Source organism: Microbacterium sp. NPDC078814 (genome assembly GCF_040702645.1).
In the GTDB taxonomy this organism is placed as follows: Bacteria; Actinomycetota; Actinomycetes; order Actinomycetales; family Microbacteriaceae; genus Microbacterium.
In genome coordinates this window covers 444,368-498,958 of sequence record NZ_JBFBLT010000001.1, presented here as the reverse complement: position 1 = coordinate 498,958, position 54,591 = coordinate 444,368, and the positions used below count along the sequence as shown (strand labels likewise).

Genomic DNA, 54,591 nt, shown 5'->3' with positions numbered 1-54,591 from the left:
CCGGAGTCCCCGGCCGGTGAGGAACGCCAGGTTCCTGGCTAGAATGGCGTCATGTCCACGCAGAACGTCTTGGAGGCGCGCAACAACCTCTCGCGCCTGATCGCCGAGTCCCAGGCGGGTGAGGACGTGGTCATCACGAAGCGGGGCACTCCGGTCGCCCGTCTGGTCCCCATCGGTCCGGTCGACGTGGTGCGGAGCGGCCGCCTCCTCGTCGAGTGGATCGAACAGCATCCGCTTCCGCCCCGGCTCGCTCGGACCGCCGAGGAACTGGACGCGCAGGTCGCCGAGAACCGGGACGCCTGGGAATGATCTATCTCGACTCGTGCATCCTCATCTACGCCATCGAGGACCGCGGTCCGAGGGGCGATGCCGTGCGGCAGGCACTCCGCGACGTCGATGACGAGGTGGCGTCGAGTCCGCTGGCGCTCCACGAATGCCTCGTGCTCCCCGCCCGCGAGCGCAATCCGGAGCTCCGTGACCGGTACCTGGCTCTCTTCGAGCGGATGGAGATCGTCGCGCTCGATACGACCGCGTTCGTCCGATCGGCCGAGCTCCGTGCCGACTTCGGCCTGAAGACCCCGGACGCGCTGCACCTCGCCGCCGCCCAGCTGTCGGGGTGCACGGAGCTGTGGACGAACGACAAGCGCCTCGCCGCCGCGTCGCACGGGCTCGCCGTGGACATCCTCGACCGCTGAGCGGCGGAGCGCTATAGGATGACGGTCGAGCGGCCGTGCACGATCACCCGGTCCTCGGCGTGCCACTGCACGGCCCGGGCCAGCACCAGACGCTCGACGTCGGCGCCCCGGCTCTGCAGCTCGGCCGCGGACTCGGAGTGCGTGACCCGCGTGACGTCCTGCTCGATGATCGGCCCCTCGTCGAGGTCGGCCGTGGCGTAGTGCGCCGTGGCCCCGATCAGCTTCACGCCGCGCTCCTTCGCCCTGGCGTAGGGGTTCGCGCCGATGAACGCGGGCAGGAACGAGTGGTGGATGTTGATGACGGGGGCTTCGAGGCGCGTGATGAAGTCGTCGCTGAGGATCTGCATGTACCGGGCGAGCACGACGAGGTCGACGTTGCCGCGGAGCAGGTCGAGCTGACGCTCCTCCATCGCCTGCTTGTCCGTCGACGGGATGTGCACGAACGGCACTCCGAAGGAGCGGACGGCCTCGGCGAGGTCGGGGTGGTTCGAGACGACCATGGTGATGTCGATGTCGAGCTGACCCCGCTGCGTGCGCCACAGCAGCTCCATCAGGCAGTGGTCGTACTTCGACACGAAGATCGCCACGCGCTTGCGGCGGGCGACGTCGTGCAGCGACCACTCCATGCCGAAGCGATCGGCGACCGTCGCGATGTCGGCCTCCAGCGCGGGGCGCGCGGCGGCCAGCCCGTCGAGGTGGATGACGGTGCGCTGGAAGAACCGCCCGCCCTCGGAGTCGGTCGAGTGCTGGTCGAGCGAGATGATGTTGGCCCCGTGCTGGGCGAGCACGCCGGCGACCGCGGCGACGATGCCGGGCTGGTCGTCGCAGGCGATCAGCAGGCGGGCGGTATCGGGCTGGGTCATGGCTGCTCCTCGGGGTGTGCATCGATTCTGCCGTGCCGCGCGGGTGGGGAGCGAATCGCCCACAGCGTCGCTACCCTGAGACCGTGGATGCGAGCGACGTCGGACTGGTGCTGATCCCGCTGCTGGCGGTGGCCGCACCGCTTCTGGCTCGCGGCGTCCGCCCGCTCGTCCGGGTGCCGATCGTCGTGTTCGAGCTCGTCCTCGGGATCCTCGTCGGCCCCGCCGTGCTCGGCTGGGTCGAACCGGGCCCCCTTCTGGAGAAGCTCAGCGACTTCGGCCTGGCGGTGCTGTTCTTCGTCGCCGGCTCGGAGATCGACTTCCGCCAGGTGGCCGGGAAGCCCCTCGCCCGGGCGTCGCTGGGCTGGCTGCTCAGCGTGCTGCTGGGCATCGGGCTCGGGTTCTTCTTCGCCCCGGGCGAGGGCATGGTCGTCATCGGGATCGCGTTGAGCTCGACCGCTCTCGGCACGCTGATGCCGATCCTGCGCGATGCGAAGGAGCTGGACACCCCGTTCGGCCGTGCCATCAGCACGATCGGCGCCGTGGGGGAGTTCCTGCCGCTGATCGCGATCTCGATCTTCCTCAGCACCCGGACGACGCCCCTGGCCACGGCGGTGCTGCTGACCTTCGTCGTGCTGGCGGGACTCGCCGTCCTCGTCGCGCACCGGGTGCCCCACGGGCGCCTGCACGGCATCGTGCGCGCGACCCTCCACACCTCCGACCAGTTCGGGGTGCGCTTCGTGATCCTCCTCATCGCGGCCCTCGTCGGCCTCAGCGTGATGCTCGACCTGGACATGCTCCTCGGCGCCTTCGTCGCGGGGGCCATCTGGCGCATCATCATGGCGCGGGCGCCCGAGAAGGATGCGGCGGAGGTCGAGAGCAAGATCGAGGGTCTGGCGTTCGGCTTCCTCGTCCCGGTGTTCTTCCTCTACACGGGGGTGACCTTCGACCTGCAGGCGCTGCTGACGTCTCCCTCGGCGATGTCCCTGGTGCCGGTGTTCCTGCTGGCGCTCCTGGTGATCCGCGGATCGGCCGCCCAGCTGTCCGCCCCGGCGGGCGCGAGCGGACGCGACCGCGCCGCGCTCGGCCTGCTCGCAGCCACCGGGCTGCCGATCATCGTCGCGGTCACAGCGATCGGCGTGGATCAGGACATGCTCGACTCCGGGACCGCGGCCGCGCTGGTCGGGGCGGGCATGCTGTCGGTGCTCCTGTACCCGCTGATCGGGATGACGCTGCGGGGCGATCGTGCGCAGGTCGCGGGCCCGCGCCTTGCCGACCAGACCACGCTGGGGGAGCTGTGACCACCGCCTCCGCCCTGCTGACCCAGGCCGTGCAGGATCTCGCCGGTGCCCCCAAGGAGGGGCTGGGCGAGGAGAAGGACTCGCGCTGGCGCGGGCGTCGGATCGTCCGTGTCGGCGAGGCCTGGCACCTCGGCGTCATCCTGCTCACCGACACGCATGCCCTGGCGACGGCGGAGGTGCTCCGCGCGGCGGACCCGGGGCGTCGGGGATACACCGCCGAGTCGGCGCGCGCACGGGCCGAGCGCCGGGCCCTCGCCCTGCGCGGCGGCTTCCACGAGGGGGATGTCGTGCACGTCGGCTGGAGCGTGATCGACGTCGACGCGGTGGACGCCGGAGGCTGCTCCGGTCCGCTCGCCCTCCTTGACGGCGTGCCGTCGGTGCGCTGGAGTCAGGCGGGCGGTTTCATGCCGCTGGATGCCTACCTGCGCGAGCGCATCCCGCTGCTCCGCGGTGATGCCCCGGCCTGATCTCAGCCGAACAGCTCGGCGAAGCGGCGGAGCAGAGCGGCGCCCTCGGTGACCGAGGCCGCGAGGACCTCCTGCTGCACCGCGTCGAACTGCGCCGGATCGAAGTACCCCGTCGTGCGGTAGAACGTCATCCGATCGGCGAAGTCGCGCGGCGTCGGCTCGGGATGGAACTGCGCGGCGTACAGGTGCGTCCCCACCCGGTAGGCCTGCACGGGGCAGGCCGCGTTGGTGGCGAGCAGCACGGCCCCCGGCGGAGTCGTCGCGGCGCTCTCCTTGTGCGCGGTGAAGACGGTGAGCGCGGGGCCGGACGGGCCGAACACGGGATCGACGGCGCCCTCCGGTGTCGTCTCGATGACCGTCGCGCTCGCCGGCTCCGGCATGGTCGTCACGACCTCGCCGCCGAGGAGCCGGGTGAGCACCCCGATGCTGAAGCAGGTGAAGAACGCGGCGATCCGCTGTTCCCGTGCCGCATGGGCGAGCGTCTCCAGGTCGGCCTCCACGCGCCGCTGCACCGGGGTCTTCTCGACGTCGGTGACGTTGAAGGGAGAGCCGCCGACGACGACGCCGCGGTATCGATCCAGGTGGGCCTCGGTCAGCGGCTCGTGCAGCAGATCGAGACGATCGACCACGTCGACTCCGAGCGCCCGCCGGAACGAGACGTGCTCGGCATCCGCCGCCCCGGTCTCGGGTCGCACGCAGACGTAGAGAAGCGAGGCCATCAGGCGATTCTAACGAGGGGGAGGGTGCCGGCCCGACGGCTCAGCGCGAGGAGTTCGCGGTGCGGCCACGGACGATCCCGACGAACGTCTCCACATCGGGCGTCGTGCGGGCACGGGGCCAGGCGAGTGCGACCGTCGAGACCGGGCCGTCGGCGAGGACCCGGTAGTCGGCGTCCTTCCGGTGGTGCAGTCGGGCCAGCGACATCGGCACGAGGACGATGCCGACACCCGTCGCCGCCGTGGCGATCGCGTCGGCGGTCGACAGGGGGCCGCCGCGTGAGGGGATGGTGCCCGGCACCTCCACCGGCCCGAGCACGTCGTCGGACAGGGAGTGCAGCACCTCGCCGTCGAGGTCGGCGGTCGTCAGCTCGTCCGCCGCGAGCAGGTGCGAATCGGTCGAGGCCACGACGACCGGGACCTCGTCGTACAGCGGGATGACGTGCAGGGCGTCGTCGTCCAGCGGGAGGCGCACGAGGGCGGCGTCGAGATCGTCGAGCGCCTCTCGCTGCCCGGAGACCTCGATCGGGACGAGTTCGAGGGCCACGTGGGGCAGGCGCCGCTTCCACGTGTCGATCCACTTGCCCGGCGTCGCTCCGGGCACGGCGCCGAGGCGGAACGTCCGCGGCTCCTCGGGTGCGGCTGCCGGTGCGTCGAACACCACCTTCTCGGCGCGGGGTGCGCGGCGCGGGGCCGGCTTCCCCTGGCGTGAGCCGCCGCCCGCGGCACGACCCCGGTGGGCGGGTGAGCCCTTGCCGGAGCCCTTCGCGGGTCGTCGTCCCTGGTGCGCCATGGGATCCAGGCTACTCGGTGTCCTCTGAGTCCTCGGCGGGGGAGTTCCGCTGGGTCCGCCGGACCAGTCCGGCGACACCGCCGACGAGGAACAGGGCCCCCGCCGTGAGGAGCACGATCGTGAGCAGGGTGGCGGGAGTCATCGTCCCGACGCCGTCGGCCAGCGCGGCGCGGCGCTCCGCATCGGTGAGGAACCACAGCGCCCCCGCGGCGATCGCGGCGAAGGTCGTCCCCCAGATGACGGCTGCCCAGCGCACCCGGGGTACGGTCATGGTCTCGGTGCTCATTCCTGGCCCTCCTCGGGCTCCTGCAGGGTCACGACGATGACGCCGCTCGCCTGGTCGATGGTCACGGGCTGGATCGTCGAGGGACTGCCCTCCTCGGCGGAGATGTTCGCGGAGATGACGTTCTCGTCACCCCGCGGCGTGGCGGCGATGACGCCGGTGTCCATGACCATCGGATCGTCCGGATCGACGCGGAGCCAGCTCACCTCCACTCCGTCGCCGACGGTGCCGCGGAGCTGCAGCTGTACGCCGGCGTCGACGAAGATCTCGGTCCGCCCCGACCCCTTCTCGATCTCGATGGGGCGGGGGCCGCCGTCGTGCCGGTGGAGCTGCAGGTACAGGTCGCCGAACGGCTGTCGGACGTGCGCCTCCTGGTTGTTCGTGAGAGAGGCGTACCCGAGGGTGAGGCCGGGCATCGTGGACAGGAAGCCCGTGAGGAGACCCGCGGCCAGCGTCACCACGGTGAGGAAGGCCAGGGCGCCGCTGCGGCGACGGAGGGCTCCGGCCGTGATCATCGCCAGGGCCAGGACCAGCGCGCCGGACAACAGCCCCAGCGCGCCGCCGAAAGCTTCACCGACGGCGAGTCCCACGCCGGCGCCGACGACGATCGCGAGTCCGAGGGCGGTCATGACGAAGGCGAAGCCGGCGCGCGGATTCGACGCGCGGCGGATACGTCGGCGCTCCGCGGCTGCGGCGGCGAACACGGCCGCCTCGGCCTGACGCTCCCGGCGGAGCTGGTCGCGTGCGGCTCGCTCCGCATCCTGCTGCTGGCGGCGCCAGGCCTGATCCTGCTCCTTCCAGGCGGCGTGCTGGGCGCGCCAGGCCTCCAGCGCGGCGGGGTCCTGGGTGCCCGGAGGCAGGGGTGCGGGAGGTGCGGGAATGGCGAGGACGTCGTGCCCGACGGCGTCGGCGAGCGGTACCGAGACCGGACCATCCGTCGCCATGGAGGGAATGGCGTCCGCCCCCGTGGCGGGACCCGAACCCGCGTCGGGGGCGGACGCGGCCGGGGCCGCCGGATCTGCGGAAGCCCCCGCCGGATCCGGCGCGGAAGCGCCCGGAGTGCGGCGCGCGGCACGCACGATGAGGAAGAGCAAGGCGGCGGCGAGCACGAGCCCGACCACCCAGGTGACCGTCGACAGTGCCGACCAGCCGTCGTATCCGAGGCCTAACAGGCGCCCGGTGAGCGGCGCCGTCGGGAAGAGGCCGATCACGGCGAGGGCGAGGATGCCGAGCTGCACGGGGTCGTACCGGCGCTGCAGCAGATCACGCAGATGCACGCGGCCGTCGACGTCCGGCAGCACCGCCCAGGCGAGGGCGTACAGGAACAGGGCCGGAAGGCCGAAGAGGGCGGCGACGACGAGGACCCCGCGCACGATCAGCGGATCGATGCGGAGGCGGATCGCGATGCCCGCCGCGACACCGCCGAGCCAGCCGTCGGTGCGCACCACCCCGAGGCCGGCGACCCACAGCAGGAACCGGTCGGCGCCGCGCGGTCGACGGGGCGCTTCCGGTGCCGGTGCCTCGTGGTCGGCGGGCGGTGGCGGAGCGGTCGGAATCGTCATGAGTCGATCCTCGCGGTCGGCGGCGCCGCGGGGCCATGGGGGGATCCCCTGAGCGCACCCTGATTCCGCGACGGGGAGGTCCCGGAGAGCGGAGGCGGATGATTGGATGACCGTATGCCCTCCGCCGTCTCCACGCTCCCCGGCCCCGCGCCGGCGACCGCGCGTCCGGCGCTGACCCGCGATCGCGATGCTCTCGTGACCGGAGTGAGCGCCGGGCTCGCACGCCACCTCGGTGTGCGCGTCGGGCTGGTGCGGGCGCTGTTCGTCGCCCTGACGCTCTGCGGCGGCGCGGGTGTGCTCCTGTACGCCTGGTGCTGGACCTTCATGCCGTGGACGGAGGGGACGACGGCGCCGACGCATCGCCTCCCGGTCGCCTGGCTCCTGCTGGTCCCCGCGGCCGTCGGTGCCCTCGTCGTCGTGGTGTGGCGCGGGGGCAGCGACTGGCTGAACGGCTCGATCCCTCCGGGAACGGCGGCCGTGGTCGTCGGCGGCACCACGCTGTGCGCGACCGCCTCCGGGCTGTGGGCCACGCTCATCGATCGCACCGACACGGCCCGCGGCCCTCGGCACACCACCACCGTCCGCATCCTCGCGGTGCTCATCCTCGGCCTCGTGGTCCTCCTGCTCCTCTCGTGGCCGATCGCGCGCTCGGGTGTCGTGCTCGTGCTGCTCCCGCTGGCCGGGCTGGTGGCGGTGGTGGCCTCGGCCCTCATCCCGCGCTGGCGGGAGCTGGCGGGGGAGCGCGTGCGCCGCATCCGGGAGGAGCAGCGCAGCGTCATGGCCGCCCACCTGCACGACTCGGTGCTGCAGACGCTCGCCCTCATCCAGAACCGGGCCGGGGCATCGAGCGAGGCGGCACGGCTGGCCCGCGCGCAGGAGCGGGAGCTGCGTGCCTGGCTGTACGACGGCGATGCTCCGGCGGACAGCGACCTGCCGACCGACCTGCGCGACTACGCCGGAGCGCTCGAGATCGACCACCCGGTCCGGATCGAGGTGGTCTCGGCCGGGCTGTCGGCGGAGCGGGCGAGCGGGGAACTGGCGGCCGCGGCCCGGGAGGCGATGCTGAACGCCGCCCGGCACGCGGGCGGCGAGATCTCCGTCTACATCGAGGGTCGTGTCGACGGCGTCGACGTGTTCGTCCGCGACCGCGGTCCCGGATTCCGGCTCGACGAGGTGCCCGGCGATCGGCTCGGCGTGCGGGAGTCGATCATCGGGCGGCTGCGTCGCGCGGGCGGCACGGGGTCGGTGCGCAGCGACGACGCCGGTACCGAGGTGCATCTGCGCCTGCCCACCATCTCGTCCCCGGAGCGGGGACCGATCCGACAGGAGCCCCGTGGCTGACCGTCTCCGCGTCGTGATCGTCGACGACCACTCCATCTTCCGCTCGGGCCTGCGGGCCGATCTCGATGCGAGCGTCGAGGTCGTGGGCGAGGCGGCGGACGTGTCTTCAGCGATCGCCGTGATCGTGGAGACGGCCCCGGACGTGGTGCTCCTCGATGTGCACCTCCCCGGCGGTGAGGGCGACGACGCGACGGGTGGGGAGGCCGTGATCCGAGGGACGCGACCGACCACGACGCGGTTCCTCGCCCTGAGCGTCTCCGATGCGGCGGCCGACGTCGTGCGGGTGATCCGGGCCGGGGCGCGCGGCTACATCACCAAAGGCTCCTCGGGCCGCGAGGTGAGCGACGCCGTGCGCGCCGTCGCCGAGGGGGACGCGGTGTTCTCGCCGCGGCTCGCGGGGTTCGTGCTCGACGCGTTCGGCGCCGTGGCCGGCGAGACGGCCACCGCGACGGACGAGCTCGACCGCCTCTCCTCGCGCGAGCAGGAGGTGATGCGACTGATCGCCCGCGGCTACGCGTACAAAGAAGTAGCCGCAGCCCTCTTCATCTCGATCAAGACCGTCGAGACGCACGTGTCGTCCGTGCTGCGCAAGCTGCAGCTCTCCTCCCGCCACGAGCTCACCGCGTGGGCCTCGGAGCGGCGACTGCTCTGAGAGCGGTCAGGCCGCCAGCCAGAGACCCTTCTGATCGGTGGCGACGGTGAGCCCCGCCGCGACCGTCTCGTCGTCGCCGATGCGGGCGCCTCGCACGATGCGGGCCCCGGCGCCGATGTCGGTGCGGACGCCGACGTGCGCGTGATCGCCGACCGCCGCGCCCTGGCCGACGTGCGCGTGGGCGTCGATGTACGCGCCCTCGCCGATCACGGCGTCCTCGTCCACCCACGCACCGCGGGCGACGATGGCCCCCGCTCCGACGCGTGCTCCCGGTTCGATGTAGGCTCCCGCCTCGATGTGCGCCTTCGGATGCACCTTGGCGCCATGCGCGACGAGACCGCGACCGTTGGCGTGCTTGCGGTACCGCAGCGTCGCTCCGTGGTCGTTCTCGATGTCGACGTAGTTCTTGCCCACGATTCCTCCCGTGCTCCGGAGTTCTCCGGATATATCAACAACCACGGGAGGGGGAGATTCATTCCCGCGGATGGATACGGCTCAACGCTGACACCGAGGGCACCAGAACGTGATCCGCTCGCGGGTCGGATCGGCCCCCAGCTCCCCGCGGCGGATGAGGGTTCCGCAGCGTCGGCAGGGGCGTCCGGCGCGTCCGTAGACCCACGTCGCCTGCCCTGGGCGGTCGATGCCGGTGAAGGTGCGGTTGCGGCGGTCGCGGTTCGCGCGGATGGTCCGCACGCCCAGGTCGAGGAGGGCGGCGACGTCGACCTCCGGGGTCGGAGTGGTCGGCAGGATTCCGCGGAGGAACAGGAGTTCTGCCGCGTACTCGTTGCCGAAGCCCGCGACGTTGCGTTGATCGAGCAGGGCGACGTGGATGGCCCGGGTGTCGGCGCCGAGTCGGCGCGCGGCCTCGATCGGGTCCCAGTCGGCGGCGAGGGGGTCGGGGCCGAGGTAGCCGACGAGGTCGTCTTCATCGCGGGTGGGGACGACCTCGACGTCGGCGATGTCCACGCCGACCGCCTCGCGCTCCGCCGTGCCCACGATCGCCCGCACCTTGAACGCGGGATGCCGCCACTTCTCGCCGGGCCGGTACACGAACCAGGCGCCGTCCATGCGCAGATGCGAATGCAGCGTGCTCTCGCCGATCCGCAGCAGCAGGTGCTTCCCGCGAGGGACGGCGCCCTGCACGCGCTGTCCGGTCAGATCGAGGGTCGCGAAGCGCGGCACGCGGAGGTCGAAGCGCGTGACCTCGCCGCCCGCGAGGGCCTCGTCCAGGCGGCGGGCCGTGCGGAAGACGGTATCGCCCTCAGGCATCAGGCGATCCCGGTCGTGCGGTCGTGCCGTCCCGGCGCCGGTGCGGGGGTGGCGACCGCGAGCGGGGTGCGGGCCTGCATGTCGCGCGCCAGCATCGTGCTTCCCGCGACCGCGGCCGGCATCACGGCGACGGCGCCGCCCGGGATGAGGAAGCAGAGCTGGGTGGCGACGCCGAAGCCGAGCACGCGGGCGCGACTGCCGGAGAACAGCGCGGCGCGGGCGGCGGGGCTGAGATCGCGCGCATCGAAGGCTCGACCGGTCAGCTCCCGCGCGAGCAGGCGGCCCGTGAGGACCACGCCGGACACCGCGCCGAGGACGCCGCCGACACCGGGCACGAGGCCGACGAGGAGCACGAGGAGGGCGATGAGGATGCCGAGCACGACCAGTCGGAGACCTTCACCGACGGTGGTCCAGAAACTGCCGCCGTCGACGGGAGGCGGGTCGCCGAGGTCCTTCTCCACGGCGTGCCAGATCCGCTGGTAGAACGGGTCGCCGATCGTGAGGGTGAGGGCGCTGAACACCGAACTGGCCAGCGCGAGCGCCGCGGCGACCACCACGAGGCTGACCGCGGTCCGCAGGAACCCGCGCCAGGGCTCGACCCATCCGTCGGCGAAGGGGGTGAGCCAGGCCGACAGCGAGGGCATCGACAGGATCAGCGGCACGAGGACGGCGGCGAGGAGCACGAGCGCGATGATCGCGGGGACGAGCCCGAGCGCCATCAGGCCCGGACGAGTGCGCCACACGCCGAAGCCGCGGAACAGGGTGCGGACGCCGGCGGCGAACTCTCGGATCATGGCTCCAGGGTAGGGGTGGGTCGGTGGTGGTCGTGGTGAGGCCGGGTCAGACGGCCTTGCGGAGCGTGAAGCCGCGCGGCGTCTGCACGAAGCCCGCCTCCTGCAGAGCCCGCCCGAGGATCGTGCCGTAGACCCCCTCGCCGTTCACCTTCTCGACGGTGAGGGTGTCGAGGCGGCGGTCCCTGGCCGTCGTCGCGAGGTCGGCGGCGGCGGCCTGCAGGACCTCCTCGTCGTCCGTGAAGCACAGCACGGTCCGTCCGCCGCGCTCGAGTGACAGGACGAGGGCGCCGTCGACGAGCACCACGAGGCCCCCGGCCTTGCGGCCGGGTCGATGCGACACGCCCTCGAGCTTCGGCCACCCGAGCGCCGCGCCGTACGGGTTCGCCGGGTCGGTGGCCGCCAGGGTGACGGCTTTCCGCGGTGGTGGGTCGGCGAGGCCGGCGTACGTGCGGAGGCGGTCGACCGTGGCGGAGGCGGCGAACTGCGCGGCGCCGAGCTTCTCGATCACGTAGCCGCGGCGGCAGTGCCCCGCCTCCTCGAACCCGGCCAGCACGCGGTACGCCTGGGCGAATCCGCCGGGGACGCCCTCCGACTGCACGGCTCCGCGGGTGACCACCCCGTAGCGGTCGAGGAGCAGTCCGGCGGTGACGGTCGCGCGCCGCGCCGGATCGGTCTCGACCTCGGGGAGCAGCGACCAGCGACCGCCGATGGAGGTCGGGCGCGGAGCGGTGCGCGTGAGCGACATGCCGCGATAGGTGCGCGCACGCGGGGCGCGGCGCTTGACCTTGTGGGCCTGGGAGCCCCCGGTCAGCAGCGAGCGGATCGGCGCGAACGTGTCGTTGGTGACGTGCCCGGACCACGTCAGCGACCACAGGGCCTCCAGCACCGACTGCTCGTTCTCGGCGCCGGTCATCTCCTTGAGCTGCGCGGCGAAGTAGGCGCCGCCCGCCGCGAGGGCCGCGAGGAGGCGCGCCTCCAGCGACTCCGCGGCGATCTCCGCGTCCGGATCGGGGAGGGTGAACGGGGCGAGATCGGCCGGGTGCAGCGAGACCCACCCGTCGCGCCCGGGAAGCGTGCCGTGTCCCGACCAGATCACCTCGCCCGCGGCCGTGAGCTCGTCGAGCATCGCCGGGGTGTAGTCGCGCACCCGCGACGGCAGGACGAGCGACTCCCAGGCGCTGGCGGGGATCGGGACGCCGGCGAACTGCTCGATCACCGTGAGCACGCCGTCGATGCCCTCCAGGGGTCGACCGAGATGCTGCCAGTCCGGCAGGAACCGCGCATAGGCCTCCGGGGAGACCGGCTCGACCGACCCGCGGATCGCCGCGAGCGACCGCATCCGCAGCCGCCGCAGCACCTCGGTGTCGCACCACTCGATGTCGTCGCCGCTGCCGGCCGCGGTGGGGAGGAAGTACCCGCTCGTGAGGCGGCCGTTCGTCTCCAGACGTTGCAGGGTGTGCCGGGCGACCGCGGTGCCGAGACCGAAGCGCTCGGCGACGGCTGCGGTGGTGAAGGGGCCGTGGGTGCGGGCGTGACGGGCCACGAGGTCGCCGAGGGGATCCGCCAGGGGCTCGAGGAAGGCCACGGGGATGCCGGTCGGCAGGGCCGCTCCGAGCGCGTCGCGCAGGCGCCCGGCGTCCTCGATCGCGGCGACCCTGGTCACCCCGGCGATCGTGACGGGGATGGCCCGCCGCGCGGTTACGAGGTCGTCGAGCAGCGTCGCCGCGGTCGCTCCGCCGGTGGACTCCGGATCGAGGCGTGCCGCCACCTCGTCGGCGTCGAGCGGTCCGAGCAGCCGGAGCAGGTCGGCGACGCCCTCCAGGCCGCGCGCCCGACGCTCCGGGTCGAGGCGCTGGGCCTCGCGCTCGAACTGCGCGATGACGTCGGGGTCGAGGAGCTCGCGCAGCTCGACCGTGCCCAGCAGCTCCCCGAGCAGCGCGGGATCGACGGACAGGGCGGCCGCTCGGCGCTCGGCCAGCGGCGAGTCGCCCTCGTACATGAACGCGCCGACGTAGCCGAAGAGGAGGTCGCGCGCGAAGGGCGACGGCTGTCCCGGCTGGGTCTCGACGAGGCGGATGCGGCGGTCGGCGATGCTCGTCGCGAGCTTCCTGAGCGACGGCAGATCGTAGACGTCCTGCAGCACCTCGCGCAGGGTCTCCAGGATCACGGGGAAGGTGGGATGCCGGCGGGCGACCTCGAGGAGCTGGGCCGAGCGCTGGCGCTGCTGCCAGAGCGGCGTGCGGCGGTTGGGGTTCGTGCGGGGCATGAGCAGCGCCCGCGCGGCACACTCGCGGAACCGCGAGGCGAACAGCGCCGAGCCGCCGACCTCCTGCGTGACGAGCTGCTCCAGCTCGTCCGGATCGAACACGAAGAGCTCCGCACCGGGCGGCTCGGACTCGGCGTCGGGGATGCGCACGATGATGCCGTCGTCGCTCGCCACCGCGGAGCCCTCGACGCCGAGACGCTCCCGCACGCGCGCATTGATGGCGAGCGCCCAGGGCGCATGCACCTTCATGCCGTACGGGGAATGCAGGATGACGCGCCAGTCGCCGACCTCGTCGTGTCCGCGCTCCACGGTGAGCGTACGGTCCGTCGGCAGGGTGCCCGTGGCGTCCCGCTGCTCGGAGAGATGCGCGAGGAGGTTGGCGCGCGCCTGCTCGTCGAGTCCGGCCGCGATGAGCCGCTGCTCCGCCTTCTCCGGCTTCGCGGCGGACACCTCGCGGGAGAACGCCCCGAGCGCCTCGCCCAGCTCGAACGGGCGGCCGATGCCGTCGCCGTGCCAGAACGGCACCTTGCCGGGCTGGCCGTAGGCGGGGATGACGTTGACCCGGTCGTGGGTGATCTCGGCGATGCGCCAGCTCGTGGTGCCGAGGGTGAAGACGTCGCCGACGCGGGACTCGTAGACCATCTCCTCGTCGAGCTCGCCCACTCGGGCGCCCGTGGACTCGCCGGCCACGAAGACGCCGAACAGCCCCCGGTCGGGAATGGTGCCGCCGCTGGTGACCGCGATCCGCTGTGCCCCCGGGCGGCCCGTGAGCGTGCCGGCGTCGCGATCCCAGACCAGGCGCGGGCGCAGCTCGGCGAACTCGTCGGACGGGAAGCGGCCGGCCAGCAGGTCGAGCGTGGCCTCGTACGCGGAGCGGGGGAGCGACTGGAACGGGGCGGAACGGCGGACGGTCTCGAACCACTCCTCGACGCTGATCGCTCCGAGGGCGCTGGCCGCGACGGTCTGCTGGGCGAGGATGTCGAGCGGGTTCCGCGGCACCTGGATGGCCTCGATCTTCCCCGCGAGCATCCGCTCCGTCACGATCGCGGTGTGCAGCACGTCCCCGCGGTGCTTGGGGAACAGGGCCGCGCGGCTGATCTCGCCGACCTGGTGCCCGGCCCGTCCCACGCGCTGGAGCCCGGAGGCCGCGGACGGCGGCGCCTCGACCTGGATCACGAGGTCGACGGCGCCCATGTCGATGCCGAGCTCCAGGCTGCTCGTGGCGACCACGCAGCGGAGCACCCCCGACTTCAGCTCCTCCTCGACCTGCGCGCGCTGCTCCTTCGACACCGAGCCGTGGTGAGCCTTGGCGAGCACGGGATCCGCGCCGGCGGTCGACCCCGCCTGTGCCATCATCGCGGCGGGCATGGTCGGCTCCGGAAGAGCGATCCCGATCCGCTCCGCATAGATCTCGTTCAACCGTCCGGTCAGCCGTTCGGCGAGGCGGCGGGAGTTCGCGAAGACGATGGTCGAGTTGTTCTGGAGGATGCGGTCGACGATCGCCTCCTCGACGTGCGGCCACACCGAGCCGGTGACCTCGGTGTACTCCGCATCGATCCCCGGGGCCTCCGGCGGCGCCCCGGGCGGGGGTGGCGGGTTGGTCATGTCGTCCATCGGCACGACGACGCCGAGCTCGAAGGTCTTCGATGCCGGGGGAGCGACGATCTCGACCGGGTCGGCGCCGCCGAGGAAGCGCGCGACCTCGTCGATCGGGCGGACGGTGGCCGAGAGGCCGATGCGCTGCGCTGCGGTCTCCGCGCCGTGGGAGCGGCGGAGGGCGTCGAGGCGCTCCAGGCTCACCGCGAGGTGCGCGCCGCGCTTGGTGGCGGCGACCGCGTGCACCTCGTCGATGATGACCGTGTGCACGTCGCGCAGGGTGTCGCCGGCCCGGCTCGTGAGCATGAGGTACAGCGACTCGGGCGTCGTGATGAGGATGTCGGGCGGATCGGACACGAGCTTGCGGCGATCGCTCGACGTGGTGTCACCGGAGCGGACGCCCACCGTGATGCCGGGGGCGGTGAGACCGAGTCGCCGCGCGGACTGCCCGATGCCGATGAGGGGCGAGCGCAGGTTGCGCTCCACGTCGACGCCGAGGGCCTTGAGCGGGGAGATGTACAGGATCCGCGTGCGGGACCCGTCCTTCTTCGGCTCCTCCGGGAGGTCGGCGCGCTCGCGGAACACGCTGTCGATCGCCCAGAGGAACGCCGACAGGGTCTTGCCGGAGCCCGTCGGAGCGACGACGAGGGCGTGCTTGCCGGCGGAGATCGCCTCCCACGCCCCCGCCTGCGCCGGCGTGGGTGCGGTGAAGGCACCCCGGAACCAGTCCTGTGTGGCCGGGGTGAAGCGGTCGAGCACGTCGCTCATGCCTCCATCATTCCCGACCCCACCGACATCCGGCCCGGACCTTGACACCCGGCTGCGCCACCCGCACGACCTCGTTCCGCCCGCACGACGGAACCACGGTTCCGGTCGTGCGGGCGGACCCGGGTCGTGCAGACGGAACGACGGATGACGTCACCCGACCTCCCGCAACCCGCCGTCGGCATCGATCTCCAGGGTGAGGTCGAGGTCGAGCCGGGCGAGGAAGGCGTCGTCGTGACTCACGACGAGCACCGCCCCGCGGTACGCCCGCAGCGCCTCGACGAGCTGGTCGACCGTGTCGAGGTCGAGGTTGTTCGTCGGCTCGTCGAGGACGACGAGGTGCGGAGCCGGATCCGTGAGGAGCAGCCGGGCCAGGGCGACCCGGAACCTCTCCCCGCCCGAGAGCGCCGACACTGGGCGGTCGGTCGTCCCGCCCCGGATGAGGAACCGGGCGAGCCGGTTGCGGAGCTCCTTCTCCGGGACCTGGGGTGCCGCGGCGGCCACGTTCTCGAACACGGACAGGCCCTCGTCGAGACCGTCCACCCGCTGCGGCAGGTAGCCGATCCGGTCGGTGAGCGCCTCCGCCCGCAGTTCCGGTCGTTCCGACGCCTCGTCTTCGGAGTCGGGCGCGGCGCCGGAGACCAACCGCTCCAGCAGCGTCGTCTTGCCGGCGCCGTTCCGGCCGATGAGGGCCACGCGCTCGGGACCCTGGATCACCCACGACCGCTCCGGTCCGCCGAGCTCGGCGATCCGCCGGCTCCGCGACACGTCGGGGTCCGGCAGCTCGATCTTCATCGAAGCGTCGGAGCGGACCCGTCGCCCCGCGGCATCGTGTGCCGCGCGGGCCGCGTCCTCCTTCGCGCCGACCTCGGTGCGCAGCCTCCCCGCGGACACCTCGGCGGCCATCTTGCGACCGTGCGCGACGATCTTCGGAACGCGCTTCTCGATTTCGGCCTTCTTGGCGGTCCGGGCCCGGTGGGCGAGCTTGACCTCGGCCTCGATCCGCTGCCGCTTCTCCTTGCGGAGCACCTGGGCGGCGGCGACCTCGGCCTGCTTCGCCGCGTCCTGCTCCGCGTCGAGCCACGCGCGCCACTCGGAGTAGGGGCCGCCGAACACGGAGAGGTTCCGTCCGTACAGCTCGGCGGTGTCGTCCATGAGCTCGAGCAGAGCGAGGTCGTGGCTCACGACGATGAGCGTGCCCTTCCACGACTGCACCATCGCGGCGAGGGCCGCCCTGGCGTCGCGGTCGAGGTTGTTCGTCGGCTCGTCGAGGAGGGTGATGGGAGCCCGGCGCAGCCGGATGCCGGCGATCGCGACGAGCACGGCCTCCCCTCCGGACAGCTCACCGACCGTGCGGTCGAGGAAGGCGGGGGCGAGCCCGGCCTCCGCGAGGGAGGCCTCCGCCCGCGCCTCGATGTCCCAGTCGTCGCCGACCGCGTCGAAGTGCGCGGGGTCGACGTCACCGGCGGCGATGGCCCGCACGGCATCGAGGGCGGCCGTCACCCCGAGGAGGTCGGACACCCGGCGGTCCACGTCGAGGGTGAGCTGCTGGGGGAGGAAGGCGACCTCGCCCGAGGTGGTGAGCGTTCCGGAGGTGGGGGCGAGCTCCCCGGCGATCAGCCGGAGCAGCGTGGACTTGCCGGCGCCGTTGCGGCCGACCAGTCCCGTGCGCCCGGCGCCGAAGGCTCCGGACACGCCGTCGAGGGCGACCGTGCCGTCGGGCCAGGTGAGGGAGAGGCGGTCGAGGACGACGGCGGCGTGCGGGGAAGAGGGCTGTGACATGGGGTGTCTCCTGTCGAGTGCGAGGGTGCACTGACACCGAGCCCTTCGGACCGTGGAGTCACGGAAGCGGAGGAGGGCATCTGCCGGGGAGTCGGCGATCGTCGGGTCAGCGCGCGAGAAGAGGGGCGCGGAGGCGACGATTCAGATCAAAGGACTTCCAGACACGGCGGACAGGACGCCACGACGATACCCGGGCGTGTCGCGCCGCGCAACTCCCGGGCGTGTCGCCGCTCCGTCGCGCGGGGGATGCGGGGCCGCGCGACGGCTCGTACCGTGGAGGCATGGCAGATGATCGGAACCCCAGTCCCGACGAAATGCGCGCACGGACGGGCCTCGGCATCGGTCTCGCGGTGGGCATGGCCATCGGTGTCTCGATGGGGATGGCGCTGGGCAACTGGATCCTCGGCATCGGGATCGGTCTCGCGATCGGCGTCGCCCTGTCCGTGGCGTTCCGCGGTTCCGCGGGCGGCAGGGGAGACGCGGCGGAGGGCGATGTCGAAGACCCGGACTCCGCTGACGGCGCTCAGGACGGCCGGGACCCGTCCGCCTGATCCGCGCCGATCCCCTCGACCCAGGTCGTGAGGAACCGGTGCACGTCGCCGAGCTCCTCCTCGGAGATGCTGTGGGTCAGTCCGCTGTAGACGCGACCGGACAGGGACGTGTGCGTGGGGAGCCATTGCGCCGTGTGGGCGATCAGCGGCGCGGGGATGACGTCGTCGTGGGAACCGCGGCCCCAGAACACCGGGGGGCTGACCTCCGCGAGGCACGCATCGCCGGGGAGGGCGTCCGGGGCGGCGTAGCCGCTCAGCGCGACGACCGCGCCGAACCGTTCGGGGGCCAGCCGCAGGGCCTGGAGTGACACCGCGGCGCCCTGGGAGAACCCGAGCAGCGCCACCGACGGCGCGTCCGCCGCGGCGTCGTCGAGCCAGCGCAGGAACGCCCCCGCCGCGAGGGTGACGGCGGCGGAGCTGCGTCCGTCGAGCCCCTCGATCGGGTACCAGGAGCGACCGGGGGTCGGCCACGGCGGGGTCAGTGGTGCGGCGACCGAGGCCACGGCGACGCCGGCGGGGAGATACGGGACGATGCCGAAGAGGTCGTGCTCGTCGGCGCCGTACCCGTGCAGCAGCACGAGCAGCGGGAGCCCGGCGCGGTCGGTGTGCGACCAGCGCGTCGCCGCATCGTCGATCGTCAGGTTCTCGGTCACACCGTCATCCTGCCAGGGCTCGCGCCGGTGCTGCCATCGACGAGGACGGCTGGTAGAAAGGAGGCATGGCGGTGCGCACACCCGATCCGGAGCCGGAGCCCGAAGACGAGGGCCTCGGTTCGTTCCGCGATGCGAACCCGCCGGTGCCGGATGCGAACCCCGGCTGGCTGAGCGACGTCGAGCTGGAAGAGGCCCGGCGCCACCTTCCGATGCTCTACGTCGAGGCGATCCCCGTGCGCACGGACGGCTCCGGTCAGGTCACCGAGATCGGCGTGCTGCTGCGGTCCACCCCGCTCGGCGAGATCACACGCACGATCGTGTCGGGCCGGGTGCGCTTCGGCGAGACGATCCGCGACGCGTTGTTCCGCCACGTCGAGAACGACCTCGGTCCGATGGCCTTCCCGCTCCTGCCGCCGCAGCCGCTGCCGTTCACGGTGGCCGAGTACTTCCCGATCCCGGGGGTGAGCGCGTATCACGACGACCGTCAGCACGCCGTCTCCCTCGCCTTCGTGGTGCCCGTGACCGGGACGTGCGAGCCGCGCCAGGACGCCCTCGAGGTGACGTGGTTCTCCCCGGAGGCCGCCGCCTCCGACGCCGTCGCCGCCGAGATGGAGGGCGGCCGCGGCACCCTCATCCGCCACGCGCTCGCCAGCCTCGGCCTCCTCCGCTGACGCTCGTTCTTCTCCCCGAGACCCCGGGTTCGCGTCGAGACCCCTGTGTCGCCACGCGCTCAGGGCGGGGTCTCGGCGAGAACCCGGGGCCTCGGCGGAAGATGAAAGCTTGTCTTCGGAGCGGGGGAACCGGTATTCATGACGAAGGTGATCTGCTCAGAACGCCCTGATCCGCGCGGTCGATGACCGCGTCCGTCCCGAAGGATGCCCATGGCGTTCGCCGCTCCGCTCCGCCGTCCCCGTGCGCTGGCCATCACGGTCGCCGCCGCCCTCCTCGCCTCCGGTCTGATCTTCGTCGCGACACCCGCGACCGCGGCCACGACCGCGCTCGACCCGGCCTTCCCCGGCGTCGCGGAAGCGCTCCCCACCGCGGTCGCCGCGGCCGCGGACGTCGCCGCGTCTCCCGGACAAGCCGACCCCGAGAGCACCGCCACCGTCTCCGGTCGCGTCACGTTCCCGACCGGCGTCGACGTGTCCCGAGGCCGCACCTTCGTCGCGGCCTACGCTCCCGGCACCGGCGTCCCCGTCGCGGCCGCTGCCGTCACCGACGGCTCGTACTCCCTGCGCGTGCCGCAGGGCGACGTCGTCCTCGGTGTGGTGTCCGAGGGGCGCGCCGTCTTCGACCAGGGCGGTCCGCAGAGCGGCGAGGTCCTGGCGGTCGGGCCCGAGGGTGTCGTCCGCGACGTGCAGCTCGAGCGCTCGGCCCTGATCTCCGGAAGCGTGACCGCGCCGAAGGGGACCGACATCACCGGGCAGCGCGTCGTCGTCGCCGTCTACCCGGTCTCGGGGGCGGGGACCGTGGTGGGTGCCGCCGTCCCCGTGACCGACGCCGGCACCTTCGCCGTCGGCGGACTGCCCGCGGGCGCGTACCGCGTGGCTTTCGTCTCGGGAGCTGCGGGAGCGGTCTCGGAGTGGTGGGACGATGCTCCTCGTTTCGAGAAGGCGCGGACCATCACGCTCGCCGCCGGGGCCACGCAGTCCGGAGTCGTCGCCGCGCTCGAGCCGCTGCACCGCATGGAGACCTCCGTTCCCACGATCAACGGGACGGCGACGGTCGGGCAGACGCTCCGTGCGGCGCCGGGGGCGTGGACGTCGGGCGCCGCGCTCGGATACCAGTGGTACGCGAACGGCGTCGCGATCTCGAAGGCCACCGCGTCGTCGCTCACCCTCACCACCGCGCACGCCGGAGCCCGCATCACCGTGCGCGTGACCGGGAAGAAGGCGGCCTTCGCGTCGGCGACCGTCGCGTCGGCGGCGACGTCGGCCGTGCTGCGCGTGCTGACCGCGCCGACCCCCGCGATCACCGGCACCGCCACGGTCGGACAGACGCTCAAGGTCAAGACCGGGACGTGGACGGCGGGGACGCGGTTGACCTTCCAGTGGTACGTCGACGGCGTGGCCGTCGCCCGAGCGACCGGGACCTCCTTCAAGATCCCGTCCTCCGCGGCGCTGAAGCCGGTGACAGTCGTCGTCTCCGGGACCAAGTCGGGGTACGCCGCAGCATCGAAGCGCTCGAAGCCGACGGCCGCCGTCAAGGGGATCCTCTCCGCGCCGACGCCCCGGATCACCGGCTCCGCGATCGTGGGCTCCCGTCTCACGGCGGTCGCGTCGACGTGGACCGGCGGCACGCGGCTGAGCTACCAGTGGTACCTGAACGGTCGCGCGATCGCGCGGGCGACCGGCTCCACGCTGGTCGTCACGGCGGCCATGGTGAAGTCGAGGATCACGGTCAAGGTCACCGGGACGAAGAGCGGCTACGTCACGGCCGCGCGCACCTCCGCGCAGACCGCCGCCGTGACGTATCCCGCCCGCACCACGCCGGTCTCCACGTGGAACTGCCCCGCCTGGGCTCCCATCAAGGGCAACGCGCAGTCGATGATCTACCACGTGCGGAGCGGGGCGTACTACGCGAAGACAAAGCCCGAGGTGTGCTTCTCCACGGAGAGCGCCGCCGTCAAGGCCGGTTACCGCAAGTCGAAGCGGTAGCCGTCCCTCCGCCGAGACCCCGGCTTCCCGCCCATACCCCGGCGTCGACCCACGGATACCCCGGGGTCTCGACGCGAACCCGGGGTCTCGGCGATCAGGGGGCGGGGCGGGATCAGGGGGCGGGGCGGGGTCAGGGGCGGGTGAGGCGGGCGAGGGCGTCGACGAAGGCGTCGACGTCGGACTCCTCGGTGTCGAAGCCGCACATCCAGCGCACCTCGCGGCGGGCGGCGTCCCAGTCGTAGAAGCGGAACACGTCGCGGAGCTGATCGGCGACGCCCTCGGGCAGGGTCGCGAACACGCCGTTCGCCTGCGTCGGCTGCGTGAACTCCACCCCGACGATCGATCCGTCGGCGAGGCCGTCCTCGATCCGCGCGCGAAGCCGGGCCGCCATGGCATTGGCGTGCCGGGCGTTCCGCAGCCACAGGTCGCCGTCGAGCAGGGCGATGAGCTGCGCCGAGACGAAGCGCATCTTCGACGAGAGCTGCATGTTGAACTTGCGGGCGTAGTTGAGGCCCACGGCGGCGTCCGGGTTCAGCACGACGATGGCCTCGCCGAGCATGGCGCCGTTCTTCGTACCGCCGAAGGTCAGCACGTCCACCCCGGCGTCGGTCGTGAACGCCCGCAGGGGCAGATCGAGGGCGGCTGCCGCGTTCGACAGGCGCGCGCCGTCGACGTGCAGCTTCATGCCGCGCGCGTGGACGTGATCCGCGATCGTGCGGATCTCCTCCGCGGTGTACAGCGTGCCGAGCTCGGTGGACTGCGTGATCGAGACCACGAGCGGCTGTGCCCGGTGCTCGTCGCCCCAGCCCCAGGCCTCGCGGTCGATGAGCTCGGGGGTGAGCTTGCCGTCGTCGGTGGGGACGGTGAGGAGCTTGAAGCCGCCGATCTTCTCCGGCGCTCCGCCCTCGTCGACGTTGATGTGCGCGGTCGAGGCCGCGATCACGGCACCCCAGCGCGGCAGCATCGACTGCAGACCGGTGACGTTCGCCCCGGTGCCGTTGAACACGGGGTACGCAGCGGCGGTGTCGCCGAAGTGCGCCTGGAACACCTCCTGCAGGCGGGCGGTGTAGGCGTCCTCGCCGTAGGCCACCTGATGGCCCCCGTTCGCGGCCGCGAGGGCCGCCAGGACCTCGGGGTGGATGCCGGAGTAGTTGTCACTGGCGAAGCCCCGGATGGCGGGGTCGTGCGGGATGCTCACCGGACAAGCCTAATCGCCTTCCCCTACCGGATGTCCGAAGCCCGCTCTACCCTCGAACCCATGGAACGCAGCGCGGCGAAGACCGCTTTCGCGAACGTCCTCGTCAACACGTTGATCGCCAACGTCACGACGAGCTTCCTGTGGTTCGCCCTCACCTTCTGGGTCTACATCGAGACCCGGTCGGTGCTGGCCACGGGCATCATCGGCGGTGCCTACATGCTGTTCGTCGCGTTCTTCGCGATGGTGTTCGGCACCATCGTCGACCGTCATCGCAAGCACCGCGTCATGCTCCTGTCGAGCGTCATCTCGGCGGCGGCGTTCCTCGTCGCGGGCGTTCTCTACCTCTGGCAGCCCGAGGCCTCCCTGCTCGACCTCGGCGGACCGTGGTTCTGGCTGTTCTCCGGCGTCATCCTGTTCGGCGGGGTGATCGAGCAGCTCCGCAACATCGCGCTGTCCACCACGGTGACGCTGCTGGTGCCGGAGGAGAAGCGCGCCAACGCCAACGGTCTCGTCGGCACGGTGCAGGGGCTCGCCTTCCTCGTCACGAGCGTCTTTTCCGGCCTCTCCATCGGCTTCCTCGGCATGGGGTGGACCCTGGGGATCGCGATCGCGGCGATGGCCCTCACCTTCGCGCACCTGCTGTTCATCCGGATCCCGGAGTCCGAGCCCGAGGTCGACCCGGAGGCGAAGAGCGCCGTCGACTTCCGCGGCAGCGTCCAGGCGATCCGCCAAGCTCCCGGACTGTTCGCGCTCATCGTCTTCTCGACCTTCAACAACCTCATCGGCGGCGTCTACATGGCGCTCATGGATCCGTACGGGCTCACGCTCTTCGACGCGCAGATGTGGGGGTTCGCCCTGGCCTTCGCGTCGACCGGATTCCTGATCGGCGGGGGACTGGTGGCCAAGTTCGGCCTCGGCAGGAAGCCCGTGCGCACGATGTTGCTCATCGTGATCGCGATGGGACTCCTCGGGGCGATCTTCATGCTGCGCGAGTGGTGGCCGCTGTACGTCCTCGGCATGTGGGTGTACATGGCGCTCGTGCCGCCCGTCGAGGCCGCGGAGCAGACCGTGATCCAGAAGGTCGTCCCGTTCGCGCGCCAGGGACGGGTGTTCGGCACCGCGGCCGCGATGGAGGCGGCGGCGGCCCCGATCACCGCGTTCCTCATCGCCCCGATCGCCGAGTTCCTCGTGATCCCGTACATGGACAGTGCGCAGGGGCAGCGGCAGTGGGGGTGGCTCCTCGGCGAAGGTGAGGCGCGCGGCATCGCGCTCATCTGCCTCTTCGCGGGTCTGATCATGGTGGTCGCTGCGACCCTGGCCTTCTTCACCCGGTCGTATCGCACGCTCACCGAGCTGTACGCGACCGCCCCGGATTCAGCTCCCGACGAGGCTCCCGAACAAGCCGCCGACGGTGCACACGAAGCGACCGGCGAACCGGACACGTTCCGCGACGCCCCGCCGATCGTCCCCGGCATACCGCCCGAGTCCCGGTGACGATCCGAGCCCCGGTGGCGGTCCGAGGAGCGGGTTTCAGCCCAGGTCGAGCACCCGGTCGTTGAGGTCCGCGGCGTCGGTGTCCCAGAGCCCGACGAGACGCGCCGCGAGAGCCTCGGGATCGAGGGCCTTGGCGCGGAACACGACGGCAGCGGTCCGCAGCGGTTCGTCCCCCTCGCGTGCCGCCTTGGCGTACCCCTGAGCGACGGCGCGGGTCCACGCTTCGCTCGCCGCCTTGACCGCTGCATAGTTCGCTCCGCCGGCGAGGGGGCGTGCAACGGCGGTCGACGACACGATCGCGAATCGTCCGGCAGCGGAGGCGCGGAGGGATCCGTCGAAGGCGCGGCTCGTCGCCCGCACCGCCTCCAGCGCCGGCAGCAGCGCCGCGAAGTCGTCGTCGGTCTGTCCGGCGAGTCCGCCACCGCCCCGCCAGCCGCCCACGAGGGGCACGACCGCATCGACGGCGTCGAGCCGCGCGGCGAGCGCCGTCATCTCGGCGAGGGAGGTCGCATCGGCGAGCTCGGTCTCCGCCCCCGCCTCGGCCAGCGGACGCAGCCGCTCGTCCGTGCGGCCGGTGGCGAGCACCCGGGCCCCCGCGTCGCGCAGCGCCCTCGTCGCCGCGAGGCCCGCCGCGCTCGTCGCCCCCGCCAGCACGACCACCCGGTCCCGGGCTCCCTGGCTCTTCGGCGTCGTCATGCGGTGTCCTCTCGGTCGGAGATGCCTCTGCGGCCGGACCCGGGATCCGGGTCTCCGGCCGCAGAGGGGGTGCGCCCCAGCGTCACAACGGAGCGGTGCGGATCAGTCGTCCGTACCGCGGATGCCGACCGTCGACTCGATGACCGGCTTCATCTTCTTGTCGAGGGTCTCGAAGAACATCGACAGCGGGAACTCGTCGTCCAGGACCGCGTCGGTGTAGCCCTTCGGAGCCCCGGCGAGGACCTCGTCCGACAGGCCGCGCGCCCACTGCGAGGCAGGATGCGGAGTCAGCGTGCCGCGGACCAGCTCGTAGGCGGCGAGCCAGTGCGCGACCTTGGGGCGGTCGATCGAGTGCCAGTACAGGTCGTCGATCGCGTCCCCGAGGGCCACCACGGCGTCCGGCACGTTCTCCCAGTCGAAGGCGAGCGCCGTGTCGGTCCAGTGCAGCACGCCGCGCTGGTGCAGCCAGGCGAACAGGAGCTGACCGCCGACCGCGTCGTAGTTGCGCACGCGCGTGCCGGTGATGGCGAAGCGGAAGATGCGGTCGAAGATCACGGCGTACTGCACGAGGTGCGCGTACTCGTGCATCTCCCGCTCGGTCTCCGTGAGCTCCTCGCCCGCGGCAACCCGGGCGTCCAGCGCCCGCTCGATCTTCACCGACTCGCGGAACGCCGTCATGTCGCAGCGCATCTCCTCCAGCGAGTAGAGGAAGAACGGCATCCGCTGCTTGATCATGAACGGGTCGAACGGCAGGTCTCCGCGCATGTGGGTGCGGTCGTGGATGATGTCCCACATCACGAAGGTCTTCTCGGCGACCTCCTGATCCTCCAGCATCGCCGCCGCACGCTCGGGGAGGTCGAGGTTGGTGATCTCCGAGGCCGCACGGACCACGCGGCGGTAACGGGCGGCCTCACGGTCCTGGAAGATCGCGCCCCAGGTGAAGGTCGGGATCTCGCGCATGGCGACGGTCTCCGGGAAGAGCACCGCGGAATTCGTGTCGTAGCCGGGCGTGAAGTCCACGAGGCGCAGCGAGACGAAGAGCTTGTTGCCGTAGTCGCCCGCCTCGAGTGCGGCGATGAACTCCGGCCAGATGGTCTCGACGATGAGCGCCTCGACCAGGCGGTCGCTGGAGCCGTTCTGCGTGTACATCGGGAAGACCACGAGGTGGCGGATCCCGTCGATGCGGTGTTGCTGCGGCTGGAACGCCACGAGCGAGTCGAGGAAGTCGGGCACGCCGAAGCCCTCGGAGGCCCAGCGCTCGAAGTCGGCGACGGAGGCGGCGAGGTAGTCCGCGTCGTGCGGGAAGGCGGGGGCGAGTGCCCGGATCGCAGCGGTGATCTGCCCGACGAGCGCGGTCGCCTGGTCCTGGGTCGCTGAGCTCGTCGAAGCGCCAGGGATCGAGCCGTCCTTGATCTGCAACTCACGGATGGCGATCGCGGCCTGCTTGAGCTGTGCCCAGGCGGCGGAGTTCTCCGCGATCGACGCATCCTCGACGACCTCGGGTTCGCCGACGACGGCCTGAACAGCGGAACTGTTGGCGGAAACGAGGGACATCGGAACCTCCGATCGCAGTGAAAAACGGAAAGATTCCGGTGATAACGGAATCCTGACGATAATCTTACAGCCATGGATGATTCTGTCGACCGTGCGATCCTGGCGACCATCTCCCGCGACGGGCGGGCGACGCTGTCGCAGCTCTCCGACGCCGTCGGGCTGTCGGTGTCGGCCGTGCAGTCCCGGCTGCGGCGGCTCGAGACCCGCGGCGTCATCACCGGCTACCGCGCGATCCTCGACCCCGAGCAGGTGGGCACTCCGTTGTCCGCCTTCATCGAGATCACGCCGCTCGATCCGGCCCAGCCCGACAACGCCCCCGAGCTCCTGGAGCACCTCGACGCGATCGAGGCCTGCCACTCCATCGCCGGCGACGCGAGCTACATGCTGTTCGTCCGCGTGCCGACGCCGCGCGACCTGGAGCAGCTCGTCCGCGACGTCCGGCTCGCGGCGAACGTGAGCACCCGCACGACCGTGGTCCTGCAGACCTACTACGAGCACCGGCCCATCATCCCCGTCTCGACCGCCGAGTAGGGCGGCGTCAGAGCAGCGCGCCGACGAGCGCCTCGCCCAAGGGGGTGCGCACGTGCTGCATGCGGGAACCGTCCCGCTCGCTCACCACGAGCCCGGCGTCCCGCAGCACGGTGAGATGGTGTGATGCGGTCGACAGCGCAAGCCCCGCATCGGCGGCCACCTCCGAGGTCGTGCGGGGCGTCCCCGCGGTGAGGAGGATGCCGGCGCGCGCCGGGCCGAGCAGGGCGCCCAGGGCGGCCACGGTCTCGGTGGCGTCCCGTGCCCACCCCGCGGTCACACCACGGGCGGGATAGAACAGCGTCGGCTGTGCCGGCGGCTCGGTGAGCACCAGGCAGCCCCAGGACGAGAGGACGGAGGGCACCAGCACGAGGCCGCTGCCGCGACAGTCCACCTCCTCACTGTGCCGGCGGAGCGAGACCCGCACCGCACCCGCGCCCCACGAGACCTGGGGATGGAGGGCGCCGGCCATCCCGGCGATGCCGGTCGTCGCGATCGCCCGGGCACGAACGGCGATGTCGGCCCGGAGGAGGCGCTCCAGCTGAGGCCAGGTCGGTGCCAACGCGGCCTCCCAGACCTCCTCCCAGGCATCGGCGATCATCGCACGGGCGCGCGCCGGCCGGGCGGACAGGTCGCGCAGGGCCTGCCGCTGTGCACCCGTCGAGCGCTGGATCCGCTTGCCGAGGTCGACGCGCAGCGGGTCGAGCGCCGCCTCCCGCAGGGCGGCGACCTCCGCCTCGGGGGTCAGGTCGCCGCGCGGCGTGCTGGTGAGGAAGTCCGGGAGGTAGCCGTCGTCGCCGATCACCGTCGCCAGGAGCGCGAAGGCGTCGCGAGGCAGCCCCTCCCGCGCGGTGCGGAGCCACCCCCACTGCAGGGGGTGCGCCGCCGGCCGGAGGAGCACGCGCACCGCATGCGCCAGTTCGTGCCCGGGGGAGATACCGAACCGCACCGCCTGGATGTCGCCGGGACTCAGGTGGAACTCGACCCGGTGATCCGGGTGGTCGACGCCCTCGACCGGCGCGGAGTTTCGATCCACGTCGAAACTCTAGGAGGTGCGACGCCTGCTGTCGACACTGGGGTCATGACCGAGATCCACGTTCCTCTCCTCGTCCCGAGCGGTACGATCCGCATCGGCACAGGGCGCAGCCGCCGATTCGTCGGCGCCGACCACGGAGCCGCCGTCTCCTACTTCTTCGTCGAGAACCAGCCAGGAGAGGGGCCGGGGCTGCACTGGCACCCCTACTCTGAGACCTGGATCGTGCTCGAGGGCACGGTGCGGATCCGGATCGGCGACGACGTCCTCGTCGCGCGAGCCGGAGACACCGCCACCGCGCCCGCCTTCACGCCACACGGTTTCACCAACGCGGGGACCGGGCTCCTCCGGATCCTGTGCATCCACGCGTCCGACACGATCATCCAGACGTTCCTCGACGAGGACTGAGAGCGGAGACCACCATGTCCTTCCAGGCGTACCTCGACAAGGTCGAGACCCAGACCGGCCTCACGCCGCGGCAGTTCATCGCCCTCGCGCAGGAGCAGGGGTTCGACGAGAGCACGAAGTCCACCGTCGTCCTGAACTGGCTCAAGCAGGAGTACGGCCTCGGCCACGGCCACGCGCAGGCGATGGTCCACGTCATCCTCAAGGGGCCGAAGATCAGCGACAAGCACGTCGGCACGACCGGGGCGCACGCCGACAAGACCGACGAGCTCTGGCTCGACGGCAAGGACAGCAACCCGCACCGCTGAGTTCGCCGCCTCGCCGCGACGACTAGGATTCCGTGGGTGGCAGCATCCTCCCAGCGCAAGAAGAAGTCCGGTCGGCGCACCCCGCCGCGCACCAGCGGCAACCCGGCCAAGCGGCCGGTCGTCGAGGCGGGTCCCGTGACGATCGGCGACTGGATCGGCGCGGCTCGTCTGCGCACGCTGCCTCTGGCGATCGCCCCCGTCGTCATCGGCACGGGAGCCGCGCGCAGCACCGGGCCGGAGTTCCACTGGGTGATCGCGCTCGCGTGCCTCGCCGTCGCGGTCCTGCTGCAGATCGGCGTGAACTTCACCAACGACTACAGCGACGGGATCCGCGGCACCGACGCCCACCGGGTCGGCCCGGCGCGGCTCACGGCCTCCGGGCGGGTGAAGCCGCGCACGGTGCTCGTCATCGGACTCGTGTTCTTCGCGCTGGCCGCGGTGGTCGGTATCGCGATCGTCGTGCGGACCGGGCAGTGGTGGATGCTCGCCGTGGGTGCGGCCTGCATCGTCGCCGCCTGGTTCTACACCGGGGGCAAGAGGCCCTACGGGTACTACGGCCTCGGCGAGGTCTTCGTCTTCGTGTTCTTCGGGCTCGTCGCCACTCTCGGCACCACCTGGGTGCAGGTCTTCATGCTCCCGCAGCAGGCCTGGCTGGGAGCGATCGCCGCCGGACTGTTCGCCTGCGCCGTGCTGCTGGCCAACAACCTCCGCGACATCGATCAGGACCGCGAGGTCGGCAAGCGCACGCTGACGGTCCTCATCGGCCGCCGCGCCACACAGGTCCTCTTCACGCTCTTCGTGCTCGTGCCGTTCGGCATCGCCGTGTTCCTCGCGTTGCTGTTCCCGATCGCCTGGATCGCGCTGCTCGCCCTTCTCGCCGGCCTCCCCGCGATCGTGATCGTCTGGACCTACCGGCAGCCGCGGGAGCTGGTCATCGCCCTCGCCCTGACGTCGCTCACCTCGCTGCTCTACGCGGGCGCCCTGTTCTGGGCCTTCGTCGGCTGACCTGCTCGCCGTCTCCCGCGCCTCGCCGGGCACAGGGACCGAGATGCCGGTCGAACCTATGGTTTAGCCGAGAGTTTTGAGACCCGGTCCAACAATCGGACCTGCCTCGGATCTCCGAAGCTGTGTACGGCGGGCCTGCGTCAGGGGCGGTCGTCGGAGGCGCCGTCGACGAGCTCGTCTTCGGCCGCGGCGTCGGCCTGCCGGCCGGAGACCTTGCCCTGCCGACGCTCATGCAGGCGGGCGGACGCGTCGGAGAGCGGGGTGCGGAGGAACAGCATCGAGATGCTCGCGCCGATGAGGGCCGCGAAGATCGCCGCCAGCCACCAGAACTCGCGGAAGATCGGGAAGAAGAACCACAGGATGGCCAGCGGGACGAGGAACGCCAGCAGGCGCAGCACGGTGTAGACGAGGAGGGGGGCGGGCTTCTTCACCCCTTCAGTCTACGTTCGCGGATCTGTGCCCCCTCCGTGACGCCGGAGCCCGAGAGCCGCGAACGGGATGCCCCGCACCACGCGCCGCCACGGGTGTTCCCCCAGGGTCCACAGCAGCTCGTCATCCGGGTCGAGGGCCAGATCCTCGCAGCCGACCGGCAGGGCCACCGGGTGTCGGGTGAGGGCCTGGCGAGGTCCCGACCACAGCATCCCGGGGCGCAGGTGGTCGGACTGCGACACGAAGTAGCGGTCGCCCCACCGCACGGCCCCCTGCATGTGCCGGATGCCGGGAGTGAACCGCTCGTGTTCGACGAAGCCGTCGTCGGTGCCGTCGGGGATCGTGAACTCGCCGATAGCCCCGGTCTCCTGACCCCGGTACTCGCCGATGAGCACGCGGGGGAGCGGCGTCCCGTCCGCGTCGAACACGCGACCGAGGAAGGAGCACCGCAGCGCCACCGGGTGGCGACGGGTCCGCACCGCGACGACGGTGGTCCGCCGGTCCCGGCGGCTCGTGCCTCCGCGGATCCGCTGCGCCTCCGTGCCGTGCACGCGCCGGAGCGCCCCCAGGTCGAACTCCCAGATGCCCTGCCCCGTCGCCGCCGCGAACAGGCGGTCGCCGAACCAGGCGAGACCGCCCGCATGGATGGGCGCGGGCTGCAGGACGCCGTCGTCGTCAGCGACCGCCAACACGATGTCGATGCGGCGGGCGCGCGCTCGATCCACGAGGACGACCCGCGAGGCGAGGTGGCGACCGGTGCGATCCTGGCGGAACCAGCTCACCGCGAGGGCGCGCCGTCCGCGGCGCTCGCCGACGTCGATGCCCTGGGGGTACCAGCGCTGCGTCCACGAGCGGGCGGTGAGCCAGCGCAGCTCGATGCCGCCCCGCCGGCGGCGCCGACGCATCGGGCGCCACATCGTGTTCCACGGCCAGCGCATCCGTCCATCGTCGCCGATCCGGAGACCGCATGCGAATTTTCACGGATTGACCTAGGTCGATTCGCACGATCGAACAGACAGTTGTATCGTGTTACGTGTTGAGTGCTGATCTTCATGGAGTCGCGCTCGACGACTCCTCGCGGTCCGCTGGTGGGGGCCAGTACCGCCGCGAGGTGGCCGTCGCCTCACGGTGGCGGTTCACCGGATGCTCGCATCCGGCAGTGCAACGCACTGGGGGTGTGGCTCGTTCGGGTGCGGGCCACACCTCAGCGTCCGCCCTCCTCGACGCCGCCTGTGTCGTGCTCAGACCGTGCGCCAGTCGTGGCTCTCGATCGCCGCACCCGCCTGGGGCCCCATCTGGAGCATGCCGCCGTCGATCACGACCGAGGCGCCGGAGATGTACGCGGCCTCGGGCGACGCGAGGAAGGCGATCAGGGCGGCCACCTCGCGGGCATCGCCCGGGCGGCCGAGCGGAATGCCGGGACGGTCCTCGGCGTGCGGGTCGGTGTCGGTCTGCCCGGTCATCGGGGTCGCGATCTCACCGGGGGCCACGCTCACGGCGCTGATCCCGTACCGGCCGAGCTCGAGTGCGAGGTTCTTCATGAGTCCGCCGAGACCATGCTTGGCGGTGTCGTACGCGCTCGCCCCCACCATCGGCTGGTGCTCGTGCACGCTGGTGACGGCGATGAGACGTCCGCCGCGCCCCGCGGCGACCATCGACCGGGCCGCTCGCTGCAGGCAGACGAAGGCGCCGGTGAGGTCGGTGTCGAGCACACGGTTCCACTCGTCGAGCGTGACGTCGAGGAACGGGGTCTGGAGTCCGGCACCCGCGTTGTTGACGAACACGTCGACGCCGCCGAGCTCTGCGATCAGCCCGTCGATCACGTCGCCGCAGGCGGGGATGTCGGAGACGTCGAGCTGCGTCACCACCGCGCGGGCGCCGTGGCTGCGCACCTCGTCCGCGGTCTCCTGGGCGCCGGCCTCGTCGCGGTGCCAGGTGATGCCGACGTCGATACCCGCTGCGGCGAGGGCGACGGCGGTGGCACGACCGATCCCGGAGTCGGCACCGGTCACGATCGCGCGGCGGGCCTCGGCCTCCAGCCGCGCCTGCGGCTCTCCGGCCTCCGCCATCGGCGTCGGGGTCTTGTCGTTGTGCTGAGATTCGGACATGTCGGCCTCCTGCTCGGGCGTCATCGGTGCGAGCGACGGTACGGGGGCGGCGCGGCGCGGTCGAACCGGTTGACGACGCGCGGCAGCGACGCTAGCGGTTCTCGTCATCCGGCGACTCATGGTGTTATCCCAGGCAACGGTCCTGGCGGGGAGGATCACGGCCGGGTAACGTCATCCCCATCGCGGCGATCCGGGCGGTCCCGGGCCCCGGCTCATATCCGGAGGCGTTGCGGGTTCGACTCCCGCCGTCGCGTCCACTCGGTCCCATGCTCGGCCGCTCATCCCGGATGATGGAGGCATGCCTTCCGCCCCTCGCCCCGGACTCCGGGTCTCCGCGGGTCTGACGATCCCGGAGGCCGAGCTGTCCTGGCGGTTCTCCCGATCGTCGGGGCCTGGCGGTCAGGGCGTGAACACCACGGACTCCCGGGTCGAGCTGGTGTGGGATGCGGCGCATTCGGGGGCCGTGTCGCCGACGCAGCGCGAGCGGATCCTGGAGCGGCTCCGCGGACGGCTGGTCGACGGCGTGCTGACGATCGCCGCGTCCGAGCACCGCGCACAGTTGCGCAATCGGGAAGCAGCCAGGGAACGGCTCGCCGCGCTCGTCGCGGAGGCGATACGTCCGCCGGCGCCGGCCCGACGGGCGACGAAGCCGAGTCGGGGATCGAAGGAGCGGCGGCTGACGGCGAAGCACCGCCGCACCGACGTCAAGAGCCTGCGGCGGCGCCCCCGCGAGGACTGACGTCCGGACCCGTCTGTGCGCTCCGCGAGCCGGTGAGCTGCTCCTCGATCGGGGCCCAGCCGTGTTCGAGGAGCGCGGAGCCGGCGTCGAGCACCGCCTGCTGGTCGTCGCTCTCGGTGACGAGGATCTGCATCTGCAGGACGAACCGCGCGTACACCCGGACCTCGGGAGTGGGGGTCGGGATGCCGAGCTCGTCGGCGATGGCCGCGGCGAGCGCATCCTCATGGCGCAGCCACATCTTCGACGCGTAGTCGCGGAGCGCCGGGGTCTCGTTGAGGAAGCGCAGGAAGACGCGGGCCACGTCGTCGCCGTGCTCGTCGAGGTTGGCGCCGACCTCGGCGGCGTAGAAGTCGTGGATGGCCCGGTTGATCGTCACGCCGGTCGGCCGGTCGCGCACCGCCGAGACGAGGCGATCGCGCTGCTCGTCGTCCTCGTCGAAGACGAGAGCCTCCTTCTGCGGGAAGTGGGCGAACACGGTGGTGGGGGAGACGTCGGCGGCGTCGGCGACCTCGCGGATGCTCACGTTGTCGAACCCGCGCTCCAGGAACATCCGGGTGGCCACGTCGGAGATGTTCTTGCGGGTCGCGGCCTTCTTGCGCTCGCGGCGGCCCGGGGGCGGGGGCGTCGTCATGCGGCCACCTTATCGCGCGTCCGAACCAAAACTGTATTGACACCAAAACTGGTATCGATACACTGTCGGTATGACTTCACCTCATCTCCCCGTTCGCGGCGCCGGCCGCGCCTGGGTCATGCTCGTCGTCCTGACGATGCTCACGGTCATCGGCATGACCGTCGTCCTTCCTGTCCTGCCGTTCGTCGTGCTGCAGTACGTCGCGCACGAACACGACCTCGCTCTCTGGGTCGGCGTGCTGGAAGCGGTCAACGGCCTGTGCGCCTTCCTCGCCGCACCGCTCCTGGGGCGGCTCTCCGACCGGTTCGGACGACGACCCGTCATCATCGTCGCGGCGTTCGGCGCGGCCTTCTCGATGGCGCTGTTCGGCGTGGGCGGGGCGATCTGGGTGCTCGTGCTCGCCCGTGTCATCCAGGGGCTGACGGCCGGAGACCTCCCCGCGCTGTTCGCCTACCTGGCCGACATCACGCCGCCCGAGAAGCGCGCGCAGCGCTTCGGCCTCCTCGGCGCGCTGACCGGCATCGGCACCATGATCGGCCCCGCCATCGGCGGTCTGCTCGCCGCGATCGACCTGCGCCTGCCCGTGTTCCTCACCGCGGCGGTCGGGCTCACGATCGCGGTCCTCAGCATCTTCCTGCTGCCCGAGAGCCTGCGGCCGGAGAACCGCATTGCCCGGATCGCTCTCCGCGACGTCCAGCCGTTCGGGGTGTTCCGTACCGCGTTCGGTCGGCCCGAGCTCCGCGGGCTGATGATCGCGTTCGCACTGCTCGCGCTGCCGTTCGGATTCTTCGTGAACAACTTCAGCGTGCTGGCCCTCGACGCCATCCAGTGGGGGCCGACGCAGATCGGCCTGCTCACGGCAGGCGTGGGCATCATCGACATCCTCATCCAGGGCGTGCTGCTCGGCATCCTGCTGCCGCGGATGGGGGAGCGCGGCGTGATCGTCAGCGCCATCACCGCGCAGGCGGTCGGTCTCGCCGGCCTCGCGATCGTGGCCTCGCTGCTCGCCCAGCCGTGGCTCTTCATCGTCGGGGCGCTCCTGCTCGCCGCCGGTCAGGGCGCGGCGCAGGCTGCGATGGACGGGGCGATGTCCAACGCCGTCGGCGACGACGAGCAGGGCTGGCTCGGAGGGGCCACGCAGTCCCTCAACGCCGCGATGGGCACGATCGCCCCGTTGATCGCGGCCGCCCTCTATACCGCGGTCAGCCATGCCGCGCCGTACTGGCTGGGCGTCGGGATCATGGTCGTCGCCGCACTGGTCGTCGCGCGGGCGCACATCGCGAACACGGCGAAGCGTGAGCCGCAGGCGCAGGAGGCCGTCGAGGTGGCCGAGGCGCGGCTCTGAGCAGAAGGACCCGGCGCAGCGTCGATGGTCCGCGGGGTCAGCGCTCCCCGCGGACGAGCTCCACCCCCGCCCCGGCGAACTGCCGCAGCGTGGCATCGGGGAGGAAGGCCCGGGTGAGGGCTCCGCCGATACGGGTGAGGTCGCTCTCGTCGCGGAAGAGGAGGTAGAGGGTCTCGTAGCGGGGGTGGAACTTCTCCTTGAAACGGTGCAGCGAACGGAAGCCGTAGACGGGCTCGAGCGCGTCGGCGAGACGCTCGCTCAACGCGGCGATCACGCCCGCGTCCGGCGGGTAGTCGTGCGCGAGCGGAGCGCCGGAGAGCGACATGATCTCGGCGCCCTCCTCCGAGAACTGCTGGGCGGAGGCGCCGATCAGGTACTCCATCACCGGTCCGAAACCGCCCTCGCGGCGTCGCATGAGGTCGAGGGTCCAGCCGCGCACCACCCCGCCCTCCCCGTACACGGGCAGCCAGGAGAGGAAGCCGTCGACGTCGCCGTTCGGAGCGATCGCGAGCGCGAGGCGGACCTCGGGGTCCTCCGCCTCCTCCAGGGTCCCGAGCGTGAACCGCATCTCCGGAAGGTCCTTGTCGCCGACCCACGCCTCCGAGATCGCGCGGAGCTGCTGCCGCAGGCCCCAGGTCTCCGCGGCGAGGTGGGTGAGCCGGAAGGTCATCTGCTCCCGCCCCGCCCGGTTGAGGGAGGTGCGCACCGGTTGCCAGCGCTTGCCGGTGAAGGTGAGACCCGGGAGGTCGACGATCGTGTCGTCCGCCACCACCAGGCTGCGCCAGGTCTCCGGGACCGCCTCTCTCGTCGCCTCGTCCGCACTGAAGAAGCACGGCACGAGTCCGGCGTCCTCGGCCGTGCGGATGAAGTCGCGCACCGCCGCCGCACGGGACTCCGCCGGCCCGATCGGGTCGGCGAGGGCCAGGGCGACGCCGTTGCGGCGCTGATAGGCCACGATCCCGCCGTCCACGCGGGCGTAGCCGTTGCCCTCCCAGGTCGTCATCCAGGACAGGGTGCCCCCGCCGTGCGCCCGCAGTTCGCGCCGGAGTTCGTCTGCGGTCGGGGCGGGCTGCCGGCCCAGAGCCGTCGTGCGCCGTGCGCGGAACGCCCGCCGCACCGCGACGAGATACACGAGCACGAGAGCCCAGAGCACGCCCGTGGCGAGCGTGAGCTCGGTCTCCGCGTCGATCACCATCTCGAGCTGTGCTTCGCTCGTGAGGATGATGAGGACCAGCACGAGGGTGGCGGCCAGCACGTTGAGAGGTCCGAGGATGACGGCGACGACCCACGCCCAGCGGCGACCGCGCCGCAGGCCGTTCGCGATGACCAGGATCACCGCGACGTCGATCGCCGTGTCGATGAATCCGCCCGATGTCGGGTCCGTGGGGCCGAACGGGCCATCGGTCGGCACGAGGACCGTGATGATCTCGATGGCCACGAGCGTGAGCACGGCCATCACGGCGATCAGCCGCTGCTCCCGGACCGTCGTGCGCCGCACGCGCAGGCTCCGGTCGACGAAGAGGACGAGCAGCACCGCGAACAGATGCTCCAGGTCGGCGAGCTTTCCCCAGAACATCATCGCGACGAACACGAATCCGAGGAGCACCAGCCACGCGCGCACCCGCCACGGCGGACGGAACAGCCCGAGGGCGGCGGCGATGCACGCCATGGTGCCGCCGGACGCGCCGACGTCGAGGGCCTGCGCCTGGGTCTGCGCCCACGCCCACGGCAGCTGCGACACCAGCAGCAGGAACAGAGCGGTCGCGAAGATCGCGAAGAGCTGTCCGACCGTGAAGTAGGCGAGGGCGACCCGGGTGCCGCGGCGGTGCTCCAGGTAGCCCATACCCCAGAACCCGGCGATGGTGAAGAGGTACACCCAGGGCTGGTTGACGAAGAACGTCCCCGTGACCGGCGTCCACCACTTGCCCTCAGCCAGGCTCGGCAGCCCATAGGCGACGGCGGGGAAGAGGGCCGAGTCCTCGAACGGCCGCCACAGCCCCTGCCAGACCACGCCCGTGAGCAGCACGAGACCGATCATCGTCAGCGTCGCCGGCGTGGTCCGCAGGGCCCCGAACAGGAGCCGGGCTGACGAGGGGCGCTCCGAGGTCATGCGCTCAGCGTAGAGGTGGGGCCGCCGCTGGGCGACCCCACCGACCGGATCACTCGGCGACGGCCGCGGCGATCGCCTCCTCCAGGTCGTTCCACTCGACGAGCTCGACCTTCTCGCCGTCGACGAAGAAGGTCGGGGTGCTGCTCACGCCCAGCCGCTCGCCGTCGCGCTTGTCCTGCTGCACACGGGCGAGGGTTGCCGGATCCGCGACCGCGGCGTCGTACGCGGCCAGGTCGAGCCCGAGCTCCTCGGCGAACGCACGGAACACCTCCGGCGTCTCCGTCGACTGCTCGCCCCACTGCGTCTGCGTCTCGAACAGGCGGTGGAACATGTCCTCGTAGCGGCCCTGCTGCGCGGCGGCCTCGGCGGCCAGCGCGGCCTGGGTCGAGTTCACGTGCCCGGGCAGGGGGAAGTACCGGGTGACGTACCGGATGTCGCCGTCGTAGGTGGCGCGCAACTCCTCCACGATCGGGTAGAACGCGCCGCAGGCCTCGCACTCGAAGTCGAGGAACTCGACGACCGTGACGGCGTCGGGGCCGCCCTCGTCGAGCACGTGGGAGTCGGTGCGGACGGTGGGCAGCTTCTCGCCGGCCTCGGGGTCGGGCTGCGCGGGCTGCTGGCTGAGGGCATAGACGATGCCGACGACGAGCAGCACGACGGCGACGGCGACGGCGATGAGGGTCGCCTTGACGGGGGTCTTCATGGGGTCTCCAAACACGGGTGATACGACGAGGGGTGCCGCGGAGGCGGCCGGAGCCGGCGTCGGATCAGGTGCGGGAGATGGAGAGCTGGATGAGCGAGACCGCGGACAGGAACGGGCGGGGGCCGGCGCGGAACCGTGTGGTCGCCCGGGGGAGGAGATCGCGGAACCGCAGGCCGCTTCTGGTGCGCAGGTGCCGGAAGAGAAGGACGAGGGCGACGCAGCAGAGAGCTGCCGCCGCGCACGCCGCCGCGGCGGCCGGATCCGCCGGTGGGACCTCGGTGACCGGTCCCGCAGCCGGGGTGTCGATCGGCTGCGAGACGCCGGGGGCGAGGCACAGGGTCGCGTGCGCATCCGCCGTCCCGTGCGAGGCCGACCACGCGCCGACGACGAGCAGGAGCGCGAGGCCGACGGCGATGACGATCCGGCTCTGCAGGACCCGCTCGGCGCGCGCTCGCGGCGTCGGGACGGGGGCGAGGGGCGGCATGTCCCGCGCAGTCTAGCAACGGACGCTTTGCCCGCCCCGGGCCCGTCCGACCCCGACATGCCTACACTGGAGGGGTGGCGAGACTACTGATCGTCGGCGGCTTCCTCGCCGCCGTGTTCTGGGTGTACAGCATCGTCGACTGTGCCGTGCAGCCGGCGACGCGGCACCGGGGCGTGCCCAAGGCCGCCTGGGTCGCCATCGTCGTCCTCATCCCCGTCATCGGCGGGATCCTCTGGTTCGTCATCGGCCGTCGCCGGGCGAACGACCAGGGCGTGCCGCGCACCGTCGCTCCCGACGACGACCCCGCGTTCCTGCGCAGCATCAGCAAGGCGGAGCAGGACGCCCGCATCCGTCGTCTCGAGGAGGAGCTCGCGCGGCTCGACGAGGAGACCGACGAGCCGCCCGCCGCGGATCCGCGCCCGTGACGTCGTCGCCGGCGATGGAGGCCGCGGCCTCCCTGTTCGCCGACCTCGTGTCCCACGGCGTCCGTGATGTCGTGCTGTCTCCCGGCTCGCGGTCACAGGCTCTCGCGCTCGCCGCGGCGGCCTTCGCCGACGAGGGCACGCTGCGCGTGCACGTGCGGATCGACGAGCGGGTCGCCGGGTTCACCGCCCTGGGCATCGCACGGGAGACCCGGGTCCCCGTCGCGCTCGTGTGCACCAGCGGCACGGCTGTCGCGAACCTCCTCCCGGCCACGATGGAGGCCTTCCACTCCGGGGTGCCGCTGCTGCTGCTCACCGCGGACCGGCCTCCCGAGCTGCGGGGAGTCGGTGCGAATCAGGCGACCATCCAGGAGGGCCTCTTCCACCCCTGGGTCCGGGCGCAGATCGACGCGCCCGTTCCCGGAGACGGCGCGTGGGACGGCCTCGCCGCGCGCGTGGTCGCCCTCGCGCTCGGGGCGGCGGAACCCGAGTCCGGGCTTCCCGGCGTCGCCGGCCCCGTGCACCTGAACCTGCCGTCCCGGGAACCGCTGTCGGGCGCGATGCCGGCACGGACGCTGACGCTGGGGGAGGCGCCGCGCCTGCCGGAGCCGGAGGCGTTCGCGCTGGAGCGCGGGCCGCGCACAGTGGTCCTCGCGGGCGCCGATGCGGGTGCCGCGGCGGAGGAGATCGCCCATGCCGGCGGGTGGCCGCTCATCGCGGAGATCGTCAGCGGCGCACGCTTCGGACGCCAGGTGGTGCACGGGTATCGCCGACTGCTGTCCCGCGACGACCTCGGCGGACGCATCGAACGGGTGGTCGTGCTCGGACACCCGACGCTCAGCCGCGAGGCCGCACGGCTGCTGTCCCGCGCGGACGTGGAGGTGATCGCGGTCCGCAGGGGCGGCGAGGAGCTGAATCTGAATCACCGCACGCGCGCCGTCGCGGCCGTCACGGTCGCCCAGGGGGAGACCGACCGGGAGTGGCTCGGCGCGTGGATGCGGGCCGCCGCCGACGAGGCCGTTGATCTCAGCGAGAACGCCCCGGACACCGAAGGACTCTCCTCCACCGACTTCGCCGCCCGCCGCGACGCTGTGCGCGCGGAGCTCGACGCCGTGCGGCGCCCGCTCGATCGCGAGCGCCTCGTGGATGCGGTGTGGCGGGCCACCTGGCCGCATGACCGTCTGGTGTTCGGGTCGTCCCGCCTGGTCCGCGTCGCCGACGAGGTGCTCGGCGGCAAGAAGGTCCCCGTGCACGCCAACCGCGGTCTCGCCGGGATCGACGGCACGATCGCCACCGCCACGGGCATCGCCGTCGCCAGCCAGGCCGCCGGGGCTCCGGGCGTGACCCGGGTGCTGCTCGGCGACCTCGCGTTCCTCCACGACGTCGGTGCGCTGCTGTTCCCGAGCGACGAGACGGAGCCGCGACTCCAGGTCATCGTCGGCAACGACGGCGGTGGCACGATCTTCGACGGCCTGGAGGTGGCGGGCACCGCGCCGGCCGCGCACCTCGATCGCGTGTTCTACACCCCGCACGGGGTGCGCCTGGAGCACATCGCGCTCGCCTACGGCTGGGAGTATCAGCGGGTCACCACGCGGACCGCTCTCGACCAGGCGCTGACGACGCCGCGTGGCGGTCGCCAGATCATCGAGGTGCCGCTGCCGCGGTGACTGGCATCATGTGCGTATGAACGCGCACACCTGGACGCAGAACCTGCGGGTGCGGCCCGGCTTCCGCCTCGCCGACGTCGATCCCGACAGCAAGCCCGGCTACGACCACGGCAAGTCCCGCGGCACGGTCGACCTCGAAGCCGGTCTCGAACGCCTGAACGACCTGCAGGAGCGGCTGTTCGCCGAGAGTCGGGTGGGCACGGCGCAGGACGCGGTGCTGCTCGTCCTGCAGGCGATGGACTCCGCAGGCAAGGGCGGCATCGTCCGGCACGTGGTCGGGGGCGTCGATCCGCAGGGCGTCGCGCTCGCCGCGTTCAAGGCGCCGACGGCGGAGGAGCGGCAGCACGACTTCCTGTGGCGCGTCGAGAAGAGGCTGCCGGAGCCCGGGTTCATCGGGGTCTTCGACCGCTCGCACTATGAGGACGTGCTCATCGGACGGGTGCGGCAGCTCGCCGACGCCCCCGAGATCGAGCGGCGCTACGACGCGATCAACGCGTTCGAGGAGCGCGTCGCGGCGTCCGGCGTCCGCATCGTCAAGGTCATGCTGCACATCTCCCCGGAGGAGCAGAAGGCGCGGCTGATGGAGCGCCTGGAGCGCCCGGACAAGCACTGGAAGTACAACCCGGGCGACGTCGACGAGCGGATGCTGTGGCCGCAGTACATGGAGGCGTACCAGACCGTCTTCGATCGCACGTCGACCGAGGCTGCGCCCTGGTACGTCGTGCCGGCGAACGCGAAGTGGTACGCGCGGCTGGCCGTGCAGGAACTGCTGCTGGCCGCCCTCGAGGACATCGATCCGCAGTGGCCGGTCGCCGACTTCGACGTCGAGGCCGAGAAGAAGCGCCTCGCCGCGAGCTGACCGGGGGGGGCTCAGGCCAGCGCGTCGACGAGCGGGCGGAACTTCACCCGGGTCTCGAGGAGCTCGCTCTCGGGATCGGATCCGGCGACGATCCCGGCCCCGGCGTAGGCGGTGACCGCGATCGCGTCGTCCGTCGTCGTGAATTGCGCGCACCGCAGGGCGATGGCCCACTCGCCGTTGCCGTCCGCGTCGACCCAGCCGACCGGTCCGGCGTAGCGCTCGCGGTCGAACGGTTCGAGCTCCCGGATGGCGGCGATGGCCGTCGGTGTCGGGGTGCCGGCGACGGCCGCGGTCGGGTGGAGTGCGCGCACGAGGTCGAGGGCCGAGCGGCCGTTCTCCAGCTCGCCTTCCACATCGGTCGCGAGGTGGAAGAGGTTGGGCAGCTTGAGCAGGAAGGGCTGCTCGCTCGCCGCCAGGGCCCTGGTGTACGGGCGGAGGGACGCGAGCACGCTCTGCACGGCGTACTGGTGCTCGTCGAGGTCCTTGGTGCTGGAGGCGAGGTGCGCGGAGGCGGCGGTGTCCGCGTCGGCGTCGGCCCCGCGCCCGATCGTTCCGGCCAGCACACGAGCGGTCACCGTCCGGTCCTGCACCGTGACGAGGGTCTCCGGGCTCGCGCCGATCAGTCCGTCGACCGCGAAGACCCAGGTGTCCGGGTATCCGGTGGCCAGCGCGCGGACGAGTCGCCGCAGGTCGGAGCCCGCGGGGATGGTGCCCTGGAGGTCGCGGGCGAGGACCACCTTGCTGAGCTCGCCGTCCGCGATGCGCGCCAGCGCGCCCCGCACGGCGTCCTGGTAGCCCTGGGGGCTCTGCGCTCCGGGGCCCACGGTGCCCGCCCAGTGCGGTCCGTACTCCGCGGCCTCGACGGCACCCGGCGCACGCTCGTCGTCGGAGCGGTGGATGCGGGTCTCCCAGAAGCGGTCGCCGTGGCGGCCGAGGATCCGCGACGGGATGACGAGCACGCTGTCGGCGCGCGAGTCCTCGTCGAAGGTGAAGGCCCCGAACGCGACGAGTCCGGTTCCGGGGAGACGCAGCGAATCGGAGACCTCGGCCGCCGCCGCGAGCCCCTGCCAGAGCGCCGCGAGGGTCTCGGCGCGGGTGCGCCCCTCCTCGGCCGACGGGCGGAGCTCGGCGACCGGATCACCCACCGCCACGATCCCGTCGCCGCGGCGGAACCAGGCGAGCGGGTGGGCGGGGTCCGCGAAGGAGAGGAGGTCTTCGACCGGATCGATCTCTCGGGTCTCCACGACCAGGGGGGTGTGCTGCACGACTCCAGCCTATTCCGCGGACGTAGGGTGGGCGGATGAGCGATGCGCGTCCCGCAGCCGGTGCCGAGATGATCTTCCAGTGGCGCAAGTGGGACGGGTCGCCGCACTGGCGCCACGAGTGCGTGTACCTCGGTGCCGACCGGTGGGGCGACTGGATGGGGCAGCCCACCGGCTGGCACAGCGCCCGCCCGGGGGCGGAGTTCCACGCGGCCACGCCGAACGTCACCCTTGTCCCGCCGAGCGCCGACTTCGCGCTCACCGTCAATCGCCGGCACCCCCGGGGGATGCGTGTCTACATCGATCTCGGGTGGGACGTGCGGTGGTCGGACGACCCGCTGCTCGCGACGGGCATCGACATGGACCTCGACGTCGTCCGTGTGGAGGGCGAGCGCGGCACCTGGGTCGACGACCGCGACGAGTGGGCGGAGCACAGCGCCCGCTACGGCTACCCGGCCCCCGTCATGCGGCATCTGGAGGAGCTGGCGCTCGACCTCGAGACGAGGGTCAGGGAACGCACGGCGCCGTTCGACGACGCCACGGCCGATCCCTGGCTGGACCGACTCGAAGCGCTGGACCTCGCGCCTAGACTGGACGCGTGACCGCGAACGACAAGAACCGCGCCGATCTCGGCAAGGACCCCGCCCGCGTCAGCGGCATGTTCGACCAGGTCGCCGCCGGGTATGACCGCACGAACACCGCGATGACGTTCGGCAACGACGCGCTGTGGCGGGCCGCGACCACCCGCGCCGTCGCCCCGAAGCCGGGGGAGCGCATCCTCGATCTCGGAGCGGGCACGGCATCCTCCTCCGCCTCCCTCGCCCGCAGCGGCGCGCAGGTCGTCGCGGCGGACTTCTCGCCCGGCATGCTCGCCGAGGGGCAGCGTCGCCATGGAGCGATGCGCAACCTCTCCTTCGTGCAGGCGGATGCCACCGCCCTGCCGTTCGCGGACGAGGAGTTCGACGCGGTGACGATGTCGTACGCGCTGCGCAACGTGAACGACCCGAAGAAGGCGCTGCGCGAGCTCTACCGGGTGACCAAGCCGGGCGGCCGCCTCGTCATCAACGAGTTCTCCACGCCTCCGGGGAAGCTGTTCCGCGGGGCCTACCGGTTCTACAACGCGCAGGTGCTCCCGCGCGTGGCCCGGGTCGCCGGAACGAACGGCGACGCCTACGACTATCTGAACGAGTCGATCCGCGACTGGCCCGACCAGAAGCGGCTGTCCGAATGGATCAGGGAGGCCGGCTGGCAGGATGTCGCCTACCGCAACCTCACCTTCGGCATCGTGGCCCTGCACCGGGCGCGCAAGCCCGCGTGAGCACGGCGCGAACGGCGGCACCCGACGCAGGTAGGCTGGGAGCGTGACTTCGAGCCCCAGCGCCCCGGGTTCGCGACTCGCGAGCCGTCTCGGCTTCAGCGATCGCGTCTTCGTCGGTCCCGCCGCGCGTCGCATCGCCCGCACCATCGAAGACGGACTGGAGCTGGTCGAGACCGGGCTCGCGGACGACGTGCGTGTCGCCGACCCCCTCGCCGACGCCGCCAGCCGCTATCTGTACGAGGCCGGCGGCAAGCGCATCCGCCCCGTCCTCACGCTGCTCGCGGCCCAGCTCGGCGACGGCAACACCCGAGAGGTGATCGACGTCGCGAAGGCGTTGGAGATCACCCACCTCGGCTCGCTCTACCACGACGACGTCATGGACGGCGCCGACCGCCGCCGCGGTGTCCCGGCCGCGCAGACGGTGTGGGGCAACAACATCGCCATCCTCACCGGCGACATCCTCTTCTCGCGCGCCAGCCAGCTGATGTCGCGGCTCGGCGAGCGCGCCATCCGGCTCCAGGCCGACACGTTCGAGCGCCTCGTCCTCGGGCAGATGCACGAGACCCTCGGTCCGCAGCCGGACGACGACCCGATCGCGTTCTACATCCAGGTGCTCGCGGACAAGACCGGTTCGCTGATCGCGGCGGCCACCCAGGGCGGCGTGATCTTCTCGAACGCCCCGGCGGAGTACGAGGAGCCGCTGCGTGTCTACGGCGAGAAGATCGGCGTCGCCTTCCAGCTCCTCGACGACGTGATCGACCTGTCGGCCAAGCCCGAGGAGACCGGCAAGGTTCCCGGCACCGACCTGCGCGCGGGCGTGCCGACTATGCCGTATCTGCTGCTCAAGGCGGAAGGGGATGCGGCGGCGGCCGATCTCGCCGCCCGTATCGACGACGGCGTGGCCCTCATCGCCGACGGTGCCGACCCCGCCATCCTCGACGGACCGCTGGACGAGCTCCGCGACCACGTCGTCACCCAGAAGACCCTCGAGCTCGCGCACGCATGGACGCAGGAGGCGATCGACGCCCTCACCGCCCTTCCGCGCGGCACCGTGCGCGAAGCGCTCACCCGATTCGCCGAGACCCTCGCCGAGCGCTCCAGCTGACACCGCGCGGGCCCCGGGCCCGGGTGTCCGCCGCGACGGCACACGAAAGGACCTCCATGACCAAGCTGAGACTGGCCATCGTCGGCGCCGGCCCTGCAGGCATCTACGCCGCGGACATCCTGTTGAAGGCCGAGCGCAAGTTCGACGTGTCCATCGACCTGTTCGAGCAGCTCCCCGCCCCCTACGGGCTCGTCCGGTACGGCGTCGCCCCCGACCACCCCCGCATCAAGGGCATCATCACCGCCCTGCGCGACGTGCTCGACCGTGGCGACATCCGCCTCTTCGGCAACGTTCGGTTCGGCGAGGACATCACGCTCGACGACCTCAAGAAGCACTACAACGCGGTCATCTTCGCCACCGGGGCGATCCGTGACACGTCGCTGGACATCCCCGGCATCGACGCGGTGGGCTCCTACGGCGCCGCCGACTACGTGAGCTGGTTCGACGGACACCCCGACGTGCCGCGCGAGTGGCCGCTGGACGCCGCGTCGGTGGCGGTCCTCGGCAACGGCAACGTCGCCCTCGACGTCTCCCGCATGCTCGCGAAGCACGCGGAGGACCTCCTCGTCACCGAGGTCCCCGAGAACGTGTACGAGGGACTCAAGGCGAGCGCCGTCACGGATGTGCACGTGTTCGGCCGCCGGGGCCCGGCCCAGGTGAAGTTCACGCCGCTGGAGCTCCGCGAGCTGGGGGAGCTCCGCGACGTCGACATGGTCGTCTACGACGAGGACTTCGACTACGACGAGGCCTCGAAGGACGCGGTCGCGAGCAACAAGCAGGTCATGGTCATCGACCGCATCCTGCAGTCGTGGCGCAAGCGCGACTCCGTCAACAACGCCGGCGGCACCGCCTCGCGCCGTCTGCACCTGCACTTCTGGGCGCGCCCGGTCGAGGTGCGCACCGACGAGAACGGCCGTGTCGCGGCTCTCGTGTACGAGCGCACCCAGCCGGACGGTCAGGGTGGTGCGGTCGGCACCGGAGAGCTGCGTGAGGTACCCGTGCAGGCGCTGTATCGCGCGATCGGCTACTTCGGCTCGCCGCTGCCGGGCGTCCCCTTCGACAAGAAGCACGGCGTCATCCCGAACCACGAGGGCCAGGTGCTCGCGAAGGACTCCAACGACCGCGTCCCCGGCGTGTACGCGACCGGCTGGATCAAGCGCGGCCCGGTCGGCCTCATCGGCCACACGAAGTCCGACGCCATGGAGACCGTCCGTCACCTGATCAACGACCAGGGCTCGTGGTGGCACCCGGAAGACCCGTCCGAGGAGGCCATCCCGGCACTGCTCGCCGAGCGCGGCGTCGCCTGGACCGACCTGGACGGCTGGCACCGCCTCGACGAGCACGAGATCAGCCTCGGCGCGCCCCAGGAGCGGGCGCGCGTGAAGGTCGTCCCGCGCGAGGAGATGGTGCGCGTCTCCCGCGGCGAGTGAGTCGTCTCGGCGCCGGGGCGTGCTCCCGGCGCCGGGTCCCCGCGCCCCTAGGCTGAGGCCATGCGACCTCGTGCACTCCTGGCCCTCGGCGCCGTGGCCGTGCTCCTGCTGTCCGGTTGTGCGCCCGAACCCGAGGTGAAGCCGACCAGGACGCCGTCGGCCGCGGTCACGACCGCGCCGACACCGGGGGCCGAGGCGCCGACGCCCGCCTTCGACGTGGACTGCGCCGATGTCGACGCGGCCATGTCGAGTGCGCTCGGCGAGGCCGGCGGCGACGTCGCCGAGGTCCTCGGGGTCTGGTCCTCCCCGAGCTGGTACCCCGGACCGGCGCAGCACATGTTCCAGCGGGCCGGCGGGATCGCCTGTTCGGCGGGGACGGCGGAGCGCAACTGGGAGGTCACGATCCTCCCGGACGCGGACGAGGTCACGACGGGGGCGGAGTCCCGCGGCGGATACTTCGGTGAGGAGGCGCGCTGCGAAGGCGGCGGGTACTGCTTCTTCCAGATCGTCGACGGCGACGTGCTCCTCTCGGCCACGGTCGTCGACCCGGAGCGCGGACCGGACGACACCGCGTCGCTCGAGGAGGCGCTGCGCGGGCTCGCCGCGACCGCCGCCGCCTCGCTGCAGCCCGTGGAGGTCCCGGAGAGCGCCGTCGCCGGGGTCGACTGCACGCGCTTCCTCACCGCCACCGAGCTCGCGGAGCGGGTCGGCGCCGAGGTGCACGTCGTCGACGCGTTCGGCGGCTGGTCCATCCCGGCCGAGGTGTACCAGGAGCGCAACGGCTCGCGGATCTGCTACTACGCCTCGGCCGAGGACGAGTACGCGGCACAGGGCTACCTCACCCTCACCACGCTTCCCGGCGGTGCCTGGGCCTTCGACCGGCTGGAAGGCGAGGACACCGTCGACGTCGAGGGCGCGGACGCCGCCGTGACCGGCTTCGACGAGCTCGGCCGGTCGGTGCTCGACCTCCGGGTGGGGCAGGACTGGCTGCGTCTGACCACGTTCGAAGGGTCAGGGATCGACGACCTCGCCCCGATCGGCGCCGCCATCGCGGACGATTTCTCCGTGGCCCGCCCCGGCGGCGAATGACGGCCGTGGGCTAGCCTGGGCACGAGGGGGAGGACGCATGGCCGAGTGGATCCCGGATGTGCTCGGAGACGAGTTCGCCCAGCTCACCCTCGACCTCGGCAGTGACGAGCAGGGCCCGGTGGTGGCCACCCTCGTGCGCGCGCTGCCGGCTCCGGTCCCGTGGTGGGAGCGCGCTCGGCGCCGTCGCCCGCTGCTCGAGGGCGTGGACGTGCTCTACATCCACGGGTGGTCGGACTACTTCTTCCAGAAGCGGTTGGCCCGATTCTGGACCGCTCGTGGTGCCCGCTTCTTCGCTCTCGACCTGCGCAAGTACGGGCGCAGTCTGCGCGAGGGCCAGACCCCGGGCTACATCACCGACCTGTCCACCTACGACGAGGACATCGCCGCGGCCCTGGACGCGATGGGGCGCGGCGAGGGCGGCGAGGAGAGCGGGCGACGCCTGATCCTGCTCGGACACTCGACCGGAGGGCTGACGCTGAGCCTGTGGGCGGCCCGGCATCCCGGCGCGGCCGATGCCCTCATCCTGAACAGCCCCTGGCTCGAGTTCCAGTTCGCCCCCGTGCGCGCCGCGATCGCCCCGATGGTCGAGTTCCAAGCGCGGATCCGGCCGCTCGACGTCGCGCCGCAGGTCGACCTCGGCTACTACACGCGGGCGCAGCAGGAGGTGGCCGACCCGGACGACCCGATGGAGGTCAACACCGCGTGGCGTCCCGTGCAGACGATGGCCGTGTACGCCGGGTGGCTCAACGCGATCCTGACCGGGCACAAGGCCGTCGCCGCGGGTCTGGACATCGCGGCGCCGGTCTGCGTCCTTCTGTCGAAGCGGTTCGTGCCGCCGACCCGGTGGTCGGATGAGCTCACCTCCGCCGACTCCGTGCTCGTCGTCGACGACATCGCCCGCGCGGCCCTGCGGCTCGGCTCCTCCGTGACCGTCGAACGGATCGACGGCGCCCTGCACGACGTCTTCCTGTCCCGACATGAAGCCCGCGAGGACGCGTATCGTCGCCTGCACCGCTGGGTCGTCGGCTGGCGCGCCGCTCAGACGTAGTACATCGCGCGCGCAAGGCGCTCCGCCTCGTCGCCGTCGCCGGTGCGCACCGCTTCGGCGAAGTCGGCATACACCTGTCGCATCCGCTCGCGATCGCCGGGGCGCACCACCCAGGCGCGCAGGTTCCGGGTCACCGCGACGGCGACATCGTCGATGAGCATCCGGTGCTGACGGTTCCCGCTGTGGTCGGCGAGGTAGGCGAAGACCGCCCATCGCGCCCGTGCCGTGGACGCGCCGTCGGTGAGCGAGTCGTGCATTCGAGCGATGAGCTCCTGCACCCGCTCGCGCTGGACCGCGCTGAGTCGCGGCACCGCCATCCGGGCCGTGATGCCTCCCTGGTAGCCGGCGAACTCCAGCGACTCGGCCACCACCTGCGGCGTGACCATCGTCACCTCCGTGTACCGGCTCGGGTACATCGTCACCAGTCCCAGTCGCTCCAAGCGCTGCAGTGCTTCGCGCACCGGCGTCCGCGAGACGTGGAGCTCGTCCGCCACGTCGACGTCCCGGATCCGGTCGCCCTCGGCGAACTCTCCCTCCGTGATCAGCCGCCCGATGTGGTGGAACACCTCATCCGCCAGCAGCTGCTTGTTCTCTCCGATGCTCTTCGACTCGATCTGCGCCATGGCCCAGCCCCCAGTGGTTCTCGGTCTGCGACCGACGTCCGCTCCCGGGCGATGAGGGGAGCGACGGCCGCAGGATTGCCGTCATGCCTCCTCGGGGGGCCGATCCGCGTGGGGGGCGCGCAGCGGGCGGGGAGGCCTGTCATGAACCCGGGACCGGTCGGCGTGCGACGTCGGCAGACCCCAGGCCGACGCGAGCTCCGGGGGCCCGCGCCGCTCCCTCCCCTGAGCCGGCGTGGCATCCTCGAAGCGCATCCACCGCGGCGATCGGGTGTCGGGCGGGGATGGCGTCGGAGTCGTGACGAGTCACGACCGCTTCCAGTCTCGACGAAGAACACCGATATCTCGGTATGCGTTGACCGGGGAAAAGAAAGGGCCCGGGATGACTCCCGAGCCCTGGCCTCCGACGCGAGTGGCGTCAGCGGTAGTTGATGAACTGCAGATCGATGTCGAGGTCGCTGCCCTTGAGGAGAGCGATCACGGCCTGGAGGTCGTCGCGGCTCTTGGACTGTACGCGCAGCTCGTCGCCCTGGATCTGGCTCTTCACGCCCTTGGGGCCCTCGTCGCGGATGATCTTGCCGATCTTCTTCGCGTTCTCGGAGGAGATGCCGTCCTTCAGGCTCGACATGATGCGGAACTCCTTGCCGCTGGCGAAGGGCTCGCCCGAGTCGAGGCTCTTCAGGGAGATGCCGCGCTTGATGAGCTTGGACTGGAACACGTCGAGGACGGCGTTCGCGCGCTCCTCGGTGTTCGCGGTGATGAGGATCTGCTCGCCGCTCCAGGCGATCGAAGCACCGGTCCCCTTGAAGTCGTAGCGCTGCTCCACCTCTTTGCGCGCCTGGTTCAGGGCGTTCTCGGCCTCCTGGCGATCCACTTTCGAGACGATGTCAAAGGAACTGTCAGCCATGCCTCAACTGTATCCGCGGCTGTGCGGAAAGTCCCGTGGGCGCGGCACCCCGGGAGCGCGTCTCCGGATCACAGGACTGATCGGCGCGTACGGTGGCGACCCGATGGCGGTGACCTCTCCGAACGGCGACCAGGTCGGCTACGTCACAGTCGCCTACGAGTGCGAACTGCTCAGCGACCCGGCACCGGACAGGGGCGAGATCGTCGAACTGGGCTGGTTCCCCCGAGGGGCCATCGCCGCCTTGCCGCGTCGTGACTGGATCGACCGCGTCATTCGCGATGCGCCGCATCGTGCGGGCGGTGACGTCGCACGCTGACGCTTCCGCCTCCGGCCGATATGGAAGCGTTTTCATGCCTCGCGCCGGGCGCCGGGCCGATCACGGGTTGATATCGACGCGGTTGCGGATTGTGATCGCCTTTCGAAACGATGCATACTGTAAGCGCTTGCAGTCTTGCAGGCGCTCAGCACTGAGAGAGGCACACACCAATGAAGGTGAACAAGAGGGGCATGGTCGCCGCGGGCGCCATCGCCATCGTTTCGGCTCTGACGCTCGCCGGCTGCTCGACCGGCTCCGGCGGCGACGACTCTTCCTCCGGTGGGGACAGCGGCGGCACGCTGACCGTCTGGGTCGACGCCGAGCGGGTCGACGCGCTGCAGGGCGCGGCGGACGCGTACCAGGAGAAGACCGGTGTCACGGTCAAGCTGGTGGGGAAGTCCGTCGACGACATGAAGGACGACTTCATCCAGCAGGTCCCGACCGGCAAGGGCCCCGACGTGGTCATGGGCGCTCACGACTGGCTCGGCGAGCTCTCGACCAACGGTGTCGTCGCGCCGATCGAGCTCGGCGACAGCTCCGAGGACTACCTCCCCGTCGCGCTCCAGGCGGCGACCTATGAGGGCACCGTCTACATGCTCCCGTACGCGGTCGAGAACATCGCGGTCCTGCGCAACGCCGACCTCGTCCCCGAGCCCGCGACGAGCTTCGACGACATGGTCTCGAAGGGCACCTTCGTGGTGGAGCAGGGCGCCGAGGGCAACCCGTACCACCTGTACCCGTTCCAGACCGCGTTCGGCGCTCCGGTCTTCGGCACCGACGACAGCGGCAGCTACGACCCGACCGACCTGCAGCTCGGCAGCGAGGGCGGCTTCGCCTTCGCCGACTGGCTGGGGGCGCAGGGCGCGGCCGGCACGCTGAACACCGACATCGACGGTGAGATCGCCAAGCAGCAGTTCCTCGACGGCACCGCCGCCTTCTGGCTGACCGGCCCGTGGAACGTGGGCGCGGCCACCGAGGCGGGCATCAACGTCGAGATCGACCCGATCCCGAGCCCGACGGGGGAGACGGCCTCGCCGTTCGCCGGCGTCAAGGGCTTCTTCGTGAGCGCCGAGTCGAAGAACAAGGTCGCGGCCAACGACTTCCTCGTCAACTACCTCGGCACGGAGGACGTGCAGCTGGAGCTGTTCAAGGCCGGCAACGTTCTCCCGGCCCTCACCGCTGCCGCCGACACCGCGGCGTCCGACCCGATCATCGCCGGCTTCCAGTCCGTCGGCGCCGACGCGGTCCCCATGCCGGCGATCCCCGCCATGGGCGCTGTCTGGCAGTTCTGGGGCGTGGCCGAGGCCGCCATCATCAACGGCGAGGACCCGCAGGCGACGTGGCAGAAGCTCGTCGACGACGTGACCGCCGCGATCGAGTAACGGCCGACAAGATGACGACCCTGCCGGGGCGGGCCACCCAGCCCGCCCCGGCAGGACCATGACGAGGACGACATGACAGACACCGAAGAGCGCACCGCGCCCCTCACGCCTCGGCAGCGCCAGGCGGCGAAGATCGCCGAGGCGGCCTCCCGACCGATCGGGTGGATGCTGCTCAAGATCCTGTTGCTGGCGATCGTGGACGCGATCGCCGTCTACGCCGTGTTCGTGCTGCTCGTGCAGCGCGAGTGGCTGGTGCTCGGCCTCGTCGTCGCGGTGACGGTCGTCGTCAACTACATCTACTTCTCCCGCAAGCGCATCGCGGCGAAGTACCTCACCCCCGGCATCATCTTCCTGGTCCTGTTCCAGGTCTTCACGCTCCTCTACACCGGCTACATCGGCTTCACGAACTACGGCACCGGTCACAACGGGAGCAAGGAGCAGGCGATCTCGTCGCTGCTCGCCTCCGCGCAGGAGCGCGTCGAGGACTCCCCGACGTATCCCGTCACGGTGGTCGAGCAGTTCGGCACCTACGGCCTCCTCGTCACGGATCCCGACGACGGGGATGCGCTCCTCGGCACGGCGGAGCAGCCTCTCGCCGAGGTCGATGCGGAGTTCGAGGGTGGCAAGGCCGTCGCCGTCGACGGGTGGACCACGCTTCCGCTCGCCACCGTCTTCACCCTGTCGGAGGAGCTGGAGCAGCTCTCCGTCCCGTTCAGCGACGACCCCAACGACGGCAGCCTCCGTGCACCCGACGGGCAGAACGGCTACCTGTACGTCTCGACGCTGACCTACGACGCCGCTGCCGACACGATCACGGACACCGCGACCGGCACGGTCTACAGCGATACCGGCGACGGTGCGTTCACCGCGGAGGACGGCGAGCAGCTGCTGCCCGGCTGGCAGACCACGGTCGGCTTCGACAACTTCGTCCGCGCGGTGACCGACGAGTCCATCCGCGGACCGCTCATCTCCGTCACCGTCTGGACCTTCGTCTTCGCGCTGGTTTCCGTCGCGACGACCTTCTTCCTCGGCCTGCTGCTCGCGCTCGTCTTCAACAACACGCGCATGCGCTTCCGCAACGGCTACCGGATCATCCTCATCCTCCCGTACGCCTTCCCCGCGTTCCTCTCCGCGCTCGTCTGGGCCGGGATGATGAACGAGAGCTTCGGGTTCATCAACCAGGTGCTGTTCGGTGGCGCGGCCATCCCGTGGCTCACCGATCCGGTGCTGGCGAAGGTGTCCGTGCTGCTGGTGAACCTCTGGCTCGGCTTCCCGTACATGTTCCTCGTCTGCATGGGCGCGCTGCAGGGCATCCCGGACGACGTGAACGAGGCCGCCGTCATGGACGGCGCGAACGCGTGGCAGATCTTCCGCCGCATCAAGCTGCCGCTGCTGCTGGTGACCGTGGCGCCGCTGCTGATCTCGTCGTTCGCGTTCAACTTCAACAACTTCAACCTGATCTACATGCTGACCAAGGGCGGCCCGCGCTTCAGCGACGTGTCGATCCCCGTCGGCCACACGGACATCCTCATCTCGATGGTCTACAAGGTGGCCTTCACCGGTCAGACCCGCGACTACGGTCTCGCCTCCGCCTTCACGATCCTGATCTTCGTCGTGGTCGCGACGATCTCGATCATCAGCTTCCGCAAGACCAAGGCCCTCGAGGAGCTGAACTGACATGAGCACCGTCCCCAGCACCGCCACCGCCCCGCGCACCGCTCCGCCGCGTCGTTCGTTCGGCGCCTGGTTCGCCGACACCGGATGGCGTCACCTCGTCGCCATCGTGGTGAGCGCCTTCGCCCTCTTCCCGCTCCTGTACGTCGTGTCGGCCTCGCTCAACCCGAAGGGCACGCTCACCGGGTCGAACCAGCTCTTCTCGGCGATAGGGATCGACAGCTACGTGCGCATCCTCAGCGATCCGCAGAACCCGTACGGGACGTGGTTCCTGAACACGCTGCTCATCGCGGTCGTGACGGGCGCGGTCACCGTCTTCATCGGCGCCTGTGCGGCATATGCCTTCTCCCGCATGCGCTTCGCGGGCCGTCGCGTGGGGCTCGTCACCATCGTCGTGGTGCAGATGTTCCCGCAGCTCCTCGCGGTGGTCGCGATCTTCCTGCTGATGTCGACGCTGGGGGACTGGTTCCCGGCGATCGGCCTCAACACGCACACCGGCCTGATCCTCGTCTATCTCGGCGGCGCGCTTGGCGTGAACACCTACCTGATGTACGGCTTCTTCAACACGATCCCGAAGGAGATCGACGAGGCCGCCCGCATCGACGGCGCCGGGCACGCGCGGATCTTCTTCACGATCATCCTCCGCCTGGTCGCCCCGATCCTCGCGGTCGTCGGTCTGCTCTCCTTCATCGGCACGGTGAACGAGTACGTGATCGCCAGCGTCATGCTCGTCGACGTGGATCAGCAGACCCTCGTCGTCGGTCTGACCAAGCTCGTGGCGAACCCTCGCTACGCCGACTGGTCGGCCTTCTCCGCCGGCGCGGTCATGGCGGCGATCCCGGTGATGGTGCTCTTCCTCTTCCTGCAGAAGTACATCGTCGGCGGTCTCACCGCGGGGGCGACCAAGGGCTGATCGACGCATCGGGCAGCGCTAGCGTGCGTCACATGCTACCTTGTGAGGCATGACAGCGGACGCCGGGGCGCAGATGCGCAAGGGAGTGGTGGAGTACTGCGTGCTCGGCCTGCTCTCGCGCGAGCCCATGTACGGCTGGCAGCTGTCGGAGGCACTCACCGGCGCCGGGCTGATCGCCAGCATCGGCACCCTCTACCCGCTGCTCGGGCGGTTGCGGGACAACGGCTGGGTGACGACGTTCGACCGGCCGTCCGAGAGCGGTCCGGCGCGCAAGTACTACCGGCTCACGGATGCCGGTATCGATCAGCTCGCGCGCTTCCGGGCGCAGTGGGCGCCGTTCGCCCGTGCCGTCACGGGCATGGTGGGGGAAGGATGACCATGACCGAGAAGACCGCAGCCGAGCTGCGTGACGACTACCTGGCCCGGCTGGACGAGGCGATGCGCGGCCTCCCGCACGGTGTCGCGTCGGACATCCGCGGCGGGATCGCGGAGGAGCTCGACGGGCTCGACGCGGAGGCGACCGCGGAACGGATCGACAGGCTGGGGGATCCCCGAGGGATCGCCCGTGAAGCGGGGGACGAGGTGCCGACGGTGCCGCCCGTCGTGTTCCCTGCGCCCGCGCCCGCTCCGTCGGCACCTCGCACGCCGACGACGGCGACGCGGGGCTTCGCGATCGCGGCCGCGCTCACCCTGAGCTTCGGCGGGATCGTGGTGCCGGTCGTCGGCTGGTTCGTGGGCGCGGTGCTCGTGAGCCTCAGTGCGATGTGGCGGACCTGGGAGAAGGCGCTCGCGATCCTCGTGCCCTT

57 protein-coding genes and 1 tRNA gene (2 of these 58 only partly in view) are annotated in these 54,591 nt (G+C 71.5%); 33 read left to right on the top strand and 25 right to left on the bottom strand.

Features of this window, described 5'->3' with window-relative positions:
• The 3 genes in view from AB0300_RS02605 to AB0300_RS02595 are tightly spaced (at most 31 nt apart) and all read left to right on the top strand, a layout consistent with a single transcriptional unit that may run on beyond the window.
• Positions 1-20, top strand: the 3' end of a protein-coding gene (locus AB0300_RS02605) for a DUF561 domain-containing protein (protein WP_366215388.1). The gene continues 1,018 nt to the left of window position 1, outside the view; 20 of the gene's 1,038 nt are visible here — the last part of the coding sequence; its start codon lies beyond the left edge, outside the window; the stop codon is at positions 18-20.
• 31 nt (positions 21-51) lie between these two features.
• Positions 52-309: a type II toxin-antitoxin system prevent-host-death family antitoxin gene (locus AB0300_RS02600; RefSeq protein ID WP_025102482.1), complete on the top strand. Its 258-nt coding sequence runs from the start codon at positions 52-54 to the stop codon at positions 307-309.
• Entirely contained in the window at positions 306-695 is a 390-nt protein-coding gene (locus AB0300_RS02595; protein WP_062765400.1) for a type II toxin-antitoxin system VapC family toxin, read from the top strand. Before AB0300_RS02600 ends, AB0300_RS02595 begins: the two co-directional genes overlap by 4 nt.
• 11 nt (positions 696-706) lie before the next feature.
• On the opposite strand, the gene purU is transcribed toward AB0300_RS02595, so the two are convergent.
• Positions 707-1,558, bottom strand: a complete 852-nt coding sequence (gene purU, locus AB0300_RS02590) for a formyltetrahydrofolate deformylase (protein WP_126893265.1) — start codon at positions 1,556-1,558, stop codon at positions 707-709.
• Between the two features lie 83 nt (positions 1,559-1,641).
• On the opposite strand from purU, the gene AB0300_RS02585 reads away from it, so the two are divergent.
• Positions 1,642-2,856: a cation:proton antiporter gene (locus tag AB0300_RS02585; RefSeq protein WP_062632981.1), complete on the top strand. Its 1,215-nt coding sequence runs from the start codon at positions 1,642-1,644 to the stop codon at positions 2,854-2,856.
• Positions 2,853-3,323 (top strand): glutaminase, encoded by a 471-nt coding sequence (locus AB0300_RS02580; RefSeq protein WP_303708803.1) that lies wholly within the window; start codon positions 2,853-2,855, stop codon positions 3,321-3,323. The genes AB0300_RS02585 and AB0300_RS02580 overlap by 4 nt, the downstream gene beginning before the upstream one ends.
• Positions 3,324-3,325: 2 nt before the next feature.
• On the opposite strand, the gene AB0300_RS02575 is transcribed toward AB0300_RS02580, so the two are convergent.
• Genes AB0300_RS02575 through AB0300_RS02560 form a run of 4 tightly spaced genes read right to left on the bottom strand, consistent with a single transcriptional unit; the run spans position 3,326 to position 6,677 of the window.
• On the bottom strand, positions 3,326-4,042 hold the full coding sequence (locus tag AB0300_RS02575; RefSeq protein ID WP_366215387.1) for a GMP synthase: 717 nt from the start codon (positions 4,040-4,042) through the stop codon (positions 3,326-3,328).
• Between the two features lie 40 nt (positions 4,043-4,082).
• The gene (locus AB0300_RS02570) at positions 4,083-4,832 is read right to left on the bottom strand and encodes a LysR substrate-binding domain-containing protein (RefSeq protein ID WP_366215386.1); all 750 of its coding nucleotides are present in this window, start codon (positions 4,830-4,832) and stop codon (positions 4,083-4,085) included.
• A 10-nt stretch (positions 4,833-4,842) separates the two neighbouring features.
• A complete protein-coding gene (locus tag AB0300_RS02565; RefSeq protein ID WP_366215385.1) occupies positions 4,843-5,118 on the bottom strand; it encodes a hypothetical protein in 276 nt (91 codons plus the stop codon).
• Positions 5,115-6,677 (bottom strand): PspC domain-containing protein, encoded by a 1,563-nt coding sequence (locus tag AB0300_RS02560; RefSeq protein ID WP_366215384.1) that lies wholly within the window; start codon positions 6,675-6,677, stop codon positions 5,115-5,117. Before AB0300_RS02560 ends, AB0300_RS02565 begins: the two co-directional genes overlap by 4 nt.
• 114 nt (positions 6,678-6,791) lie before the next feature.
• Between AB0300_RS02560 and AB0300_RS02555 the strand changes: the two genes are divergently transcribed.
• Together AB0300_RS02555 and AB0300_RS02550 are read left to right on the top strand one after the other, a co-directional pair.
• The gene (locus tag AB0300_RS02555; protein ID WP_085606452.1) at positions 6,792-8,018 is read left to right on the top strand and encodes an ATP-binding protein; all 1,227 of its coding nucleotides are present in this window, start codon (positions 6,792-6,794) and stop codon (positions 8,016-8,018) included.
• Complete coding sequence (locus AB0300_RS02550; RefSeq protein WP_366215383.1) at positions 8,011-8,670, top strand: response regulator transcription factor; 660 nt, start codon at positions 8,011-8,013, stop codon at positions 8,668-8,670. The genes AB0300_RS02555 and AB0300_RS02550 overlap by 8 nt, the downstream gene beginning before the upstream one ends.
• A gap of 6 nt (positions 8,671-8,676) precedes the next feature.
• Here the strand turns inward: AB0300_RS02550 and AB0300_RS02545 are convergent, their stop codons facing one another.
• The 5 genes from AB0300_RS02545 to AB0300_RS02525 all read right to left on the bottom strand — a co-directional run bounded on the left by AB0300_RS02545 (position 8,677) and on the right by AB0300_RS02525 (position 17,142).
• On the bottom strand, positions 8,677-9,084 hold the full coding sequence (locus AB0300_RS02545; protein WP_025102471.1) for a DapH/DapD/GlmU-related protein: 408 nt from the start codon (positions 9,082-9,084) through the stop codon (positions 8,677-8,679).
• Positions 9,085-9,165: 81 nt separating this feature from the next.
• On the bottom strand, positions 9,166-9,939 hold the full coding sequence (locus AB0300_RS02540) for a DNA-formamidopyrimidine glycosylase family protein (protein ID WP_249521604.1): 774 nt from the start codon (positions 9,937-9,939) through the stop codon (positions 9,166-9,168).
• Entirely contained in the window at positions 9,939-10,733 is a 795-nt protein-coding gene (locus AB0300_RS02535) for an EI24 domain-containing protein (protein WP_249521603.1), read from the bottom strand. The genes AB0300_RS02540 and AB0300_RS02535 overlap by 1 nt, the downstream gene beginning before the upstream one ends.
• Before the next feature lie 46 nt (positions 10,734-10,779).
• On the bottom strand, positions 10,780-15,363 hold the full coding sequence (locus AB0300_RS02530) for an ATP-dependent helicase (RefSeq protein ID WP_366215382.1): 4,584 nt from the start codon (positions 15,361-15,363) through the stop codon (positions 10,780-10,782).
• A 150-nt stretch (positions 15,364-15,513) separates the two neighbouring features.
• Positions 15,514-17,142 carry an ATP-binding cassette domain-containing protein gene (locus AB0300_RS02525; protein ID WP_366215381.1) on the bottom strand — a complete coding sequence of 543 codons (1,629 nt, stop codon included), beginning with the start codon at positions 17,140-17,142 and terminating at the stop codon, positions 15,514-15,516.
• Between the two features lie 281 nt (positions 17,143-17,423).
• Between AB0300_RS02525 and AB0300_RS02520 the strand changes: the two genes are divergently transcribed.
• Positions 17,424-17,693 (top strand): hypothetical protein, encoded by a 270-nt coding sequence (locus tag AB0300_RS02520; protein WP_126893276.1) that lies wholly within the window; start codon positions 17,424-17,426, stop codon positions 17,691-17,693.
• Here AB0300_RS02520 and AB0300_RS02515 read toward each other — a convergent pair.
• Positions 17,666-18,346, bottom strand: a complete 681-nt coding sequence (locus AB0300_RS02515; RefSeq protein WP_366215380.1) for an alpha/beta fold hydrolase — start codon at positions 18,344-18,346, stop codon at positions 17,666-17,668. The genes AB0300_RS02520 and AB0300_RS02515 overlap by 28 nt on opposite strands.
• A gap of 65 nt (positions 18,347-18,411) precedes the next feature.
• On the opposite strand from AB0300_RS02515, the gene AB0300_RS02510 reads away from it, so the two are divergent.
• Together AB0300_RS02510 and AB0300_RS02505 are read left to right on the top strand one after the other, a co-directional pair.
• Complete coding sequence (locus AB0300_RS02510) at positions 18,412-19,017, top strand: DUF4916 domain-containing protein (protein WP_025102462.1); 606 nt, start codon at positions 18,412-18,414, stop codon at positions 19,015-19,017.
• Positions 19,018-19,227: 210 nt separating this feature from the next.
• Positions 19,228-21,003 carry a hypothetical protein gene (locus AB0300_RS02505; protein ID WP_366215379.1) on the top strand — a complete coding sequence of 592 codons (1,776 nt, stop codon included), beginning with the start codon at positions 19,228-19,230 and terminating at the stop codon, positions 21,001-21,003.
• Between the two features lie 130 nt (positions 21,004-21,133).
• On the opposite strand, the gene AB0300_RS02500 is transcribed toward AB0300_RS02505, so the two are convergent.
• Positions 21,134-22,201 (bottom strand): low specificity L-threonine aldolase, encoded by a 1,068-nt coding sequence (locus AB0300_RS02500; RefSeq protein ID WP_025102460.1) that lies wholly within the window; start codon positions 22,199-22,201, stop codon positions 21,134-21,136.
• Positions 22,202-22,261: 60 nt separating this feature from the next.
• On the opposite strand from AB0300_RS02500, the gene AB0300_RS02495 reads away from it, so the two are divergent.
• Entirely contained in the window at positions 22,262-23,695 is a 1,434-nt protein-coding gene (locus AB0300_RS02495) for an MFS transporter (RefSeq protein ID WP_338566679.1), read from the top strand.
• Positions 23,696-23,731: 36 nt separating this feature from the next.
• On the opposite strand, the gene AB0300_RS02490 is transcribed toward AB0300_RS02495, so the two are convergent.
• Complete coding sequence (locus tag AB0300_RS02490) at positions 23,732-24,391, bottom strand: SDR family oxidoreductase (protein ID WP_249521597.1); 660 nt, start codon at positions 24,389-24,391, stop codon at positions 23,732-23,734.
• A gap of 102 nt (positions 24,392-24,493) precedes the next feature.
• Positions 24,494-25,945, bottom strand: a complete 1,452-nt coding sequence (locus AB0300_RS02485) for a DUF6421 family protein (protein ID WP_366215378.1) — start codon at positions 25,943-25,945, stop codon at positions 24,494-24,496.
• A gap of 72 nt (positions 25,946-26,017) precedes the next feature.
• On the opposite strand from AB0300_RS02485, the gene AB0300_RS02480 reads away from it, so the two are divergent.
• The gene (locus AB0300_RS02480) at positions 26,018-26,476 is read left to right on the top strand and encodes an Lrp/AsnC family transcriptional regulator (RefSeq protein WP_126893279.1); all 459 of its coding nucleotides are present in this window, start codon (positions 26,018-26,020) and stop codon (positions 26,474-26,476) included.
• 7 nt (positions 26,477-26,483) lie between these two features.
• On the opposite strand, the gene AB0300_RS02475 is transcribed toward AB0300_RS02480, so the two are convergent.
• Positions 26,484-27,509: a DUF5937 family protein gene (locus AB0300_RS02475; protein ID WP_315106915.1), complete on the bottom strand. Its 1,026-nt coding sequence runs from the start codon at positions 27,507-27,509 to the stop codon at positions 26,484-26,486.
• A gap of 45 nt (positions 27,510-27,554) precedes the next feature.
• On the opposite strand from AB0300_RS02475, the gene AB0300_RS02470 reads away from it, so the two are divergent.
• From AB0300_RS02470 to AB0300_RS02460, 3 genes are read left to right on the top strand one after another with little or no spacing between them, the layout of a single operon-like run.
• Positions 27,555-27,914, top strand: coding sequence for a cupin domain-containing protein (locus tag AB0300_RS02470; protein WP_366215377.1), 360 nt, complete (start codon positions 27,555-27,557; stop codon positions 27,912-27,914).
• A 14-nt stretch (positions 27,915-27,928) separates the two neighbouring features.
• Positions 27,929-28,219, top strand: a complete 291-nt coding sequence (locus tag AB0300_RS02465; protein WP_062765313.1) for a DUF4287 domain-containing protein — start codon at positions 27,929-27,931, stop codon at positions 28,217-28,219.
• A 36-nt stretch (positions 28,220-28,255) separates the two neighbouring features.
• Entirely contained in the window at positions 28,256-29,224 is a 969-nt protein-coding gene (locus AB0300_RS02460; RefSeq protein WP_366215376.1) for a 1,4-dihydroxy-2-naphthoate polyprenyltransferase, read from the top strand.
• A gap of 140 nt (positions 29,225-29,364) precedes the next feature.
• Here AB0300_RS02460 and AB0300_RS02455 read toward each other — a convergent pair whose 3' ends face one another.
• The 3 genes from AB0300_RS02455 to AB0300_RS02445 all read right to left on the bottom strand — a co-directional run bounded on the left by AB0300_RS02455 (position 29,365) and on the right by AB0300_RS02445 (position 31,722).
• A complete protein-coding gene (locus AB0300_RS02455) occupies positions 29,365-29,655 on the bottom strand; it encodes a DUF4229 domain-containing protein (RefSeq protein WP_249521593.1) in 291 nt (96 codons plus the stop codon).
• A gap of 9 nt (positions 29,656-29,664) precedes the next feature.
• On the bottom strand, positions 29,665-30,591 hold the full coding sequence (locus AB0300_RS02450) for a hypothetical protein (RefSeq protein ID WP_303708827.1): 927 nt from the start codon (positions 30,589-30,591) through the stop codon (positions 29,665-29,667).
• A gap of 303 nt (positions 30,592-30,894) precedes the next feature.
• On the bottom strand, positions 30,895-31,722 hold the full coding sequence (locus tag AB0300_RS02445; RefSeq protein ID WP_338567248.1) for an SDR family oxidoreductase: 828 nt from the start codon (positions 31,720-31,722) through the stop codon (positions 30,895-30,897).
• 220 nt (positions 31,723-31,942) lie between these two features.
• Between AB0300_RS02445 and AB0300_RS02440 the strand changes: the two genes are divergently transcribed.
• Together AB0300_RS02440 and arfB are read left to right on the top strand one after the other, a co-directional pair.
• A tRNA-Met gene (locus tag AB0300_RS02440) sits at positions 31,943-32,018 on the top strand.
• A 41-nt stretch (positions 32,019-32,059) separates the two neighbouring features.
• A complete protein-coding gene (gene arfB / locus AB0300_RS02435; RefSeq protein WP_062765299.1) occupies positions 32,060-32,500 on the top strand; it encodes an alternative ribosome rescue aminoacyl-tRNA hydrolase ArfB in 441 nt (146 codons plus the stop codon).
• Here the strand turns inward: arfB and AB0300_RS02430 are convergent.
• Positions 32,466-33,131 carry a TetR/AcrR family transcriptional regulator gene (locus AB0300_RS02430; RefSeq protein WP_062765296.1) on the bottom strand — a complete coding sequence of 222 codons (666 nt, stop codon included), beginning with the start codon at positions 33,129-33,131 and terminating at the stop codon, positions 32,466-32,468. The two genes, arfB and AB0300_RS02430, sit on opposite strands and share 35 nt — an antisense overlap.
• A gap of 70 nt (positions 33,132-33,201) precedes the next feature.
• Here AB0300_RS02430 and AB0300_RS02425 point away from each other — a divergent pair, with 70 nt between their 5' ends.
• On the top strand, positions 33,202-34,476 hold the full coding sequence (locus AB0300_RS02425) for an MFS transporter (protein ID WP_238695597.1): 1,275 nt from the start codon (positions 33,202-33,204) through the stop codon (positions 34,474-34,476).
• Positions 34,477-34,513: 37 nt separating this feature from the next.
• Here AB0300_RS02425 and AB0300_RS02420 read toward each other — a convergent pair whose 3' ends face one another.
• The 3 genes from AB0300_RS02420 to AB0300_RS02410 all read right to left on the bottom strand — a co-directional run bounded on the left by AB0300_RS02420 (position 34,514) and on the right by AB0300_RS02410 (position 37,773).
• On the bottom strand, positions 34,514-36,586 hold the full coding sequence (locus AB0300_RS02420) for a DUF2156 domain-containing protein (RefSeq protein ID WP_366215375.1): 2,073 nt from the start codon (positions 36,584-36,586) through the stop codon (positions 34,514-34,516).
• 49 nt (positions 36,587-36,635) lie between these two features.
• The gene (locus AB0300_RS02415) at positions 36,636-37,289 is read right to left on the bottom strand and encodes a thioredoxin domain-containing protein (RefSeq protein WP_062765287.1); all 654 of its coding nucleotides are present in this window, start codon (positions 37,287-37,289) and stop codon (positions 36,636-36,638) included.
• Positions 37,290-37,353: 64 nt separating this feature from the next.
• Positions 37,354-37,773 carry a hypothetical protein gene (locus AB0300_RS02410; protein ID WP_366215374.1) on the bottom strand — a complete coding sequence of 140 codons (420 nt, stop codon included), beginning with the start codon at positions 37,771-37,773 and terminating at the stop codon, positions 37,354-37,356.
• A gap of 74 nt (positions 37,774-37,847) precedes the next feature.
• On the opposite strand from AB0300_RS02410, the gene AB0300_RS02405 reads away from it, so the two are divergent.
• Genes AB0300_RS02405 through AB0300_RS02395 form a run of 3 tightly spaced genes read left to right on the top strand, consistent with a single transcriptional unit; the run spans position 37,848 to position 40,721 of the window.
• Entirely contained in the window at positions 37,848-38,198 is a 351-nt protein-coding gene (locus tag AB0300_RS02405; protein ID WP_025102432.1) for a PLD nuclease N-terminal domain-containing protein, read from the top strand.
• Positions 38,199-38,212: 14 nt separating this feature from the next.
• On the top strand, positions 38,213-39,862 hold the full coding sequence (menD, locus tag AB0300_RS02400) for a 2-succinyl-5-enolpyruvyl-6-hydroxy-3-cyclohexene-1-carboxylic-acid synthase (protein WP_366215457.1): 1,650 nt from the start codon (positions 38,213-38,215) through the stop codon (positions 39,860-39,862).
• A gap of 16 nt (positions 39,863-39,878) precedes the next feature.
• Entirely contained in the window at positions 39,879-40,721 is an 843-nt protein-coding gene (locus AB0300_RS02395; RefSeq protein ID WP_366215373.1) for a polyphosphate kinase 2 family protein, read from the top strand.
• 11 nt (positions 40,722-40,732) lie between these two features.
• On the opposite strand, the gene AB0300_RS02390 is transcribed toward AB0300_RS02395, so the two are convergent.
• Positions 40,733-41,986, bottom strand: coding sequence for a chorismate-binding protein (locus AB0300_RS02390; RefSeq protein ID WP_366215372.1), 1,254 nt, complete (start codon positions 41,984-41,986; stop codon positions 40,733-40,735).
• A gap of 35 nt (positions 41,987-42,021) precedes the next feature.
• Here AB0300_RS02390 and AB0300_RS02385 point away from each other — a divergent pair, with 35 nt between their 5' ends.
• The 6 genes from AB0300_RS02385 to AB0300_RS02360 are packed head-to-tail and all read left to right on the top strand — an operon-like array spanning position 42,022 to position 47,973.
• On the top strand, positions 42,022-42,585 hold the full coding sequence (locus tag AB0300_RS02385; RefSeq protein WP_085606400.1) for a DUF402 domain-containing protein: 564 nt from the start codon (positions 42,022-42,024) through the stop codon (positions 42,583-42,585).
• Entirely contained in the window at positions 42,582-43,301 is a 720-nt protein-coding gene (locus tag AB0300_RS02380) for a class I SAM-dependent methyltransferase (RefSeq protein WP_062765270.1), read from the top strand. The genes AB0300_RS02385 and AB0300_RS02380 overlap by 4 nt, the downstream gene beginning before the upstream one ends.
• Before the next feature lie 43 nt (positions 43,302-43,344).
• On the top strand, positions 43,345-44,406 hold the full coding sequence (locus tag AB0300_RS02375) for a polyprenyl synthetase family protein (protein WP_303708837.1): 1,062 nt from the start codon (positions 43,345-43,347) through the stop codon (positions 44,404-44,406).
• 56 nt (positions 44,407-44,462) lie between these two features.
• Positions 44,463-45,836 (top strand): FAD-dependent oxidoreductase, encoded by a 1,374-nt coding sequence (locus tag AB0300_RS02370; RefSeq protein WP_062632898.1) that lies wholly within the window; start codon positions 44,463-44,465, stop codon positions 45,834-45,836.
• A 60-nt stretch (positions 45,837-45,896) separates the two neighbouring features.
• Positions 45,897-46,925, top strand: a complete 1,029-nt coding sequence (locus AB0300_RS02365) for a hypothetical protein (RefSeq protein WP_366215371.1) — start codon at positions 45,897-45,899, stop codon at positions 46,923-46,925.
• Between the two features lie 37 nt (positions 46,926-46,962).
• Positions 46,963-47,973: an alpha/beta hydrolase gene (locus tag AB0300_RS02360; RefSeq protein WP_338566666.1), complete on the top strand. Its 1,011-nt coding sequence runs from the start codon at positions 46,963-46,965 to the stop codon at positions 47,971-47,973.
• On the opposite strand, the gene AB0300_RS02355 is transcribed toward AB0300_RS02360, so the two are convergent.
• A complete protein-coding gene (locus AB0300_RS02355) occupies positions 47,964-48,596 on the bottom strand; it encodes a GntR family transcriptional regulator (RefSeq protein WP_217316515.1) in 633 nt (210 codons plus the stop codon). The two genes, AB0300_RS02360 and AB0300_RS02355, sit on opposite strands and share 10 nt — an antisense overlap.
• A gap of 415 nt (positions 48,597-49,011) precedes the next feature.
• Positions 49,012-49,500, bottom strand: a complete 489-nt coding sequence (locus AB0300_RS02350; protein ID WP_062765250.1) for a YajQ family cyclic di-GMP-binding protein — start codon at positions 49,498-49,500, stop codon at positions 49,012-49,014.
• Positions 49,501-49,603: 103 nt separating this feature from the next.
• Here AB0300_RS02350 and AB0300_RS02345 point away from each other — a divergent pair, with 103 nt between their 5' ends.
• The 6 genes from AB0300_RS02345 to AB0300_RS02320 form a co-directional block, all read left to right on the top strand.
• Positions 49,604-49,816, top strand: coding sequence for a hypothetical protein (locus tag AB0300_RS02345; RefSeq protein WP_217316514.1), 213 nt, complete (start codon positions 49,604-49,606; stop codon positions 49,814-49,816).
• Between the two features lie 170 nt (positions 49,817-49,986).
• Positions 49,987-51,198, top strand: coding sequence for a maltose ABC transporter substrate-binding protein (locus AB0300_RS02340; protein ID WP_062765244.1), 1,212 nt, complete (start codon positions 49,987-49,989; stop codon positions 51,196-51,198).
• A gap of 72 nt (positions 51,199-51,270) precedes the next feature.
• Positions 51,271-52,875 (top strand): maltose ABC transporter permease MalF, encoded by a 1,605-nt coding sequence (gene malF, locus AB0300_RS02335; RefSeq protein ID WP_366215370.1) that lies wholly within the window; start codon positions 51,271-51,273, stop codon positions 52,873-52,875.
• 1 nt (position 52,876) lies between these two features.
• Complete coding sequence (locus tag AB0300_RS02330) at positions 52,877-53,785, top strand: sugar ABC transporter permease (protein WP_062765238.1); 909 nt, start codon at positions 52,877-52,879, stop codon at positions 53,783-53,785.
• A gap of 49 nt (positions 53,786-53,834) precedes the next feature.
• Positions 53,835-54,161: a PadR family transcriptional regulator gene (locus AB0300_RS02325; protein WP_062765234.1), complete on the top strand. Its 327-nt coding sequence runs from the start codon at positions 53,835-53,837 to the stop codon at positions 54,159-54,161.
• Positions 54,162-54,163: 2 nt separating this feature from the next.
• On the top strand, positions 54,164-54,591 hold the 5' portion of the coding sequence (locus AB0300_RS02320; protein WP_085606386.1) for a hypothetical protein. It continues 223 nt past the right edge of the window; the window shows 428 of its 651 coding nt (coding positions 1-428); it begins with the start codon at positions 54,164-54,166; its stop codon lies off the right edge, out of view.

Excerpts from the sequence above, each read along its gene's own strand:
- AB0300_RS02600 (WP_025102482.1), top strand. The coding sequence starts at position 52 with ATGTCCACGCAGAACGTCTTGGAGGCGCGCAACAACCTCTCGCGCCTG.
- AB0300_RS02595 (WP_062765400.1), top strand. The coding sequence starts at position 306 with ATGATCTATCTCGACTCGTGCATCCTCATCTACGCCATCGAGGACCGC.
- purU (WP_126893265.1), bottom strand. The coding sequence starts at position 1,558 with ATGACCCAGCCCGATACCGCCCGCCTGCTGATCGCCTGCGACGACCAG.
- AB0300_RS02575 (WP_366215387.1), bottom strand. The coding sequence starts at position 4,042 with ATGGCCTCGCTTCTCTACGTCTGCGTGCGACCCGAGACCGGGGCGGCG.
- AB0300_RS02570 (WP_366215386.1), bottom strand. The coding sequence starts at position 4,832 with ATGGCGCACCAGGGACGACGACCCGCGAAGGGCTCCGGCAAGGGCTCA.
- AB0300_RS02565 (WP_366215385.1), bottom strand. The coding sequence starts at position 5,118 with ATGAGCACCGAGACCATGACCGTACCCCGGGTGCGCTGGGCAGCCGTC.
- AB0300_RS02560 (WP_366215384.1), bottom strand. The coding sequence starts at position 6,677 with ATGACGATTCCGACCGCTCCGCCACCGCCCGCCGACCACGAGGCACCG.
- AB0300_RS02555 (WP_085606452.1), top strand. The coding sequence starts at position 6,792 with ATGCCCTCCGCCGTCTCCACGCTCCCCGGCCCCGCGCCGGCGACCGCG.
- AB0300_RS02540 (WP_249521604.1), bottom strand. The coding sequence starts at position 9,939 with ATGCCTGAGGGCGATACCGTCTTCCGCACGGCCCGCCGCCTGGACGAG.
- AB0300_RS02535 (WP_249521603.1), bottom strand. The coding sequence starts at position 10,733 with ATGATCCGAGAGTTCGCCGCCGGCGTCCGCACCCTGTTCCGCGGCTTC.
- AB0300_RS02530 (WP_366215382.1), bottom strand. The coding sequence starts at position 15,363 with ATGAGCGACGTGCTCGACCGCTTCACCCCGGCCACACAGGACTGGTTC.
- AB0300_RS02525 (WP_366215381.1), bottom strand. The coding sequence starts at position 17,142 with ATGTCACAGCCCTCTTCCCCGCACGCCGCCGTCGTCCTCGACCGCCTC.
- AB0300_RS02520 (WP_126893276.1), top strand. The coding sequence starts at position 17,424 with ATGGCAGATGATCGGAACCCCAGTCCCGACGAAATGCGCGCACGGACG.
- AB0300_RS02510 (WP_025102462.1), top strand. The coding sequence starts at position 18,412 with ATGGCGGTGCGCACACCCGATCCGGAGCCGGAGCCCGAAGACGAGGGC.
- AB0300_RS02505 (WP_366215379.1), top strand. The coding sequence starts at position 19,228 with ATGGCGTTCGCCGCTCCGCTCCGCCGTCCCCGTGCGCTGGCCATCACG.
- AB0300_RS02495 (WP_338566679.1), top strand. The coding sequence starts at position 22,262 with ATGGAACGCAGCGCGGCGAAGACCGCTTTCGCGAACGTCCTCGTCAAC.
- AB0300_RS02490 (WP_249521597.1), bottom strand. The coding sequence starts at position 24,391 with ATGACGACGCCGAAGAGCCAGGGAGCCCGGGACCGGGTGGTCGTGCTG.
- AB0300_RS02485 (WP_366215378.1), bottom strand. The coding sequence starts at position 25,945 with ATGTCCCTCGTTTCCGCCAACAGTTCCGCTGTTCAGGCCGTCGTCGGC.
- AB0300_RS02480 (WP_126893279.1), top strand. The coding sequence starts at position 26,018 with ATGGATGATTCTGTCGACCGTGCGATCCTGGCGACCATCTCCCGCGAC.
- AB0300_RS02470 (WP_366215377.1), top strand. The coding sequence starts at position 27,555 with ATGACCGAGATCCACGTTCCTCTCCTCGTCCCGAGCGGTACGATCCGC.
- AB0300_RS02465 (WP_062765313.1), top strand. The coding sequence starts at position 27,929 with ATGTCCTTCCAGGCGTACCTCGACAAGGTCGAGACCCAGACCGGCCTC.
- AB0300_RS02450 (WP_303708827.1), bottom strand. The coding sequence starts at position 30,591 with ATGCGCTGGCCGTGGAACACGATGTGGCGCCCGATGCGTCGGCGCCGC.
- AB0300_RS02445 (WP_338567248.1), bottom strand. The coding sequence starts at position 31,722 with ATGGCGGAGGCCGGAGAGCCGCAGGCGCGGCTGGAGGCCGAGGCCCGC.
- arfB (WP_062765299.1), top strand. The coding sequence starts at position 32,060 with ATGCCTTCCGCCCCTCGCCCCGGACTCCGGGTCTCCGCGGGTCTGACG.
- AB0300_RS02430 (WP_062765296.1), bottom strand. The coding sequence starts at position 33,131 with ATGACGACGCCCCCGCCCCCGGGCCGCCGCGAGCGCAAGAAGGCCGCG.
- AB0300_RS02425 (WP_238695597.1), top strand. The coding sequence starts at position 33,202 with ATGACTTCACCTCATCTCCCCGTTCGCGGCGCCGGCCGCGCCTGGGTC.
- AB0300_RS02420 (WP_366215375.1), bottom strand. The coding sequence starts at position 36,586 with ATGACCTCGGAGCGCCCCTCGTCAGCCCGGCTCCTGTTCGGGGCCCTG.
- AB0300_RS02415 (WP_062765287.1), bottom strand. The coding sequence starts at position 37,289 with ATGAAGACCCCCGTCAAGGCGACCCTCATCGCCGTCGCCGTCGCCGTC.
- AB0300_RS02410 (WP_366215374.1), bottom strand. The coding sequence starts at position 37,773 with ATGCCGCCCCTCGCCCCCGTCCCGACGCCGCGAGCGCGCGCCGAGCGG.
- menD (WP_366215457.1), top strand. The coding sequence starts at position 38,213 with ATGGAGGCCGCGGCCTCCCTGTTCGCCGACCTCGTGTCCCACGGCGTC.
- AB0300_RS02395 (WP_366215373.1), top strand. The coding sequence starts at position 39,879 with ATGAACGCGCACACCTGGACGCAGAACCTGCGGGTGCGGCCCGGCTTC.
- AB0300_RS02385 (WP_085606400.1), top strand. The coding sequence starts at position 42,022 with ATGAGCGATGCGCGTCCCGCAGCCGGTGCCGAGATGATCTTCCAGTGG.
- AB0300_RS02370 (WP_062632898.1), top strand. The coding sequence starts at position 44,463 with ATGACCAAGCTGAGACTGGCCATCGTCGGCGCCGGCCCTGCAGGCATC.
- AB0300_RS02365 (WP_366215371.1), top strand. The coding sequence starts at position 45,897 with ATGCGACCTCGTGCACTCCTGGCCCTCGGCGCCGTGGCCGTGCTCCTG.
- AB0300_RS02360 (WP_338566666.1), top strand. The coding sequence starts at position 46,963 with ATGGCCGAGTGGATCCCGGATGTGCTCGGAGACGAGTTCGCCCAGCTC.
- AB0300_RS02355 (WP_217316515.1), bottom strand. The coding sequence starts at position 48,596 with ATGGCGCAGATCGAGTCGAAGAGCATCGGAGAGAACAAGCAGCTGCTG.
- AB0300_RS02350 (WP_062765250.1), bottom strand. The coding sequence starts at position 49,500 with ATGGCTGACAGTTCCTTTGACATCGTCTCGAAAGTGGATCGCCAGGAG.
- AB0300_RS02345 (WP_217316514.1), top strand. The coding sequence starts at position 49,604 with ATGGCGGTGACCTCTCCGAACGGCGACCAGGTCGGCTACGTCACAGTC.
- AB0300_RS02340 (WP_062765244.1), top strand. The coding sequence starts at position 49,987 with ATGAAGGTGAACAAGAGGGGCATGGTCGCCGCGGGCGCCATCGCCATC.
- malF (WP_366215370.1), top strand. The coding sequence starts at position 51,271 with ATGACAGACACCGAAGAGCGCACCGCGCCCCTCACGCCTCGGCAGCGC.
- AB0300_RS02330 (WP_062765238.1), top strand. The coding sequence starts at position 52,877 with ATGAGCACCGTCCCCAGCACCGCCACCGCCCCGCGCACCGCTCCGCCG.
- AB0300_RS02325 (WP_062765234.1), top strand. The coding sequence starts at position 53,835 with ATGACAGCGGACGCCGGGGCGCAGATGCGCAAGGGAGTGGTGGAGTAC.